The organism is Eubacterium callanderi (assembly GCF_900142645.1).
GTDB classification, from domain to species: Bacteria; Bacillota; Clostridia; order Eubacteriales; family Eubacteriaceae; genus Eubacterium; species Eubacterium callanderi.
In genome coordinates, this window is the sequence record NZ_FRBP01000002.1 from 283,919 (window position 1) to 331,581 (window position 47,663).

The following is a 47,663-nucleotide window of genomic DNA, read 5'->3' on the forward strand; positions in this document are numbered from 1 at the left end:
GCTTTGGCATAAAACGCTTGACGAAGGTCCCTTTTCCACGGCCCTTAATGTAAAACAAACCAAAAACCGAGAAGACCACTGCGCCGATAAAATTAACGAATAAATCGGACATTGTATCCACCAGTCCAATATCAATATAACCGCCATAGTTCCAGGTCTGCCCATTAACCACAATACTCTCGATTGGGATGGTTACCGCAACATTTTTGCCTTCAGGGTTAAATATAACCGAGCTGATACTGTGAATGATCGTATCTTTTTGCATATCGGTTTGGAAAAACCAATCGGCTCCAAACTCAAAAAACTCCCAAAGCACACCAATGGTCATTGAAAAACAAAATGCAAAAACAGCTACAAAAACCGGTGAAAGGCTCATGCTGAAATTTTCATTTTGATTTAAAATATCAATCAATGAAAAGCCAATGGCCGCCATTAAAAAACCGTTTATGGTGTGCAGCATCGCATCCCAATGGTCAAAAATCAGATAATATTCCTGAATCTCGCCTAAAATTTCTGCTGAAAAAATAAATAATATAATAATAATTTCAAGAGTTGTTGGCATTTCAATGTGAAGCTGCTTGTCCACAAAGCTTGGAATCATAAATAAAATCAATGTCAGCACACATAGAAAAACGTTGTTCCAATTTTGATTCCAGATCTGTGCGATCATAACTGCAACAACCAAGACACGAAGCAGTATATACAAAAAAACCTTGCCACTGCTTTTTCCTGCTGATTCACCTGTATTCTTTTCTCTCTTTTCCTTTTTCAAAAACTATCTCCCTTCTAAAAATTTTCACTGTTTTTCTGAACCATTATAACACACATGCAGAAAAATCGTTTTTTATTTAAGAATTTTGGGTAATTGTTATTATATCTTATGTAAAATGAAGGAGTAGCTAAAATGAAAAATAAATGTTTGAAAATAAGCTTTACTGTGATTCTCTCCATTCTGCTGTTGAGCAGCTTCAGCCCAATTTTGGCTGAAACACCAGCCGGAGACCCTGCTCTCAACGAGGGGGCGGTTGGCAGTCCTCTCACCTTAACCTCCAGCGTCCCACAGGACGGCGCCACAAATGTACAGCCCTTCACGGAAATTTCCGTATCCTTTAACCAGAATGTGGTCAACACAGCCGTAAGGGCGACAAACGAGAAGGCTGTAAGCCTTTGGAGTAAAGGCAAACAGGTGGATGCCGACATTGTCTTATCCGATGATCTGATTGATCCTGAAGACTGGGGGACCATCCGCATTAATCCAAAGAATAATTTGAAAAGCAATCAAGAATACATCATAAAAGTGGATAAAATTTTGACTTCAACAACAGGAGAACACTTGCAGGCCCCTGTGGAAATTCATTTTACCACTGTAAAATCCGCTTCTTCCATTACCGGAACTTCAATTGCAGTGGTTGCTGCCATTGTCATCATCGCCGCTATTATTATTGGTATTCTCTACAAAAGGCGCAAACGTTAATTTAAAAAGACGCATCCGATAATGGATGCGTCTTTTATTATGCCTTATTTTTCGCTGCCTCCACAAAGGCTTTAAATAAATCATATTCGTATGAACGCTTAGGCCACAGAAACTCAGGATGCCACTGGATTGCCAGACCATAAGTCATATCTGGTATCTCAACAGCTTCCACCAGTCCATCCTTTGCGCGCGCTGTCGCCTCCAGTTCTGGGGAAAGCTCCGCGATTCCCTGGTGGTGCATACTGTTGACACGAATTGTTTTTTCACCGATAATTTCAAACAGCTTACTGCCTTCTTTAATCTCAATATCGTGCACCGGAAAAACAAACTCTGTTTTCTGGGAATGCTGTACAGGATCTGGATCCTTTTTTTGTGCGATCAGATCCTGATAAAGCGTACCGCCCAGAGCCACATTAAAAAACTGAAGGCCGCGGCAGACACCAAAAAGGGCTTTGTCCTGTTTCCGGACTTCATCAAACAAAATCACTTCCATATAATCCCGTTCCGGCGAAACCTCATTGCAATATTCGGTCATTTCCTGATTGTAGAGCGCCGGGTCCACATCCTGTCCGCCAGTAAATAAAAAGCCGTCAAACTCATTTACCAACGCACGTATATCCGCTTCATTTTTTAAGAGCGGCAAAAGAAAAGGCATGCCGGAGACCTCCAGAATACCATTTAAATATCCCGGAAAAATCCAGATGCTGTTCCATTTACTTGCCTGTTTTGTATCATAAAGGGGCAGTACCCCTATTTTAGGTTTTCTTTCCATTCTGTTTTCCTCCAACAAAATATAAAAAAAGTATTTCCTCAAGCTTTTGCCATTGAAATACTTTAAAATAATATTACCCCAAATTCTTTGAAATAACAAGCCTTTTCTTTATCAGTCAATCCCAAAATCGGCCATGCGCTTGTCCAGTTCGGCCATGGCATCGTCATCCAGATCATAACGATCCAGCAGGTTCAAAAGATCCTCGCATTTTTCACGGATAGCTCCTGCGGTGGCTTCATCGCCCTCTTCCTTGAAAATCTTGCTGTCCTCTTTTAACAGGTCCACAAGTGTCAGCACCTTTTTAGGTTCGACCTCCCCAAAATTTACCAAAAGATCAAAGACAGTTTCTGATGGCAGGCTGAGAATCATATCAAGCGACATGCCCAGAAGGCTTTGATACTGATCATTGGCCAGTGAGTGACACTCTGCATATTCCTTTTTTGACCGCTTGAAAATTATTTCGCTGACTGCCCGGCACATTGCTCCGATCATTTCCATCAAATAGTCATTTTTCAGCATGGTTTTCTCCTGTCTGTTTATACCTGAAAAAATCCCGGCGAACCGGGACCTTTTTTATTCGGTTGTTGTATCCTCTACTACCTGGACCTCACCGTTTTCCATGTCAACGGTTATACTGACAAACTGCGTTTCATTCTTTTCGTCACCGGCTGTCAAAATCTCATCGGCGTTCACATCATCCATTTTCCAGGTAATTTTAAAAATATTTCCTATCGTTTCAGAGCTGGAAGTCATGTTCTTCGTGTTCTGACGAAGAAACTCCTGTCCTATATGCTCTATAAACTTTCTTGTCGCAATTTTCTCTGCTGCGTAAGCATCCATCCTTTTTCCACCTCATTCTATATCATTCAATACATTTATAGACTTATTTTACCACTTTAGCCGTTCTTTATCAATAAAAAGACTGGCATCTCTCCAAAAATATTTATCTACAAGCACCTCAAATACGTTTCAGATAAATAAAATTATTGATTTTTATCCTTTTTGCCTTTATTGGTTTTATAACAAATAAATTTTTGATTTATCCCTTGACTTGCCCGGTCCATTTCGCTATACTATGATTCGATTCTAGTTCAACGGATCTTGATGTTCAATAACGGAGAGGTCTGACCGACCTTCACTTGATATAGCTTTTGTTCAGGGCATAAAACTACATTCAAGTGAAGCGCCGTTTTCTTTCAGCCAGCTTCTGGATTTTTCTTTTTGCTCAAAACTGGCATCTCTTATCTGTAAAACAGCTTTATGAATGCTTTCTAAAAAAAGCGTCATCATTATCTGAAATAAACAACCCAAATTTTATACAATAAACCTTAATCTGGTTCATATCCAAAGACAGAAGCGCAGTGTTTCTTTCCTTTTCCGAGTGTTCAAGCAACTGTAAATAATTCATTTTTAAACTCCTTTTCCATTTTTTCACTTTATTTCTTAAGCATATACCCATGCATTACCGCCAAATTCACTTTTTTAAAAAGCATCGCAGAGATTAAAAATAAAGGATTGCCAAAACATCTTCATTGTGTTATTATATGAGAGCTGAAATCTTAAGCTGAAGTGGCACAGATGGTAGCGCAATTGATTCGTAATCAATAGGTCAGGGGTTCGATTCCCCTCTTCAGCTCCATTAAAAAACAGGGCGGGTTTACCAGACTGGTAGATCCGCTTTTTTTAGTGGTTGTGCTGTTTATTATCCCGACAGGTCTACAATCTTTTTACTGCCTGTCTGAAAGCCTTATAAACAGCCGTCTTCTCTCCATCGTAAATGTTTAAATAATACCCTTAAAAATCATTGCACAATATATAAACCTGTGCTATGATGGGGCTAATCAATACAAAGAGTAGACAAGGTGCGTAAAGTGTTAAAGGATGGGAAGTTGCCTTTAAACGAAAATAGGTCATTGCGGTACCTTGTCGCTTCCGCTTGTACAAATCAACAACCCTGTCCGCAGGGAGCCTGGCTGTCCTACAGATGCAGGCAAGTCTTATCCTCCGGGATACAATAGTTGTAGGCGTGCGGAAGCATTACTTTCAGAAATTGAAGGAGGTTCTCATGAAAAGTAATGCTTTATCCCGTGGCACCACCCGTACGAAACTGGTCGTCAATTGTGGTTTGCTCATTGCCATCAGTATTGTGCTGAAAATTTTATTCGAGATGTATATTCCGCTGGGTGGTTTTCCATCCCTCAGAATCAATCTGACATCTCTCCCAATTATGCTTTCTGGCATTTTATTGGGGCCACTCGCCGGTTTTATCGTTGGCTTTATTTCCGATTTGCTGTGCTTTTTCATTAAGCCCGGCGGTCCATTTTTTCTCGGTTTCACGGTTGCCAGCGGCCTGACAGGGCTGATTCCTGGTCTTTTGTGGATGCTGTTAAGAAAAAAGGAAATTAAGCATCTGGAATGGTTTAATCTTGGTTTTATCGTGTTGTCTGTTGGTGTTTTAGTATTAACCGGATTGTTCAGCTTTGAAAATGGCACAATCTACTATGCCGGTGAACCGCTAAATCCATTTGTTTTAGTGTTATTTATTGCTCTAATGGTCGGCTTTGTGATCTTCCCCATCATCACGGTCAGGCGTTCCGAGGTGCTCGGCGAATATCGAAGCGACTATATTCTGTTCATCGTCAGTGTGACCCAACTGATAACTTCCATTATTTTGAACACCTGGTTTTTAACCATTCTGTATGGTCAGGCAGTATCTGTGCTTTTACCCGCACGGATTATTACCAATATTTTCCTAATACCACTTTACACAATCGCTTTGGTGGGATTACTGAAGGTATTGCCAAAATTTGTAAAAAAATAGGTTTCAGGAGCTGTGTAAAAACAGCTCTTTTTATATTTCTAAATCTTATCATTGAAAACCTATTGCAATAGTGGTAAGATAGACACAATTAATGATAAACAGAGTAGATAAGACGCGTGAAGTGTTAAAGGATGGGAAGTTGCCTTTAAACGAAAATAGGTCATTGCGGTGTCTTATCGCTTCCGCTGTGCCCTACGATGGGGATTGTAGGTTGCGGAAGCACTGCTCTTTTTACCGGGCAGTGCTTTTTGTGTTTATTTTTAATAATCTTATAGCGTTCAATATTGGAGGAATACAAATGAACAAAGAAAAAATTATGGAAGCTGTTACCATGCTGATTGAAGCCATCGGCGAAGATCCCCAGCGTGAGGGCCTTGTAGACACACCCGACCGCATTGCGAGAATGTATGAAGAAATCTTTGCCGGTATCGGGCAGACGGCCGAAGAACACCTGTCAAAATCCTTTACCATTGAGTCCAATGATCTTGTCATTGAGCGGGACATCCCGTTTTATTCCATGTGTGAACATCATTTTCTGCCCTTCTACGGAAAAGCGCATATTGCCTATGTACCAAACGGAAAGGTTGCCGGCCTCTCTAAACTGGTAAGGACTGTGGATGTTTACGCAAGGAAACCCCAGCTTCAGGAAAAGCTGACCTCAGAAATCGGCAGCGCCATCATGGAATATCTGGACGCCCAGGGCGTAATGGTCATCATTGAGGCCGAGCACCTCTGCATGAACATGCGCGGTGTCAAGCGCCCTGGTACAAAAACCGTCACTGCTATGAGCGATGGTATCTTAAAGACAGACGCCAGCCTTAAAAATGATGTCTATAATCTTTTAGGAATAAGAGCATGATCTCAAAACTCAGCCAGACTAACAGACTGTTGAATCTTCCAGAATACCAGGATTATCTACACCGAATCGAGACCCATGAAAGAGATCGCCGTCTCTGCCGCCATAACCTGGCCCACTTTTTGGACGTTGCCAGAATCGCTGCCATCCTTGCAGATGAAGAAGGGCTGAGTCTGAACCGTGATCTCATTTATACTACCGCACTGCTACATGATATCGGACGTTTTATCCAATATGAAAACGGCACACCCCATGAGCAGGCTTCTCACGATCTGGCCACCGGACTTCTCAGACATCTGGATTTTTCACAAGAAGATCAGTCTGTTATTCTGGACGCGATCCTTTCCCACCGCACTGCCGGCAGCCGGGGCTTTAACGCTGTTTTTTATCAGGCTGATAAGAAATCACGGGCCTGTTATGGCTGTGCTGCCCAGGCAGAGTGTAACTGGAACGATGAAAAGAAAAATTCAGAAATCACTTATTAATTTCAAGGAGACAAAATGAAAATTGGCAATAAAGATTTTGATTTAAAGAACCAAGTATATATAATGGGGATTTTAAACGTTACGCCTGATTCTTTTTCAGACGGCGGACGTTTTGATTCTCAGGATGAGGCTCTGCGCCATGCCGAGGAAATGATTGAAGCCGGTGCCGATATAATCGACATTGGCGGTGAATCCACAAGACCTTCCCACACCCCCCTTGGCGAAGAAAATGAATTGAAACGCGTCATTCCTATGATCGAAGTCATCAGGAAACACTTTGACATTCCCATATCAATCGACACTTACAAAGCAAAAGTCGGTGAAGCCGCTATTGAAGCTGGCGCAGACCTCATCAATGACGTCTGGGGCTTTAAACGGGAACCACGTCTGGCTGAAGTAGCGGCAAAGCACCAGGTTCCCTGCTGTCTGATGCACAACCGTACAAATATGGACTACACAGATCTGATGGCTGATATACTCAGTGATCTTCAGGAATCCATCGCCATTGCCCTGGATGCCGGTGTCTCAAAAGATGCCATCATACTGGATCCCGGAATTGGTTTTGCCAAAACCAGCGACGACAATCTGACCGTCATGCACCATCTGGAAACGCTTCAAAAGCTGGGCTATCCTGTACTTCTCGGCACTTCACGAAAGAGCTTTATCGGCAATACCCTTGATCTTCCGGTGGATGAACGTCTGGAAGGAACCATGGCCACCACTGTTGTTGGAGTGATGAAGGGATGCTCCATTATTCGTGTGCACGACGTCCTTGAAAACAGACGCGCTGCTTTGATGACCGCAGCCATCATGAGAGGGTAATCATGGACAAGCTTTATATTAAAGACCTGGAGGTTTTTGCCAACCATGGTGTCTTTGAAGAAGAAAAAAGACTGGGGCAAAAATTCGTTATCTCTGTCACTCTGGATCTGGATATGCATGCCGCCGCAGTAACCGGCGATCTGTCCAAATCTGTAAACTATGGTGAGCTCTGCGCGGAAATCGAAACGGAATTTCAACGGGAAAGCTACGACCTCATCGAAACTGCTGGTGAAAAACTGACAGATTATATTTTAAGCCGCTATAATCAGATAAAGGGCGTAAGCGTTCTGGTAAAAAAGCCATGGGCGCCGATTCATAAACCCCTTGACTACGCTGCCATCGAAATCAACCGAAGCTGGCACCGTGCTTTCATTGCCTTTGGCTCAAACCTCGGTGACCGTGAAAAGAATATTCAAACCGCCATTGATTCGCTATCCGCCCGAAGCGATATCCGCCTGCTTAATCAATCCAGCATCATCGAAACTGAGCCATGGGGATATGCCGAACAGGACACCTTTTTAAATGGCGTGATGGAAATAGAAACCACCCTGTCCCCCGCTGATCTGATGACCCTGCTGCTGGACACTGAAAAACTTCTGAAACGCGAACGCGTGATTCATTGGGGACCGCGCACACTGGATCTCGACATCCTGTTTTATGACAGACTGGTATATGACCACCCGCACATTACCCTTCCACACCCCAGAGTGCAGGACCGGCTTTTTGTCCTGGAGCCCATGGTGGAAATCGCTCCCTGGTACATTCATCCTGTGCTTGGTAAAAGCATGACTGAGCTTGTGGAGCAATTAAAAAAGTCTGAAGTATAGGAATCTTATGCGCTCTTTCAATCCCGCTGCGGACAAAAATGTTCCCGGTAAAAACAGTCCTTTTTTCCTGTTTTTACCGGGATTTTTATTAAAATTTCATTAATTCAAAAGTTTTGTATTGTTAAAATGACCCAACAAGAGTATACTAGTAAGTGAAATAAATCAAACAAATTTAAACGAGCTACGACTCAGGAGGTTTGAAATGGGACTAGTAACTTCTACTGAAATGTTTAAGAAAGCATATGAAGGCAAGTACGCGATAGGCGCTTTTAATGTAAACGATATGGAGATCATCCAGGGGATCGTTGAAGCAGCGCAGGAAGAGCAGGCCCCTTTGATTTTACAGGTATCCGCCGGTGCCCGAAAATACGCCAATCCAGTTTATCTAAAAAAGCTGGTTGAAGCAGCGGTTGAAACCACAGATCTGGATATCTGCCTGCATCTGGACCACGGCGCAGATTTTGAAATCTGTAAATCCTGTGTTGATGGAGGCTTTACCTCTGTCATGATCGACGGCTCTAAATATCCCTTTGAAGAAAATATCGCATTGACTAAAAAAGTAGCCGCCTATGCCCATGATCACGGTGTAGTCGTGGAAGCCGAGCTTGGAAAACTGGCAGGCATTGAAGATGCCGTAAATGTAGGTGACCATGAAGCCTCCTTTACTGATCCGGATGAAGCTGTCGAGTTTGTCGAAAGAACAGGATGTGATTCCTTAGCCATTACCATTGGCACCAGCCACGGTGCTTTTAAATTCAAAGGCACTCCAAAGCTGGATTTTCCAAGACTGGAAAAAATCTCCGGCCTGCTGCCAGGCTACCCGTTGGTACTCCACGGATCTTCCAGTGTTCCCAAAGAATTTGTCGATTTGTGTAACCAGTACGGCGGCGCCATTCCAGGCGCACAGGGTGTCCCAGAAGATATGCTGCGTGAAGCTGCCAAATGGGGCGTCTGCAAGATCAATATCGACACAGATCTGAGACTGGCCATGACTGCCTCTATCCGTAAAGTCTTTGTAGAACAGCCGCAGGTCTTTGACCCAAGAGAGTACCTTGGACCAGGCCGCACCGCCATTAAAGCCATGGTTGCCCATAAGCTGAAGGATGTCCTGGGCTGCGCAGGCAAGCTTTAAACAAAACTAAATATCCATCCGGAATGCGCGGCATTCCGGATTTTTTTATGGTATAATCATTCTATAATCTATAAAAAATAAGGAAGTTTAATGAAACAATATACCATTGATGAAAACTCAGGAAACCAGCGTCTTGACCGATACCTGTCCAAGCTCATGCCCCTGGCGGACAGAAATTTTTTGCAAAAGATGCTGCGCAAAAAAAGAATCAAGCTTAACGGCGTCCGGGCCGAGCCCAAAGACATGATCCATAGCGGTGACACCGTCCAAGTCTATTTTTCCGAAGAAACCATCGCAGGCTTTCAGGAAAAAAAAGTACAGCGGCATTTTGACCTGAAACCGGAAATCAAAAAAATATTTGAACCTCCGGTCTATGAGGATGACCATCTGCTGGTCGTCAACAAGCCCGCCGGCCTTTTAAGCCAGGCAGATTCCTCCGGCAATATTTCATTGATCGACGCGGCGCGGACCTACCTGAAAAAAAATGCGACTGATACTAAAGCTTTTGAAGTCGTCATTTCCAACCGGCTGGACCGCAATACCAGCGGTATTATCCTCATGCCAAAGGACTACCCAACCCTACAGACCGTGAATGCTGCTATCCGGGAGCGTCAGGCTTTAAAAGAATATCATACTATTGTGTTGGGTGTACTAAAAAAGCCCGGTACTCTTACCGGCTTTTTAACCAAGGACACCATTGAAAACAAATCAGCAATCCAGAGTCAGTCTGAGAAAGGAGCCAAGGAGGTCCGTCTGGACTACTGTCCTCTCATGAATAACGGCAAGTTCACACTTCTGGAAATAACCCTTCACACCGGGCGTTCACACCAGATTCGCTCACAGCTTGCCGACTACGGCTTTCCCATCATCGGCGACTACAAGTATGGCGACGCTTCCATCAACCGGCATTTTAGCCAGAAATACGGCTTAAAGCACCATCTGCTGCACAGCCGCCACTATGCCATAAAAGACCTGGAATATGACTTCACAGCCCCTTATCCATTGCTCTTTAAGCAGCTTTTAAAGGAATTAAATCTGGATAGGGAGGCACTTTAATATGGGATACTGGCACAGCCGCGGCCTGCGCGGCAGTTATCTTGAGGAATGCATTAACCAGACTAACAAAATTTATCTTGAGCAGGGGCTGGCCGTTGTCCAAAAACTTCCAACCGCCATTAAGCCCATAGAGCTGGACCCGGGCAAAGGAACTATTAAGCTGGCTTATTTTGAAGAAAAGAGCACCGTCGACTATATGGGCAATGTCCAGGGTATTCCCATCTGTTTTGACGCCAAGGAAACCAACCAGAAACGGCTCCCTATCGCCAATATTCACGAGCATCAGATCGAGTTCATGGACGCCTTTAACCGACAGGAGGGCTTGTCTTTTCTCATCGTTTGGTTTAAACTATTTGATGAACACTACTTATTGCCCTATGAGACTTTAAAGGCTTACTGGGACGCAGCCAAAAAGGATGGCCGCAAGTCCATTCCCTACGCCGCCTTTGATAAAAAATATCAGATTCATTCCTGCGGCAATATTCTGGTACATTATCTTGAGACGCTTAACGTCTATTTAAATGATAAAGGAGAAACATCATGAAAAAAATCGCAAGCTTTACTGTTAACCATATTGATTTATTGCGTGGAATCTATGTTTCACGTAAGGATTACTGCGGAGATGACTGCATCACCACCTTTGATATCCGCATGAAGGAGCCAAACCGCGAGCCGGTTATCAATACCGCCGAGCTTCACACCATCGAACATCTCGGTGCTACTTATCTGCGCAATGACCTTGAACTCAGTGAAAAAATCGTCTATTTTGGGCCCATGGGCTGCCGCACCGGCTATTACCTGCTGATGAAAGGTGACCTGACCTCAAATGACGTGGTGCCTCTGGTAACAGACCTCTTTAAGTTTATGGCTGATTTTGAGGGGGATGTCCCCGGCGCTGCCCCGAGAGACTGCGGTAATTATCTTGATATGAATCTGGGTATGGCAAAGTATGAATCTAAAAAATTTCTTGATGAAGTTTTAATGAATCTGACTGACGACAATCTGATTTACCCCGAATAAACTTATGGTTCTGCGGGCTTCCGACTACATCGGCAGCCCGTTTTTTAGTTGTTCCTTGACAAAAAGAATCTTTGTATTAATTTACTTAGCAAGCTAAATATATTGTTTAAAGTTATATTTCGGGATGGATTAGGCAAATGCAGGAAGATAATTTTTATTATACAGTATTTTTTAATCCCCAACAGGCAAAAGGTTCTGCTGAACCTTGAAACCTCTGAATATTGTGTAACCTATACCCAGTCTATGGTAATTCTTTTTCTTTTTGAGACGCAAAAATTTTATGGTAACAACCAAGGTAACCCACAGAAAAATTCTTGTTCTGGCAATCGTCATCGCCGGCGCTTTTATTATGGGTACAGCTTGACTGGCGGCGCGCCAAACTTTGGAGCGTTGATCATCGGCCAGATTTTTCAGCTCATCGGTGAGGTGGCCAAGGTGCTCGCGAGCAAAAAAATCAAAAAAGTGCCGGTTGTCACCGCCAAAGGAGTATTGGCATGCGTCGTGTGGCGTTTCACTATTATGCATTATATCTTCAAACTGTTTTTCAGTGGCATAGATAAATGAAAATTTTCATTAAAGTGTGCCAAAAAAAGTAAAATTTTGTTCTTAAATTAAAAAATATTGCGACCAACTAAAAACTGTGCTATAGTAAATTCATACTAGCAGATCGGCTGTCCGAGAGGCTTCGTGCCAATCCTAAGCAAGGCTGCCAGTTTTACAAAAGTATCGTGCTGAAGGTAAGGGATTTCCCAAACCGCGAAGGCGGGCAAATAACCACGGGTTGCCAATGTGTTCATTTTTAATGAAATTGGGCAAGCCTTATTTTGTTATGATCGCTCCCTGAGCCTTTTTCGGCACAGGGAGCTTTTGCATTTTGATACTTTTACATTACTAAGAAAGGAAGATGCTATGGAAACACGAATCGCATTAATTGGAATTATTGTTGAAACCCCCGATTCGGTAGAAAGTCTCAACGCCATTTTACATGACTACTCCGAATTTATAATCGGCAGAATGGGCATTCCCTACAAACAACGTAATGTGTCCGTCATCAGTGTCATTGTCGATGCCCCCACGGATGTGATCAGCGCATTATCCGGGAAGCTGGGCATGCTGCCAAATGTTAATGCCAAAACCGTTTATTCAAAATTGCCATCACAGTAAACAATGAAAGAACTAATCTGTAAGCTGGAACAAAATGAGTCGCTAGAAAAGGACGAATGGATTCAACTGATTACCGAACAGACACCGGAGCTCTCGGCCTTTCTCTTTGAGAAGGCCCGTAGCCAGGCTCAAAAATATTATGGCAACCGGATTTACACCCGAGGACTCATTGAATTCTCTAACTACTGTAAAAACGACTGTTACTACTGCGGTATCCGCAGAGGTAATGGCTGTGTAAAACGCTACCGGCTTTCCGAGGATAACATCATGGACTGCTGTGCCACTGGCTACAAACTGGGTTTCAGAACTTTCGTTCTCCAGGGCGGTGAGGACCCCTGGTTTAACGATGATCGGATGTGCCGCATCGTCGGACGTATCCGCCACACCTATCCTGACTGCGCCATTACCCTGTCATTGGGCGAACGCAGCGCCGAATCCTATAAACGTCTTTACGCTGCCGGTGCGAACCGTTATCTTTTAAGGCATGAAACAGCAAATTTTTCACATTATCATACTCTGCATCCCAAAGCGCTTTCTCCCGAAAGACGCCAGAGATGTCTGTATAATCTTAAATCCATCGGCTATCAGGTAGGCACAGGCATGATGGTCGGTTCACCCGGACAGACGGCTGAGCATCTGGCCGAGGATCTTTTATTCATGAAAGCACTGGAACCATCCATGGTGGGCATAGGGCCTTTTATTCCCCAAAAGGATACCCCTTTTGGCAAAAAAAGGGCAGGTACTCTGGAGCAAACCCTTTTCTTAATTGGTCTGATCCGCCTCATGCTGCCAAATGCCCTGATACCGGCAACTACTGCCCTGGGAACCATTGACCCCAGCGGCCGTGAAAAAGGTGTGCTGGCAGGTGCCAATGTGGTCATGCCAAATCTGTCACCCCTTACAGTACGAAAAAAATATGCCTTGTATGACAACAAAATCTGTACCAGAGACGAGGCGGCCGAGTGCCGTTCCTGCCTTCAGAAGCGTATGCGCCGGATCGGCTATAATCTGGCTGTAGACCGCGGTGACGCGGTCAAAAAATAAGTTTAGCTAAGGAAGTATCAAAATGTACAATAAGGAATCATCAACCGCAACTGAATTCATCAACCACGAAGAAATTTTAGAAACTCTTGAATACGCAGAGGCCAACAAAAATAACAGAGAGCTCATCGACAGCCTCATTGAGCGCGCAAAAGACTGCAAAGGCCTGACCCATCGGGAAGCCGCTGTGCTGCTGGAATGTGAGCTTGAGGATGAAAATGAAAAAATGTATTCCCTCGCCAAGAAAATTAAACAGAAATTTTATGGCAACCGGATCGTCATGTTTGCCCCGCTCTACCTGTCAAACTACTGTATCAATGGCTGTGTCTATTGCCCTTATCACCGTCAGAACAAGCATATCCGGCGAAAAAAACTGACCCAGGAAGAAATACGCGATGAGGTAATTGCCCTCCAGGATATGGGACATAAGCGTCTGGCTCTGGAAACCGGCGAAGATCCAGCCAACAATCCCATTGAGTACGTGCTGGAGAGCATCAAGACTATTTACGGCATCAAACATAAAAACGGCGCCATCCGCCGTGTCAATGTCAACATTGCTGCCACCACAGTAGAAAACTATAAAAAGCTTAAAGATGCCGGTATTGGCACTTATATTTTATTCCAGGAAACCTACCATAAAGAAAACTATGAAAAACTGCACCCTACAGGGCCAAAGCATGACTACGCTTACCATACTGAAGCCATGGACCGCGCCATGGATGGCGGTATTGATGATGTGGGCATCGGCGTTCTATTCGGGCTCAATATGTACCGTTACGACTTCATAGGGCTTTTAATGCACGCCGAACACCTGGAAACCGCAAAGGGCGTCGGGCCGCACACCATCTCTGTACCGCGTATCCGCTCTGCGGACGATATTAACCCCGATTCCTTCTCCGATGCCATCTCTGATGAAATCTTCCAGAAAATCGTCGCGGTTCTCCGCATTGCTGTGCCTTACACAGGGATGATCATCTCAACCCGGGAATCCCAGAAAACCCGTGAAAAGGTTCTGGATCTGGGTATTTCCCAAATCAGCGGAGGCTCCAGCACCTCTGTCGGCGGCTATGTCGAGCCCGAAAAGAAAGAGGATAACTCTGCCCAGTTTGATGTCAGTGATACTCGTACCCTTGATGAAGTAGTCAACTGGCTGTTACAACTTGGCTATATTCCAAGCTTCTGCACGGCCTGTTACCGCGAGGGACGTACTGGCGACCGGTTTATGAGTCTGGTAAAGGCTGGACAGATTGCCAACTGCTGTCAGCCCAACGCACTGATCACACTGAAAGAATACCTTGAGGACTACGCCAGCCCCGATACCAAAGCCAAAGGGGACTTTGTCATTAACGAGGAATTAAAGGACATTCCAAAGGATAAAGTGCGAAATATCGCCATTGAAAACCTCAAGGCTATCTCCCAGGGCCAGCGGGATTTCCGCTTCTGATTGTTTGGCAGACATTAAAAAGGAGTATTTATGAGTTTAACATCTACCCCTCGTTCGAACCGGCTCCATATTGGGATTTACGGAAAACGCAACAGCGGCAAATCCTCATTGATCAATGCTTTGACCGGTCAGAAAATCGCACTGGTATCAGACGTGGCCGGCACCACCGCCGACCCTGTTTACAAATATATGGAAATCCATGGCATCGGGCCCTGTATGTTTATCGACACTGCCGGATTTGATGACATCGGTGAGCTTGGCGAAATGCGTGTTGGACAGACCCGCAAGGCCATGGATAAAACCGATATTGCCCTTATAGTCTGGGGCGATACCCATACTGAAGAAGAATACAACTGGATTGATGCCTTTAAAAAACGAAATACACCCGTTATCCCCATCATCAATAAATCCGATATTCTGACAGATATTGAGCTGTTGGCCTCTGAAATCAAAGCCCGGCTTGGAGTGCCTCCTTTGATTGTCAGCGCAAAAACAAAAGAGGGCATGGACCGTATACGAGAAGCATTAATCCGATCCCTACCCAAAGACCACGAGGCTGAGAGTATTACCGGTAACCTTTGCGCAGACGGCGATCTGGTCATGCTGGTCATGCCACAGGATACTCAGGCGCCTAAGGGACGGCTTATCCTGCCGCAGGTACAGACTATCCGCGAACTTTTGGATAAAAAGTGTATTGTCCACAGCGCTACTGCTGATCGTTTTGACGAAGCCCTTGCTTGCCTGGCTTCCCCACCAAGGCTCATCATCACCGATTCCCAGGTCTTTAAAACCATCTATGATAAAAAACCTCCTGAAAGCAAGCTCACTTCCTTTTCGGTATTGTTTGCTGCCTATAAGGGAGACCTGGATTACTTTGTTGCAGGTGCCAGAGCTCTTGACTGTTTGACAGAAAGCTCCCGGATTCTCATTGCAGAGGCCTGTACCCATGCGCCTCTTGAGGAGGACATCGGCCGCGAAAAAATCCCGAGTATGCTCAGAAAGCGTGTCGGAAAGGGGCTGGGCGTAGACATCGTAGCCGGTAATGATTTTCCTCAGGACCTGACGCCTTATAACCTGGTGATTCACTGCGGCGGTTGCATGTTTAACCGCAAGCATGTGCTCTCCAGAGTCGAACAAGCCCGGAGCCAGGGCGTGCCAATGTGTAACTACGGCGTTACCATTGCGCATCTGTCCGGCATTCTGGATAAAATCGATTTAGCATAAAATAAAGGAGGCACCGCGAAATGCGATGCCCCCTTTATTTTTGCTTAGCTTTTCTTTTTAACCAGTTCCCAAAAATCATTTTCTTCAAGAGGCTTGGAATAGTAATATCCCTGTACATAATCTGCCCCACAGCGAATCATCCAGTTCAGGTCTTCTTTTGTTTCAACCCTCTCTGCGACGACCTTTACCTCTTTAATCTTGATCATCTCGACCATTTTTTGAACAAACTCAAACTGTTCCTGATTCTGCTGTACCTGCTGCACTAGACGATGGTCCAGCTTAACAAAAGCAAAAGGAACCTGAGAAAAATATGAAATACTGACTTCACCTGATCCAAAATTGTCCAAAACAATGCGAATTCCGGCTGCGTGCATCTGGTTCAGGACATCAATGGCCGCCGGGAAAGACTGCAAGAGCAGGGCTTCTGTGATTTCCACACAAATCCGGTCTGGCGTAATACCAGATTCACGGATAATATTCAACGTTTTCTTCCCATAATTCTGATCTACCAGCTGCTGCACCGACAGATTCACCGTAATATTTTCAATACTCGTTTTCTGGTCAGACAAAAACTTCATGGTTTGGCAGGCTTTTGTCAATACCAGTTCTCCGACCTCTGTTACAAGATTATTCTTTTCGGCCACCCGTATAGCCTCATAAGGTGGAATGTACTGTCCATTTTCATCCTGAAGCCGCATCAGGGCTTCAGCCGTTGTATAGCATTTCTTCTTGTAGTCATAAACCGGCTGATACCAGACATCAAAATCCTGAAGCTCGATTTGTCTGTTTAACAGTTCAAGAATTTTACTTTCACGTTCCACATCGTTAAGCACTGTCTGATTATAAATGACGACCCCTTCCTCGCTGTATTTTTTGCAAATCTCAGTGTCTGCCAGAGCTTCCTCACCAATTCACTGGCATTGTCACCATGTTCAGGATAACGGCAGACACCAACCTTATATTTAAGCTGAAAGCTTGCCGCACCAACGGTTATCTCTGAGTCCATCAACTTTTGCAGTTCCAGCTGAATTCCATCATCGCAATCCTGCATAGCATTTATTCCCATAAACCGGTCACCGTAGACGTGATATATCTGCTCACCAAAAATCTTTTGAAGTCCACTGCTGATGCTTAAAAGAATCTTATTTCCAGTTTCAATTGAGAAAATACGGTTGTACTTTCCAAAATTTGCCACATCGAGCATATAGACTGTAAAAGGTTCGCCTTTTCGAATAAAACGAAGAATATCCTGGTAACCTTTTGAAAAATTTGCTAAGTTCAAATGAAAGTCTATGAAAGCAGACTTTTCAAGTTTTTTACAATAGCTTAACAGAGTATCGGACAAGGCATTTAAGTCATCATCGTTATAATGGCCAAAGTCAATCTCTTCCTCACCCTCAGACCTGCGCTGACATCGTTCCTTCATTTCAAGAACCGGGCGCTTCATCCGGCTGTAAAAATAATAAAGAACGAAACCAAAAATACTCATCAAGATAATGGTCAAAATAATTTGATAGGCCGAATATTTCAAAATCGTCTGAAAGATCACCCGACTGCTTACAGAGGTCATAAGTGCCATAGGGTACTGTGCGTCCCTGGCCACAAATCCCATCATCTTTTGCCCATCCGAATTAACATAGGTGAAAGATTCATACGTGTTTTCGGTTTCAATCATTCCTTCCAGAAGTCCAGAGCAATTGACCACCTCTTCATTAGCATCACTGAGACTGAGATCCCCTTTTGTTGCCACTGGCATCCAGCTGTTGCTGTCAAACAGGATCGTGCTCCGCCCATTTTCGTTATCGGGCAGACTGATAAAATCATTATCATAATACAAGCTAATACAGCCAAGATACTCGCTGCCTGCAGACCAGACCGGAGCGCATACCTCTACCACCGCTTCATCTTTATACGTGGTAAAGTCTACCCGATATGGAGTGTCTTTAAAATAATCCGGCGAATTATTCATTGCACTGTTATCCAGCTCATCAATGATCTGAAGCGCAGTATTTTTAAGATAAATCTGATTATCTTTTCCCAAAATACGCATACCAACATAATTCGGCATCAGCTTTACAGCCTCTTCGACCACATAGATTGCTTCTTTTTCGTTACCATCACCATCAGCGATACCATCCCCACCTTCCAGCAGTGTAATAATACTGGTGCTGGTGCTGAGATAAAGGGTTTCATCACCCAGATGATCAATAGTGTCTGCAAGCATCGCTTCTGCGGTTTCTGTTTGGTGCCTGAGGTTATTTTGATAGGTATCCAAGTTGAAAAAATACGTTAAAATCATGGATCCAACCAGCATCGCTGCAAACACCAAAATTAAGATTCGCAGAAGTGTATAATAAAAAAGGTTGTTTTTCTCCTCTTTTGGGGAGCTTTTCTGTAAAATTTGACGCTTCATTTTATATCCTTAAAACCTTCTACTTTGGGGGTATGGTTTATTATACCATACGGATATATCTCTGTCTACCATAGAGAACGGTATAAAATATTTTCATTCAACAAAATTTGCATATTAAAGGCTTTTCAAACACAAAAAAACATTCCGGAAAAATTACCGGAATGTTTAAGATTTTTTGTCAGATGTCTTTTTTCTTGCTTTTTTTATCATCCTTGGCGCCATCAGAACGGCCAAGCATTTTATCAAAAAGACGTTCCAGGATATCTTTCTTTTTGCCTTTACCTTCAAACTCCTTGGTACGTCGATTTATTTTATTGGCCATCCCCTTGGCAATCTGAATTGTTTCAGAATTTTCATTGGGCATCAAAGCGTTCCATTCTCTAAAAAGTTTACCATTGACCGTCATGGCTTCATAGTTGATGGCCAGCACTCGGTAAACATGTTGTCCATTGTCATGCTCCTTTACCTTCGCTCTGGCACGGTTCCAGGAATGGTAACGGCCCATCATGTAGGCCTGATCCACACCGATAATGGAACAATAGGGTTTATTGGTCGCTCTCAAGCGGAAAGAGTTTGGCGCAATTAGCACAAATACTATCGCTGTGACCGCAAAGAACATTCCGAAGGCTACAGCCAGCATTTTACTTTCTTCACCCAACATAAAAAACAGGATAACAGATAAAACAACAATAATCGCCAGCAGAATAAAAAATTTCTTTTTACTGGCCTTTTTCTGGATTGCATTGAGCTCGCCAATAAAGCTTTCATATAAAGCATCATCATATTCCCAACAGATTTTTTCTTCGTCGCTTTTCATAAAGCTTTCAAACGCTTTGTAGCGCTTGAAATAAAACAGAGCGAAGAGAATACCGCCGGCGATCAGGATAATTCCAAAATAATTGCAATAGAACTGGTATGGACCGATATCCGCCACCATGCCAGGTACAAAGACCACCAGGATGCCCAAAATAGATGCGACCAGTGATAAAATAATGTTCAGCTTTAATGGATTTTGAATGTCATTCATACTTTTTCCAACCTTTTTTAATTTTTATGCACACCTGTCCTTATAAAGCTTTAAAGGTTTCTCGAACTTCATTGATCTTGCCACAGCTCATTACGCCTTCAGGACAAGGGCCTTCCACACAGCGTGGACCGGCATTTTTAAATAAGATCGGTGCAACCTTGCGGCATTCTACCAGCATGGCAATGGCACATGCGCGGATTTCCCACTGGGCGCGCATGCAGCAACGCTGATTAAAAAAATGCAGCAGCTCACGGACATTCATAGTGACCACAATTTTTGTTTCACAGGCATTTGGCAGTACAAAACGGGCATCCTCGATCCCCTGCTTTTCTGCCATATTTGCAGCCTGCTTTTCAGATTTTCCTTCTGCCATTAATTCGTGCTTATGCTTTTCGATGAGCTTTTCAGCAATCACGTCATAGGAATGCTGGGCGTTTTCCATGGCGCGGATATACTCCTCCTTCGCCTCTGGAATATTGGCGATTTCATAAGGTACAATGTAATTAAACTGACCCTCCGTAACATAACGCTGAGATTTCTGGCTAAAGCTCGCCATCCGGTGTCGTACCAGTTGGTGAGTCAGAGCACGGCTTACACCTTCAATCGCAAAAGTAAAACTGGCATGTTCAATAGGAGAAGCGTGCCCCATATCCATCAGGCGGTTTAAAAATTTATCTACATTTTCCGGGGTCAGATCCTCCATAATTTCCGCAGCACCAGCGTGGGAATAACAGAGTTTAGCAGCAGCAGCCACAAGCTTTTCTGGTTCGGGGGTATGCTCGATTAACGTAACACTGAGTTTGGTTTCCATTGTTTTCTCTCCTTTGTTATGAGCGTAATGATTTTGTCCTAAACAGACAATGTTATTATTATACCATTTATAAGAGTTCCCGCAAATCGAAATATGAATATAAATTTCATAAGTTAAGATAAATTTTTATATCCACAAATTATTCCCTTTTCCCGCCAACTATTTATTAACCCCAGGCTGCTGAAAACGTGTATAATTAAAAAAGATTTGGAGGTAGCATCATGTTTAAAGGACAAAAAATTACGCCGGAACACAATAAAGTATACCGCTACGAAACCGGCGAACGACATAAATACCTGGGGCATTTCTATACCCTCTCTGTCATGCAGACAACTGCAGAACCCAGTGTACGTATACAGGGCGAAAATATGATCATGGAGGTCAACGATCCGGGTAACCGCAAGCAAAAAGAGCTGGCCTTGGATATGTGGTACCGTGAACAGGCCCGAGAGGTTTTTGTTCCCATTCTGGCCGAAGCCATCGTAAAGGCGGCAAAATACTGCCTCCAGATGCCGCAGCTCAGAATCTACCGTATGTTGGACCGCTGGGGTTCCTGTTCTCCTAAAAGCAAAATTTTGATCTTGAATCTGGAGCTCATCAAAGTTCCTGTTCCCTGTATTGAGTATATTGCACTGCATGAGATGATTCATTTTAAATATCCCAGCCATGACTTTGGTTTTAACTCTGCCCTCGGCAACCTGATGCCGGATTGGAAGCAGCGTGAAGATTTTTTGAATACCTATTATCCAATTTAAGAAGACCGCGAAGGCGGTCTTCTTTATTGCTTAAGATTTTTTTAAGATTTATTAAAACTCACTTCATTTTGACTGCTTTGGCACTTTATCGTATCATTTCAAATTATTCCAATAAATGCAATTTTTGGCATTCGTTTTGAAAGAATTATTTTTAAATTAAATTCCATTTTAAATGCTCAAAAGACTTCTAATAAAAGCATTTTTGCAAGTTTTTTATCTTTCGTTTCATTCACTTTATGTATACAGTATTTTTAAATCAAAGTGAATTTTAAGGTTTATTTTTGATTTGAAAAGTGCTACACTGTAGGCACAGGAAGCCGAAAGGAAGTATTATTATGAGTATCAAGGAAAAATCAGAAAAAAAATCTGTTATCAGTAGAGATGTTTTAGCGGCAATGTTTAACACCAGTGAGTTTAAACAATATTCCCATGACTGTCGTCAGGAAGTTGTGGAGTCCCTCGAAGGGCACGAATTTAAAACGTTGCTCGACCTTGACTGCGGAGGCGGAAAAATGCTTGAACAGCTTTTTGAAACATTTCCAGACATGGAAGCCTGCGGTTTTGACTATTCTCTGGATCGTCTGAATGGCGCTAAAGAACGCCTGGAAGGCAAAAACGTATCTTTCAAATTTGGGAACGCACAGTGTCTCCCTTATGAAGATAATCAGTTCGACGTTGTGGTCAGCACTTCAACCTTTCATCACTATCCCTACCCAGATAATGTTTTGAAGGAAGTACACCGCGTACTTAAGCCAAAGGGAATTCTGGTTATCTGCGACACCTATCTTGGCGCTACACTGCGCTATCTCAACAATTTCTGTAAGCCAATCAATGAGGTTACAGAAATCCGCATGTATTCTGAAAAAGAAATCTGGCAAATGCTTGGCGGAGCTGGATTTAATGGCATCACCTGGCGCCGTCTCAATAAACACGCTTACCTGGCTAAAGCTGTTGCTTCCGGAATTCCACTCATTGCTTAAACAGATTTTATTTAATCCTGAGTTAACATATCCCCCCTTCGGTTTTTCCGAAGGGGCTTTTTTATTCGATCATTCCCTTTATCCCACGTGAAATAAAACGGCTGATTATCCGAGCCGTCTCCTCGGCATTCAAAGGAATACCACGTATAATCTTTTCCATCCCCCCTTCCACGACCGCACCGACGATACAGGCATCCACAACGGATAAGGTGACATTGTTTGTAATTGAATGGGAACTTCTGAAAAGTCCTTCTTTCAAAATCACCTTGTATTTGGTAATGAACGCTCCATTCTGATTTCCCTGGGACAGACTCCGAATGGTTTCAGCATGTTCCACCAAAAACTGTATACATCTCAAAACCTGTGGATAAGGATCATCGATAATATTGTCAATGCTATTTTCTCCAATAACCTGTATGCAGTGGTCCATCAAGTCATTTTCAACCTGCTCCTGGACATCGTAAATATCCAGAAAGTGCGCATAAAAGGTTCCCCGACTCACATCTGCAAGTGTCAGAATATCCTTAACTGTTATTTTTCGAATATCCTGGTTGATAATGAGCTGAATAAAAGCATTCTTAATTGCCTCTTTAGATTTTCGCACATCTCGTCTTTCCCCGACCATACTTTTCCCTTTCTAAATAATGTAAATAATTCTGGGATAATTAATTCAAATTCATACATTTTTTTAAATTTTATTTAACTTCATACAAAGCATCCAAACTTTATACATTGTGTATAGATTCAAATAAAAGTATAATATTGTTGTCATAAAAATTCAAGAAAAACTGATCAAAATATTATGAAAGGCGGATAAAATAATGTCAAGTTTAAAAAAAGAAATTAAGAATATTATTCAATCTGGAAAAAACATCGGAAATGCCTATAAGGAAACCGGGATCGCTGTTGGTGAAAGTTATGCAAAGGCTGGAATAAAAGCAGCGGAAATTTTCAAAAATCTTTATGATTCTGAAAGCGAAGAAGCTGAAGTCAAACATCCCACAAAAAAATAGAACACTTTATTTCTTAGGACAGGAGGAAGATTCCTGTCCTTTTTATGTACTTTTTTCCATCCATTGACCCTATTAAGGTTTTCTGATATAATTCAAAAGTTGGACTTATTTAAAAAGAAAACTTTTGCAAAGGAGGTATGTAATATGCAAAAAAGAGAAACCTTCTCATCCCGCCTGGGCTTTCTGCTGATTTCGGCAGGTTGTGCCATCGGTTTGGGAAATGTCTGGCGCTTTCCATATATTGTTGGAAAATACGGCGGCGCTGCTTTTGTTTTACTGTATTTATTGTTTTTAATTATCATGGGCCTGCCGATCATGGTCATGGAGTTTTCTGTCGGTCGTGCCAGTCAGAAAAGTATTGCCCGTTCCTTTGACGAATTAGAACCTAAAGGGACAAAATGGCATCTATACAGCTTTTTCGGTATCGCAGGAAATTACCTGCTGATGATGTTTTATACCACCATCGCCGGCTGGCTGCTGCTTTACTTCTTTAAAATGGCCAAGGGGGATTTTGTCGGCTTAAATGCCGATGGTGTTTCCGCAGAATTCGGGAACCTGATGGGACAGCCTGTCCTGATGACTGTTTTTATGGTCATCGTAGTATTGATCTGTATGGGGGTTTGTTCCCGCGGGCTTCAAAACGGAGTCGAGAAGATCACAAAGGTTATGATGATTTGTCTGCTGGCAGTCATGATTATTCTGGTCGGACGCGCGATCACACTGGAAGGTGCTGCGGAAGGTCTGAAATTTTATTTAATGCCGGATTTCAATAACCTGATGTATGATTCTCAGGGAAACATGATTTTAGGCGAGGCGATCTTCGCGGCCATGGGCCAGGCGTTTTTTACCCTGTCGCTTGGAATCGGCGCACTGGCGATATTTGGAAGCTATATCGGAAAAGACCACACACTTGGCGGCGAAGCTCTTCGTGTCACACTGCTTGATACTGCTGTTGCTATTATGTCTGGGTTAATTATTTTTCCAGCCTGTTTTGCTTTCAACGTCGCGCCTAACGAAGGGCCTGCCCTTATTTTTGTGACACTTCCCAACATTTTTAACGAAATGCCCATGGGACAGGTCTGGGGCGCTCTTTTCTTTGTGTTCATGAGCTTTGCTGCGCTGTCAACGGTTATTGCTGTGTTTGAAAACATTATTTCATTTGCCATTGACCGCTGGGGCTTCAGCCGAAAAAAATCTGTCCTGATTAATCTGGCTGCCATAATTCTTTTATCCATGCCTTGTATTCTCGGTTTTAATGTGCTTTCAGACTTTCAGCCACTGGGCTCAGGCACTGGTATTCTCGACCTTGAAGATTTTATCGTCAGCAATAACCTGCTGCCGCTCGGCTCTCTTATTTATCTGCTGTTCTGTGTATCTAAAAAAGGCTGGGGCTGGGATGCTTTTATTAAAGAGGCCAATACTGGCAACGGCTTAAAATTTCCAAAAGGTATCCGTTTTTATGTAACCTGGATTTTACCTTTTGTGATTCTCTTTATCTTTATTATGGGCTACTTAAATAAATTTGGCATCGGGCTGTAAAAAAACAAGGCCACTCTTTATCACGAAAGAGTGGCCTTTTATTTACTTATTCAGATTTTTGATCCGTCCATCTTTCCAACACTTCTGGCAGAGTCATTGTTATTAACCACCGCTGACAATTCTGAGGACACGAATTATACTTTTATCCTGCACTTCTGTTTCAAAAGGCGGGAGGATAATCTTTTTCTGATCCATTAAGACAATATCCAGTCTGTTCAAAACCACCTGTGCTTTCTCTAACACCTGATTGATGGTCATGCCAGACTGAAAATCAATTTGAATCTGATTTCCAAAAGGATCAATAACGGTTACCATTAGAATTCAAAGATTGCGTCCAGCTCTTCATCAATTAAGTCAAACTGAGAACCGGTGGCTCTGGAGCGCTCTTCATAAAAAAATGAAGGCAGTCTGTCATCCGCAGTAGTCATTCCAGCCAGCATATTGAATTTCTTTTCTGTCATCAGGCATTTGATGCCCAGTCCCAGAAGATCTGCGGGCTTCCAGCTTCCTCCATAAAGCCCTTCCATCATTTCTGCAAGATGAGGCACCCCTGGAATACAATTGGAAAAAGCAAAGAGACACATCATACTGTCCGCAAAGCACAGTACAGACTGCAGCTTATTTGAGGCATAGGCCTGCCCTGCGCGTCCAGCGTCATCAAAGGCCCGGCCCATGGTCAGACCAGCAGTATGGTCGGCCCCCTGTGGGCTTGTGGAATAGGTAACGCCTGTTCCCTTTGTATTTCTCGGATCATATCCTGCCAATGCTTGATGTTTAACAACCGGTATGCGCTCACAGCCAAGGTGTTTTCCGGCACTTTCGCAACCGTTCCCCAGCACCCTACCGAATTCTGTGCCATCACGTACTTCCTCAAGCAGTGCATAGGCAGCTGCCGTATCGCCCCATTCCAGTTTATCCGCCTCCATACAAACCGCGATCCCTGTTCCCATTTCGATGGTGTCAATTCCCATATCATCACAAAGATGATCCATGCGGGCAATCACATCCAGGTCAGTAATCATGCAGTTTGGTCCAAAGAGGGCCACTGTCTCATACTCAAATCCAGAGGTCAGATAATCGCCTTTTTCATCATTATAAACATTGGAGCACTGTACCACACAGCCAGGCTGGCAGGGCTTTTTATTGCAGCCGCCCCGCTTTGCCAGATTCGTCAAAAAAGTCTGCGCGCTAACGCCGCTGCAGTCAGCCATCAGACGGCCTGAAAAATTTTGAACTGGCAATATTCCTGTTTTACTGGTTGCCTCAATGGTTGAGATGGTTCCAATATTATGAAAAGGATCCTTCGATGCGCCAGAAGCAATCATTTTATTAATTTTCCCACAGGCTTTTTTAAAAAGTGCTTCATCAGCGTATTCTGGTTTATAGGTCTCTGTGGCCTTTGCAATAACAATCCCCTTCAATCCTTTACTCCCCATAACTGCACCAACGCCTCCGCGCCCTGCAGCACGTGACGGGTAACCCTCGCCAAATTCAGTCACCTGAATAGATGCAGCCTTGTACTGGCGTTCTCCAGCCTGTCCGATAGACATGACCGCGGTTTTCTCACCATATTTTTGACGCATCGCTGCACTAAAAGCATAATTACCCATTAATTGATAATCGGAGGCATCCTCCAATGACACCTGCCCTTCGGGGTCAATATATAAATAATACAGACCATCAGACTGACCCAGAACCTCGATCAGCTTTATTCCCTGTCCTGCCATCAGCGTTGCTGCCCAGCCACCAACGCTGCTTTCTTTGATTCCTCCAGTCAACGGACTTTTTGTCCCTACCGAAAGCCGTCCGGCAGTCGTCATTGGTGTGCCGGCAAACAAGGTCGTACAAAAAATAATTCTGTTTTCCGGCCCTAGGGCATTGCAGGTTGGCTGAACATTTCGGATTAAATACTCTGCTACCAGCGACCGCGCTCCCAGCAGACGGTATTCTTCGTCCAAGGGCAGTTTGTTAACTGAAAGTGTATCCATTTCCAATGTTATTTTTTTCCACATTGCTTCATTCTCCTCTCTCTTATGCGTCATAAGCATGCAGAAGCAGCTCGTGTACTTTTGAAGCGCTGATACGATAAGGGATAATGGCATACCCAATATCCTGAGTCACTGCTTTTGCGATATCGCCCAGGGGTTCTTTGGGAATATCCAGCGCTTTCATATTCGGCATTCCAGCTTTTTTCAAAAATCCTCGAATCGCTTCGCGGGCTATTTCTCCCACAGCCATATTATCCGCGTCCGCGGACACTTCTACACCCATACAGTCGCAGATTTCACGGACCTTATGTGCCTCCGTTTTTGCTGTATAGCAAATAACCTCCGGCAGCGCCAGAGAACAGGCGATGCCATGCGGAAGGTGAAAAAGGGCGCCAAACGTATGCCCAATGGAATGCCCCATGTGTACCAGCGCATTGGTAAAGGCCATCCCGGCAAAGGTGGAAGCTAAAATCATATGCTCACGCGCCTCCAGGTTTTTTCCATCCTCAATGGCGATTGGGAGCCATTTAACGATCATCCGGATCGCTTCCCGCGCAAGCGCGTCTGCCATCGGGTTGGCCTGTCCGCCGGTCAGTGATTCCACCGCGTGAGCAAAGGCATCGACTCCTGTTGCGGCAGTCATCTTAGGGGGAAGCCCCAGCGTGAGGTCCGGGTCCACAATCGCTAAATCAGCCAGACATACTGGTGAAACGACACTGTCCTTTTTCTTCTGTGCCACAAGAGAGATGACACACATGTTTGTCACTTCGCTGCCGGTACCGCTGGTTGTTGGGATAAATACCATTTTCAGACCAGGCTTCAACCCATTCTGCACACCGCCGCAATAATTGCTGAGTGGAGGCGGATTATTGATAAGCACATTGACGCCTTTAGCCGTATCAATGGCACTTCCTCCGCCAACTGCCACAATACTGTCGACCCCGGCTTTCCTTGCTTCTTCCGCTGCCGCCTCCACCATTGTATCCGGTGGATCTGGCACCACGCCGTCAAAAATCACGGTTTCCAGCCCCGCTTCATGCAAGCTGTCAAGAATGCGGTCCGCGATGCCAGTATCCTTCATTCCTTTGTCATAAATGACCAAAGTTTTTAAACATCCCATTTCCCGCACCTTCATGCCAGTGCGCATTGATGAACCGCTTCCCATAATAACCGGTACAAAAATCTCATATGATGTAATCATTCTCTTCACTCCTTTTCCTGTTTTATCCGATTGTTTTTCTTATATATTTATGATATCATCATGACTGAATAATGTATATCGGTTACAAACCCGAAAAAACGTTGATAATTTATGCATAATGCACAAATCATTAAAACCCAGGTGTCAAATCTGTATTTTTCTATAAGGAGGATTTTTCTTGTTGGCAAATGAACTCTGTGCACCCGCGGCTCCTTTTATCCAGGAGGATTTACTTAAACTTATCGATTTGTCCAGTAACGCTTCGGATATGGAACGCATTCTAAACACGGCAGCGCGTTATATCGGAAACGCGCTCATTCTTATTGATATTTTTGGCGCTGTGCTGTGCCATTCCAGCAACTTTGAAATCATGGATCCCCTGTGGTCCGAAAATATCCGTCAAGGCTCGTACACCGGCGACTTTTCTCGAAAGGTCTGTGCCAATGACGCCATGCAGGACTGGAGCCGCGCTGGTCTGCCTGTGCAGGAGATTACCCTGGAGGGCGACATACAGCCCAAGCTCGTCGCGCGAATTGAAGAGGACCGGCATGTAATGGCTGCCCTGGTGATGGTTGCCCATCACACGCCTATCTGCGCCATGCATCAGCAGACGCTTCCCATACTGGCCAAGCTTATCTACACCGCCTACATTCGTAATCATCCACAGGCGCCGGTATCTCTACAGGATATGCCTTACGCCACCGCGCTTTTTTCCCTGCTTGACGGCGACGCAGACAACAGTCCTGCCAGCCTGAAGGGCCTTGTTTTTCCCTCAGAAATGCAGGCTGTAACCGCGCGCCTGGTTGACCGGTATGATAACCGGTATATTAAACGGGCCTTTTCACAGGAAATGCACAGCATTTTTCCAGAGGGTCATCTCGTGCAGAAAAAGGGCTATATCTGTACACTCACCTCAGGCGTTGATTCCCTCCAGCGTGAAGCCCTGGAAAGGCTGGCGCTGCAGGACAACGCCCGTGTTGGAATCAGCTGGCGTTTTTCAGACATTATGGATTTTCATCACTATTTTAACCAATCTGTCAGCGTAATTAAGCTTGCGGAAAAGCATAAGGATAAAAATCGAGTGGTGAATTTTACAAGCTATGCCTTTTATGCTCTTCTTGAAAACTATACGGGTAAATATCCACTGGACTGGTACTGCCATCCTGCCCTGAAACAGCTAAAGCTTCACGATCAAAATCATCATACCGAATATTATGAAACACTGCGTACCTTTATTGTCACAAGGTGTAATCAGAAGCAATCGGCTGAACAGCTCTTTATCCACCGCAACACGCTTCAATACCGACTGACCCGGATTACTGCGCTCACCGGTCTGGATTTATCCGAAAGCATGACCAATTGGGTTTTACTCATGTCTTTTGCCATTGAAAAATGTAAAGACTAAGGCTTTTTCTTTCTGAAAATAAAACTTCATTGGCAATAAACACAACACACAAAGAGCCGGAAGTTCAAACAGGAACTTCCGGCTCTCAAAGCTGCTTATTTTATCATTTTTCTATTTTTCTTTTTATCAGGTCATATCGTCCCGAAGGGCGTCGATGATATTTTCTTTTTTTATACTTCGTGTCGCATACAGCATTGTGATGAACACCAGAAAAAACACGCCGAGTGCACTGATAATGAGACTGGCCCATGGGAATATAAAGCCAATCTCTGCGCCGCCTGCGACCATGCCCTTATCGATCAGCCACGAGAACAGTACCGCTATCGGTACACCAAACAGCAGTGTCTTCATGCCGAAAAAGGCACACTCGAAATTCATCATTTTATTGAAATCGCGATCAGACATTCCCACAGAACGCAGCATGGCAAATTCCCGTCTGCGAAGCTTAATATTTGTAGAGATCGTGTTGAACACATTGGCTGTGGCGATCAGCGAAATCATAAAGACAAAAACATAGGTGAACACATCCACAACAAATACGATATTGCGGTTTTGCTCAAATATTTCGTTCGCATTGTAGAGGTTATAATTTGAGGTAATCCCCTCACTCTGGATCATTTTTTTCATCTCAGCCACCGACTGCGCGGAGTTTTCTGACCGGAAGGTCAGGCCTGTTACGGCATCACCCCCAGGCTCAAAACTACTTTTCAGCTGATAAGGCGCGACAATCATAAAGGTAGCATCCTTTACACTGGAGGATTGTCTTGGGAGTGTGTCAACCGGTATGGTATCGACAAAGGTCAGGCTCACAGCCTTGCCTGGCTCTTCCGCTGTTCCATTACCTGATCCGGGCATGACAGTGAAATTCATGGATGAGTGGTCAAATAGATTGTACAGCGAGCTCTTACCCGCTTGTTCGCTCTCACCCTTTGCCTTGGCAACAGCGGTCATTTTTGCGTTCTGTCCAGTATATTCCTCTGCAGGCAATCCCAGGTCTTTGATAAATTCCAGATAAACGCGATCCTCAACAAACTGGATATCCAGCGGCAAATCGACTGTTTCGTCTGGGGAAGTCAGACCAAGAGCTTCGCGGTAGCGTTCCGAAAAATCACTGGCTCTGGCGGCGCAGGAGTAGGTTGATACTGCCTGATATGAGCTTTCATATACCCCGTCCACCGCTTTCAATTTGTCATAGAGCCGGAACAGGTCGCTTTCATCCATATTCTGCGTGGTAAAACAGATGTCATAATCCGAATCGACAACAGACTGCCTGGCGGCCTGCTTGAGGGTTTCTCCAAAGGCATTTGCTGACACAAACAGCACCACACTCAGGGTAAGAGACAGCACAATACTGCGATAGCGCTTTTTATTTCTCTTGAAATTTTTCAGGGCAAGCATTCCCTCCAGACCGTAAGCACGCTGCGCAAAGCCGGAGGTTTTCACAGCCTTAGATTCAATTCTGACCTCGTTTGTTTGGCGTATGCTCTCCAGCACAGGTCTTCTTGCGGCCTTCCGCGCTGGAATATAAGCCGAAATTAAAATCGTGATCATGCTGATCACCGCTGAGGCGATAAGGGCCGGTACTGATATTGTCAGGAGTAGGGGCACATCGGTTGAGAGAATATTTTTGAAATTGCCGGCGATGAGGGAAATCACAAGGGTGATGCTTCCAATGCCGACAGCCAAGCCGATGGGTATTCCAACCGCACCGATACAGACCCCCTCAAACAGCACAGAATTCCGCAGCTGCTTTGATGTGGCTCCCACAGATGCGAGTATGCCAAACTGGCGTGTACGCTCATTCAGCGAGATGTTAAAGGCGTTGTAGATCAGAAAAACCGAGCCCAGCATAATCAGAACAACCAGAATACTGCCAACGGAATACAATAATGTGTTAAACAGCGTATCATCCGATAGCCCCATAAAACGCAGCACATAGTCGTTAAAAATGGTGCTGTAGCCGCCGGCTTTATCCTTTGCGTAGCGCTGAACCTCCCGCGGGTTATCAAGGGTGACAAAGACGTTAAAACTGTCCGCCTGATCGGCAGGGTCCGCCGCCGTGATCAAGGTATATCCTGGCGACGCGGCTTCCTCAAAGCTGGGCCTTTCACAGATTCCAACAACTGTGTAGGTTTTCTCTGCCTTTGGCACCAATGTTTCTTCGGCTTCTGCATTGTACGGAATGTGCTGCGTGAGCTTTCCGTTTCCGTCCACACGGTCTCCGATTGAAAGGGAAATCGTATCTCCCACAGCGTAGTTGATACCGCCATTGGCCGAGAGATGTGCTGGGATAAGAACCTCGCTGCTGTTTTGCGGCAGCCTGCCGGAAATCATGTTGATGGGCAGATCTTCAAAGGCTTTTTCATTAAAGCCTGTTACAAAGAGATAAGGCTTATCTGGATTTTCACCATCACTTAACACTGCGTAGCCAATGTTTTCAATGGCCGCGGTGTTTTTAACCCCCTTATCCTGGCTTCGCTCCTGAACAAATGCGGAGTCCACATCCAGAAACTCGACATGCCAGCTGCCGTATTTCACTGCTGAGCTGTTTACCAGATAATTTTGCAGAGAAACAGCAAAGGTCGCGACTGCCGTGATCATGGCAGCAGATAAAACCACTCCGATAATCGTTACAATTGTCCGCGTGCGGCTCTTTTTCAGGCTCTGCAGTGTGACTTTGTTAAAAATGTTCATGGCCGCACCCTTTCATCCCGCACAACCCTGCCATCAGATATGCCGATAATACGGTCTGCCTGAAGGGCGATATTTTCATCATGGGTGACGAGGATAAGGGTCTGCCCATATTTTTTATTGCTCAGCTTTAACAAATTGACAATTTCATGGCCATTCCGGCTGTCCAGACTGCCTGTAGGCTCATCGGCCAGCATGACCGCCGGGGCGTTCATCAGAGCACGGCCAATGGAAACACGCTGCTGCTGGCCGCCTGAAAGCTGATTGGGCAAATGTGTCTGGCGGTCTTTCAGGCCAAGCAGTGACAGCAGGTTGTTCAATCTTTTCTGGTTAACCTTCCGCTTGTCCATCAAAACCGGCAGGGTGATGTTTTCCACCACATTGAGTGTGGGAATAAGGTTGTGGAACTGATAGATGAGCCCGACCTGTCGTCTTCTAAAGATTGCCAGCTTATCATTGCTCTGGGCGTATACATCCTGCCCGTCCAGGAATACCTTTCCGCTGGTGGGCACGTCCACACCGCCAATCATATGAAGCAGGGTGGATTTACCTGAACCGGATGACCCGATAATTGCGGTAAAGTCTCCCTTTTCGATTGTAAGTGAAACATGGTCGAGGGCTGTAACCTGATTTTCTGCTGTACCGTAGACCTTGCATAGATTTTCAATTCTTAGTAGCTCCATTATGTGAGCCTCCTTTCTCTTGGTATACCCATATAATAAAGCCTCTCTCTGACATCCCCGTGACTTTCAGGTGAGAGATCTGTCACTTTGGAAAACGAAGGGTAAAGACCGCACCGCCTGCAGGGTGATTTCTGGCTGTGATGGACCCTCCCTGCCCTGTTATAATCATCTTACAGAGTGCCAGACCAATGCCATAGCCCGACGCTTTTGTGCTTTTTCCCCGGTAAAACCGATCAAACAGGCACGGTATATCCTCTTTTTTAAATCCTGGACCGCTGTCATGGACGGCGATCTCGGTAAACAGCGGATTATCGGTGCATACAATCTCAATACTCCCATTTTCACCCACGCTTTCCATACAGTTTTTGAGAATGTTTTGAATGGCCTCTGAAAGCCAGCCGGCATCGCCTCGAATCCTCACGCCCTTTGGCACATCAAGCTGTACTGCGACAGCGTGCAGTTCCATTGGAATTTGAAGTGGGCGCAGCGCAGTGTATACCAGACTTTCTGCGTCAATCGGCTCGCTCTGGAATACCACGACGCCCGCATCCAGACGGGATAATTTTAAAAGGGATGTGATCAGCCAGTCCATGCGCATGAGCAGTTCCTCAGCCTCCCGCACATAGACTTTCCGTTCATTTTCATCCGAAGTGTTTGAAAGCAGTGACAAAAGAAGGTTCACGGATGTGAGCGGCGTGCGGAGCTGATGGGCAATATCTGCCAGCGAGTCGGCCAAATGTGTTTTTTCCCTTTTCAGCGCATCGTTTTGCTCACGAATACGCAGTGTCATTTTTTTTACTTCACTGTACAGAATAGAGAGCTCACCCTCATCCAATTCGTCAATATCCAGACGATCATAATTGTGAAGCACAAGATCAATTTGATCGGAAATTTTCGCAATGCTTCTATATCGGGCTCTGGTGTGCGTGTAAAAGGCAGTGCCAAAAACGGCGGCAGACACAAATGCCAGTACTCCAGCCGCACGGTCGATGGCAAATCCCAGGACGGTAAAAACAGCGGCCATCAGCAAAAACAAAACCGCAAACTGCTTAAATTCTTTATTCCGGAGCATGGCCGTCCCCCAGACGATAGCCTGTCCCACGGACAGTCCGGATAATTTTCGGTTTCCCAGGATCATCCTCTATCTTTTCCCGCAGACGTTTGATATATACAGTTAAAGTATTGTCATTGACAAACTCACCCGCCGCATCCCACAGTTCATCCAGCAGCCGGTCTCTTGTAATAATGCTTTTAGGATTGTTCACAAACATCAACAGCAGCCGATACTCTAAAGCTGAAAGAAAAACTTCGCTGCCATCTTTCTTCACCACACCACTCGCTGTATCGACCTGGAGTCCACACACTTCAAAGGTCGCTGCAGAACGCCCGCTTTTTCGCAGAGCAGTCCCGATCCGCGCAATCAGCTCACGGGGGCGGAAGGGCTTTGTAATATAGTCGTCCGCACCCATATTCAGCCCGGTGACAACACTCGCCTCATCACCGGAGGCTGTCAGAAAAATCACAGGAATGTTCTGAACTTCTTTGACCTCTGTACAAACGGTAAAGCCGTTCCCATCCGGCAGGGATATGTCAATGAGCGCCAAATCAAATTTATTGTCGACGAGCGTATCGGTGGCTTCCTTCCGGGTGGCGGCATGAGTGACAATAAACCCCTCCGATTGGAGTAAAAGCATCAGATTTTTCGCGATGGCCTGATCGTCCTCAATCAAAAAAATTCGTTTCATCTGTTTTCATTCTCCTTTGCTGCTTCTTTTGTCATAAGATTATTTTATTGTACAACATCTGTCTGTAGCCCTATTGTATTTCTTTTGAATGAAACATGCAAGAGGGCTGTCTTTCGGATGTCATATTGAAGTCATTAACTGTCAGAAAGTTTGTGAACTTATCAAGATTTTATCAAACTTTTAATATTTCCTTGCCCATCAATAACTGATGATGATAAAATGTCTTTAAGAATATCTACATTTGAAACGGAGGCTTTATAATGACCATAACAACCACTGCAAAAGAAAACACCTTATACGTAGCCCTTGAAGGGAGAATTGACACCATCAGCGGCCCACAACTGGAACGGGAACTTTCAGGAGCTATTGACAATATAGATACTTTAATTTTAAATTTAGAAAAAATTGACTATGTTTCCAGTGCAGGTATCCGGGCTATGCTGAGCCTTCACAAAAAAATGGCTGCAAAAAAGGGAAGCATGAAACTTCAAAATTTAAACAATAGCGTCCTGTCTGTACTAAAAATGACAAAACTCGACAGCATTTTTTGTGTGGATTAAAACAATGGACCGCTGTAATGTCACTGCTACATCTTCGGGACTGCAAACGCTTTTATCTTTTACTGAAACTTGGCTTTCAAAGACCGACATCAGTCCAGAAAAACAATATGATATTTTGATTATTGTGGAGGAGCTTACGGTTAATATTGTCAATTACGCTTATGATGAGATACCGGGGAAGATTACTCTGTCCCTCGAATTACTTGATGACGGCGCTATTCTGAGGCTTAACCTTTCGGATACCGGCAGGCCATTTAACCCTCTTGACTGCGATGACCCTAAACTTTCGGAATCCATTGAAGAACGGCCTGTTGGCGGGCTTGGCATTTTTATAATCAAATCCCTGGCAGACAAATTGAAATATGAATATAACAATAAACAAAACCAGATTATCATAGAAAAGAGGCTAACATGACAAAACAATACACCATCACACACCCACAAAAACGTATTTTATATACCGAGCTAATCAATAATGTCCCAGGCTGCTACAACTTTGTAGGAACCATGCTCTTTCCAGAGGGGGATACAGAGCGCATTAAAGCTGCTGTACAATCTGCCATGGCTGAAACACCTAATTTTTTCCTCCGATTCCATATGGAGGATAACGGTGAACTGAGCTTTTACCGGGAGGTCACTGACGTTGAAATCGAAGACTGCGGAGACTGCGATATTTCTATTCATCATTTTAGCAGTCTGGAGAATACTGCGCTTTATCATTTTCTTATTGCACATACACAGGCAGGCATCTCTTTGCGTATGTCCTTTCATCACGCGTTATGCGACGGTACCGGTCTAGATCTGTTCGCTCAAAAGGTCTGGAGCCAGTATCACAGCGGCAGCAGTAAGGGACTAAATGACCGTCCTTATGAGGAATATGCGGTCTGCGAAGCGGATTACCTGAAATCCAAAGCCTTTGAAGCAGATAAAAGCTATTGGTTATCCATGCTCAAAAATACTGCTGATTTTGACTGTGAGCCACAAAGCAGCTCTGACTTTACGTTAGGTTACAAACGCTTCAATCTTCCCGAGATCCTTAAAAATAAAATACAGGCCTTTTCCTCGTCTCAAGACGAGCATATCTCACCATTTCTTTTTGCCCTGACCGCCGCAAGCCTTTTTCTCGCTAAGCGAAACCATAAGAACGGCATTCTGATAAACCTCGGCGAAAGCGGCCGCCGACATCTTGAAAGTTTCTCTGAAACCACGGGTATGTTTGTGAGCCTTGTCCCCTTGAAGCTAACCTTTGAAGCAGAGGATACCTTTACATCTTTGCTTAAAAAGACCAAAAATACCTTTAAAGAAGCGTTGTCCCACAGCAAATACCCATATGATCTTCTAGTACAGGATATGGCAGCTTCAGGTATTGATTTAGAAAGCGTTTCCTCTGTCTCGATTGTGGCAAACTCCAATAATCCAGACAGTCACCTCACAAAAACCATTGCCGCAGAATACTGTGACCGCGCCCTTACCATCCGTATCAACCCAGATGTCTTGGGACACGATACCTTTAAATGTTTTGCCTTAGAGTATCAAACCGCTTGCTATACTGAAGAAGACATCACAAAAATGGGCGAAGCCCTGACGTCTTTAATCGAAAACCTGGCAGATCATACCGACTGGCCATTTAAGGATATTGCCATCGACACCAACGCTCTTTTACCGATAGAAGATAGCTCCATTATTGCCGATGCCGATGAAATTGCCCGCCTCGACAGCTTTAACAACACTGAAGTCACATATGACATCACAAAAACCCTGGTAGATCTTTTTAGAGCGCAAGCTCAGAAGACTCCCGAATCCACGTGCGTCGTCTTTAAAGACCGATATTACACCTATGGCGAGGTCGACCGCCTTTCTGACAACCTTGCCCGTGTCATCGCGGCCAAAAACCTTGGTGCCGGAGACATAGTGTCCATCCTCATCCCCCGGTGTGAGTATATGTCCATCGCTTCATTGGGAGTATTAAAGGCTGGCTGTGCCTACCAGCCCCTTGATCCTGACTATCCTGAGGAAAGACTTTCATTTATGATGGCTGACGCCAGCGTAAAGCTTCTTATTGCAGATGTCAATCTTCTCAAAAAGGTACCGAATTACCAAGGAGATACGCTGTTTATCCAGGATATTCCTAAACTGTCCGCGGATTCCCCCCTGCCCAAAGGACCAACGCCTGAGGATCTGTTTATACTCCTATATACCTCTGGCTCCACCGGCACTCCCAAAGGGTGTATGCTCACCCAAAAAAACATTGTCAATTTCTGTCACTGGTACCACCGTTATTATAATCTCACAGAAAAGGATCGGGTAGCCGCCTATGCCAGCTTTGGCTTTGACGCATCTATGATGGACACCTGGCCAGCCCTTACACGTGGTGCCTCCATGTATATCATCCCTGAAGAAATTCGACTCGACTTGCTGGCCCTTAATGACTATTTTGTAGAGAATAGCATTACCAATGTGTTCATAACTACACAGGTCGGCCGCCAGTTTGTCACCTGTATTGAAGAAACCAGCCTGCGCAATCTAAGTGTTGGCGGTGAAGCTCTGGTTCCTTGTAAGCCACCAGAGGCCTATTCTCTCCACAATGTCTATGGTCCCACCGAGTGCACCATTCTGTCAACCGCAAGCCTTGTTGACCACCTTTATGAAAAGTCTGTTCCCATTGGTGGTCCTATAGACAACACCAAGCTTTATGTTGTGGACGCTGAACTCCGCAGGGTGCCCATTGGTGTGCCGGGTGAGCTATGCATCGCCGGAGCACCTGTCTCCAGAGGTTATCTGGGCCGCAAAGAACTGTCAGAGGAAAAGTTTATTCAAAATCCCTTTGATGATGACCCCGCTTACAGTCGTATGTATCGTACCGGAGATGTGGTCAAATGGCTCGAGGATGGCCGTATTCTCTTTGTTGGCCGGGAGGATGGTCAGGTTAAAATCCGTGGTTTTCGAATTGAGCTGACTGAAATCGAACAGAGAATAAGGGAATACCCGGGTATCAAAGATGCCACACTCACTACCTGTGACGAAGAAAATGGCGGAAAATATGTGGTTGCCTACATCGTCTCTGACGAATCCATCGACATTGAGGATCTCAACGCCTTTATCTCAGCTGAAAAGCCAGCCTATATGATCCCCGCAGTAACCATGCAGATTGACGCTATCCCTTTGAACCCGAATTTAAAGGTTGATAAAAAAGCCTTGCCCAAGCCAGTTCGTACCTTTGACGATATCGTCCAGCCTCAGACCCCCATGCAGGAAAAAATTCACTCCATTTTGGCAGAGGTCATCGGCGATTCTGGATTTGGGATTAACACAGATATTTACGATGCAGGCCTCACCTCCATCGGCGCAGTCAAGCTTGGCGTTTTGTTCTCCAATACCTTTGGTCTTAAAATGAACACCCAGGATTTTAAAAAATACAATACAGTCACAAAACTGGAAACCTATATTGACATCGCCAAAAACATACAGTCCAGTCAAAAGGCTCATAAAGAGCTTGAAGCCTATCCTCTCACCCAAACGCAGATGGGTATTTATCTGGAATGCTTGAAAAATCCAGATTCCTGTGTCTACAACATCCCGCTGTTCTGCACCTTCTCAAGGGCAATTGACGCAGATCGGTTAGGTGAGGCGCTAACCCATGCCATCAACGCGCATCCTTATCTTAAAACCCGTCTTCAGATTACGGGTGAAGATATTTTACTGAAGCGCCGGGACCGCGACCCTGCCTTGGTAAAACGTACTCGGATGAAGGCTTCAGAACTTGATGATTACAGCAGGCATCTGGTAAAACCCTTTAATTTTGAACGCGGTCTCTACCGTTCGGAGATTATCGAAACCGAAGAAAATATCAGCCTTTTCATTGATGTACACCATCTGATCTTTGACGGAACCTCCGCCATGGTGCTGCTTCAGGAAATCAATCGGGTTTACACTGGACAAAACCCAACTGGCGAATCGTACAGCTCCTTTGATTTAGCTCTGGATGAAAAACAGGAACGGGAAAGTTCTTCCTATACCGAGGCCCGGGACTTTTATCACAGCATTTTCGGCGCCATGGAAACAAACGCGCGCTTGGATTATGACAAACCGGAAAACAGTACACCGGAGACCGCTGCCTTCGATATTGATATGAGCACCCTTTTAAGGACAGAAGTTCAAGCTTACTGCGCTAAACATCAAATTACTCCAAATGTCTTTTTTACCGGTGCCTTTGGCTTCATCCTAGCTCAATTTAAAAACCAGACAGAGTCTGCCTTTTGCACCATCTACAATGGCCGCAGTGACTCCCGCACCACAGAACTAGTCGGTATGCTGGTCAAAACTATGCCGGTTTATTGTAATCTGGAAGCGTCCAATACTGTTGACGGTTACCTCAACACTGTTAAGAAACATCTGTTCGAACTCATGGAGCATGATATTTATTCCTTTGGAGAAATCAGTCGGGAGCTTGGTGTTTCAGCAGATATTCTTTTTGCCTATCAGGGTAGTGACTTCAACATCTTTACTCTGGATTCCGAAAGTGTTCCCATTGTTCCATTGGCTCTTTCTGAAACCAAAGCGCCTCTTTCAGTGGATATCTATGACACCGATACAGGATATACTGTAAAAGCAGAGTACCGCCATGATCTGTATGACGGTATAACAATATCCCGCTTTTTGAAGACCTATGAAGAAGTTTGTAAAAGCTTGCTGACTGCCGAAACCTTCAATGATATTTGTCTGATCAGCGATGAGGATAGAAAAAAAATCGCGGTGTTTAATGACACTAAAATACCCATCGATACCCCTCTTATTCCAGAACAGCTGCAAGCTGTGGCCGATGCCAATCCAGATAAAACAGCCCTCATCAGCTGTGGTGAACACTTAACTTTCAAAGAACTGAATGATGCCACCAACCGCATTGCCAACGCCCTTATTAAGCTAGGCATCCAGCCAGAAGACATTGTAGCTATTCTTCTCACCCGCACCAAATATGCTTACATGGCGCGACAGGGTATCTTAAAATCTGGCGGAGCTTTTCTGTGTACAGATCCTGAATATCCTGATGACCGTATCCGTTTTACCCTTGAGGACAGCCATGCTAAATTCCTCATTACCACAAAAGCTCTTGCCGAAAAACGACAGGCAGTCTGTGAAAATACCGCCTGTACCTTACTCTGTATTGAGGAATTGCTTGAGGAAGATGACACCCGTTTTCCACAGGTTGACATTAAGCCCTCAAATTTATGCTACTGCATTTATACCTCTGGTTCCACAGGCACGCCCAAAGGCGTCATGATTGAGCACCGCAATCTGCGCCACTACTGTCACGCTAATCCTAAAAATCCAGAGATTATGTCCTACATTAATCATAGCACAGTTTCTCTGTCTTTTGCTGCTCTGACTTTTGATGTATCAATTCTTGAGGAGTATGTTCCACTAACCCAGGGGATCACGGTGTGCATGGCCAATGAAAATGAAATTCATAATCCGCTGGCCATGCGTGATTTGCTTATTGAAAACAAAGTAGATACCTTCACAGCAACGCCATCCTACCTTAGCAACATTGTAGATATTCCAGCAATGGCGGAAGCGTTGTCCCAGATCCGTAGCTTTAACGTAGGTGCGGAAAACTTCCCATTGTCTCTTTACGACAAACTGAGGACTGCCAGTCCGGAAGCCCACATTTATAACGGTTACGGCCCGTCTGAAACCACAATCGGCTGTACTTTTATTGAAATGACTGGTGAAAATGTGACGATCGGCCGCCCTATGAGCAATATCAAATGCTATATTTATAATCGTTATGGTCAGGAAATGCCCATAGGTGTTCCCGGCGAACTGATTATTGCCGGTGATGGTGTTGGTCGCGGTTACGTAGGGCGCCCAGATCTCACAGAAAAAAGCTTTTTCCGCATTGACAGCCTGAAGGCCTATCACTCCGGCGATTTAGCCGCATGGGATACCGATGGCAAACTTCCCTTCTTTGGGCGTCTCGACAATCAAGTCAAACTGAGGGGGCTCCGGGTTGAACTGGATGAGGTTGAAGCTGCCATCAACAGCTACGAAGGGATTAAATCCAGTATTGTTCAGGTTCGCGGAAAGGATGACAGCCAATTTCTTTGCGGGTTTTTTACTGCAGATCACGCCGTTAACATTAATAATCTTACTACCCATTTAAAGAGTACCCTGACCCATTACATGGTGCCTGGCGTTCTTGTACAGCTGGATGAAATGCCTTTGACTTCTAACGGTAAAATCAACAAGAAGGCTTTGCCTGAGATTACTTATAGCGCCGCTGAGCATGAATACATTGCACCGAAAAATGAAACGGAGGCGACCATCTGCAGTATGATGGCCGAAATTCTTAAATGTGACAAGGTTGGCGCCACAGATGATTTTTTCGAAATTGGCGGCACCTCTCTCAGCGCCTCCCGGCTTGCCATGCTGGCCGCCAATCGCGGGATTAACTTTGTTTATCAGGATATATTTAAACATTCCACCCCTCGGGCTCTGGCTGCCTTCTCAGAAAACGGAAATAATGCAGCCACTGCCGTTGTCGAAACTGACCCTATTACTGATTATGACTACCACGCTATCGGCAATCTTTTAGAAAAGAATACCATTGCCAATCTTTCGTTGCTTAACAGAGAACCTTTAGGTGATATTCTCATTACTGGTGCAACAGGCTTTTTGGGCATCCATGTACTCCAAGCTTTTCTGACAGAATATACCGGCAAAGTATGGTGCCTCATTCGCAAGGGAGAAGCTGACAGTTTAGAAGAGCGCATGCGTACCATGCTTATGTACTACTTTGATGATACCTTTGATGAAGTATTCGGTACACGACTGTTCCTTATTGAAGGAGACATCACCGACGCTGACCAAGTTAATGCTCTTAGCAACGTTCCCTTTTCTGTCCTGATTAACTGCGCGGCCAGCGTTAAGCATTTCGCTGCAGACGACAGCTTAAAACGCATTAACACTGAAGGTGTCAAACACCTCATCAATCTCTGTGAAAAAACAAGGCGCAAGCTCATCCAAATTTCAACGGTCAGTATTGCCGGCGACAGCCTGAACAACAGTATTCCCAGTGATCGAAAAATCATGGAAAATGATCTTTATTTTGGTCAGACCATCACCAATCAATACATCGAAAGCAAGTTTTTAGCTGAACAGGCTGTTCTTGAGGCTTCAACGAAAGGTCTTCGAGCCAAAATAATGAGGGTAGGGAATCTCATGAGTCGCGCAGCTGATGGCGAGTTCCAGATAAATTTTATTACCAATGGTTTCATGCGCCAGCTTAAGGGCTACGCCACCCTGCACCAATACCCGGTTGAGAGCATGAATCTGCCGGTGGAATTTTCACCCATTGATATCACCGCCCAAACCATTTTGGCCCTTGCCGAAACCGGTGATGTTTTTACGGTTTTTCACCCTTACAACAACCACACAGTCTTTATGTCCGATGTGGTGGAGGTCATGAACCAGTGCGGCTTTGACATTAAAGTCACAGATGCCGCTACCTATGAAGCTGCTCTTCGCCAGGCCATGGCCGATCCTGATAAAGCCGATAAGGTGGCTGGTCTCATTGCCTATCTGAGCAGTGACACAGAAAATGTCCAGATTCCCATTGACTGTAACAATTGCTTTACCTCTGAGGTGCTGTGCCGTCTTTACCAAAAATGGCCTATCACCGATAATGATTATATCAAACGGGCGATTCAGGAGCTTGAAGCCCTAGGCTTCTTTGAAGTATGAAACTTTATACCATAAATACCGAACCTTTAAGGGATTTGGATATTTTTGAAACACGCATTAAGGAGCTGCCGGAGTCTCGGGCAAAAAAAGCGCGAAGCTACCGCCTCGCCAAAGACCGAGCTTTGAGTCTTGGAGCAGGACTTCTGCTCAATCAGGCGCTTCGGGAAAGTGGGATTAACCCTGTCACTGTGGAATTTGATACCTCTGAATGTAAGAAGCCCAGGCTCATAGAACATCCTGACTTTCATTTTAACATCGCCCACTCTGAGGCTTTCGCAATCCTGGGCGTGGGTGACACACCGCTTGGTGTAGACATTGAAAAAATCAGCCCCGTTCCGCTTGACATCGCCCGGCAATACTTTTTCAAGAGTGAATACGCCTACCTTATGGCTTTGCCCGAAGCCCAGCGTACACTGGGCTTTTACCGGCTCTGGACCTTAAAAGAAAGCTTTATGAAGGCTGTGGGGCTGGGATTTCAGCTTCCTCTTAATCATTTTGAAATAACGCTGACCGTACCCATTCAGATAAAACAGCAGGTTGATCGCCATGATTACACCTTTACCGAATACCAAGCCCTTCCAGATTACTGTATCAGCAGCTGCGAACAGCTTTAAAAATATCGAAAGGATCAAAATTTTGAAGAAAAATTTGGAAATGCGTATCCTCGCGATCATGCTGGCTTTATCTGCTCTCTTGTGTACCCTGATCGTATGGATTGCCTTTAGAACATATAAAAAACAAGTGGAATCGAATTACCTCACCATTGTCCAGAGCATTTCATTAAAAGCCCTGGACGATGTTGACGCTGCCTCACTGGCTCTGCCAGAAAGCAACCCCGATTACCAAAATGAAATTCAAAAGCTAACTAATCTAACTCATGTCATCGGTGTGCCTGACAGCGCTGTTTTTACTTTTGTCGAGGGACAGCTGCACTGGCTTCAGGACTCTGATTTCTCAGTCTCAAAAGAAGCTTTAGCTGACTACCTGACTGCCATACCCAAGGCCAATTTTGAAAGCGAGACTTATATCGCAGACGAAGCCGAATCACTATCTCTTGGACCAGAAGCCACCCTCGAATCTGGCGCAAAATACCCCAGCCTTTGCATTCCTCTTACCGACCACACAGGTAACGCTGTGGGCCTTGTAGGCTTGGTGATCCAAGGAAGCGGCTACCGCTACCAGCGGCTTGCTTTCGTGGGCTCTATCCTCATTGTTGCCTTGCCACTGATGCTTGTAACTACTTTGCTTTTCTTTTTCTATATGCGAAAAAGCGTTACTCGTCCCCTTTTAAAGATGACCAATGCTGCCGAACAGTTTAAAAAAACGGATTTATTTTCCGCCTCGCCCCAAAAACACGCGCTGTCTAATCTAAATATTCATACCGGTGATGAAATTGAAGGCTTGTCCAAACAGCTGGACAAAATGGGGAGCAGCTTGATCGCCACGATTCAACAACAAGTAGAGACCGAAAAACAAAAACAGTGGCTTTTAAGCGAAATGCAAACTGCAGAAAATGTCCAGCGTAGTATGCTGCCAACAGATTTTCCAAAAGATCTGGATCTTTTTGCCACCATGAATCCAGCCATTCAAATTGGTGGTGATTATTACGATTTTTACTACCTTGACGACCACCACCTGGCGATGACCATCGCCGATGTTTCTGGAAAAGGTATTCCCGCGGCGCTCTTTATGGCTTTATCTAAAACTGTGCTCAAGTTCATCATTACCAGCGGCGTTTCCCTCGCAAAGGCTTTGGAAATGTCTAATGACTACTTCTGTCAAAATGACTACGGCGGTATGTTCGTAACTGTTTTCACCGGTATTTTGGATCTGAACACCCATAAACTATGCTATGTAAACGCAGGCCATAACCCACCGCTTATACGCCCTGCCGCTGATTCTGATTACATCTGGCTCGACACACCTCCAGATTTAGTGCTAGCTGTTATGGGAAATCAAAGCTATAGCGAATATTCCTGCCAGTTAGCACCTGGAGCCAGTTTGTTTTTGTACACAGACGGTGTTACCGAAGCCCAAAATTCTGAAGGCAACTTTTACGGCGAGGCCCGCCTAACCCAAACGATCAATGCAGCCAAAAGCCTTACTTCAAAATCCCTGCTGGCTGCTATCAAGGCCGATATTGACGCCTTTGCCGCATCCGCTCCTCAGGCGGATGATATTACAATGTTAAGCATTAAACTTTAAGGAGAAACACATGAATTTTATATACCGCCCCGCACAAATGAAGGATCTGGAGGAACTGGGCCATCTGTTTATTGAGACCTTTATTCACCGCGATCCTATGACCGCTCATCTACAGTTAACGGAAAATGAAGCCATGGATTACTGCCGGGTTATTTTTCCTGAATCCATCAAGGACGCGCTTACCTGTCTGGCGGTTGATAAAAACACAAACAAAATTGCCGGTTTTGCCAGTTCTTTCCGGGAAGATATCACAAATGACCCATCGGTGGTGTCCAGGCTGAACCCACGTCTTCTCGACGCTATGGCCGATACCAGTCATGTATTTGATATTCTTTTAAAACCACTGGAAAACCTTGAAGGCTATAATCCTCAAAAATGTTTTACCGTCATGTACGCTGGTGTTCATTCTAATTATACAGGGCACAGTCTGTCCATCTCTTTGACCCAAAACCTTCTGAATCGTGCTGTTGCCATTGGTTTTGAAACTGCTATTTCCGAATGTACCAGCAGCCGCTCCCTCAAACAGATTTTGCGACTCGGTTTCAAGGAAATCAATGCGGTAGCTTACAAAGATTTTGGTATTGATACCTTTAAGGATGTTCCTGGCGCTCTGACCCTTTGTTTTAAAGTTCTTTGAACTTTAAAATCTGTTTTTACTACAATATGAGGAATACTCTCTATGTTTTGACCTTTTTATGATTTTTTATTACCATTAAATTACAAAGATAAAACACTGTCTGATCAGTGCCAGACTTAATGATAAAAGCCTTGGAACAAGATGTTTCAGGGCTTTTGTCATTATTTTCCAATTTCAAAACCATTTCATCATTTAAATAATACAAAGACGATGTATACTTCATTTCTTTGATTTTTGGCAAACATAATTGCGCCGCCGACAAAACGAATACTGTACAAGGTAGTCTTCATCTACTTTCTTCATATTTTTTATCAACCCAGCCAAACTACCAACTAATCCCAGTTCTTCTCTTAAAACACTCCCCATTACCAACAAATTGTTTGGCGACTGAAAAGTCCACTGCCGAACGCAAGTATAGCGAGATACATAACAATTATCACGATCGGTGTGGCGCCCCCAAGCATTGCCATACAAGTAAGTCCACCAGCAAAAGTCCAGCCATACCAGGGGTAAAGTCTCTCACATTCTGAAGATAGAAAGGCATAATAATACTACTGCCAACAATGGCAATAAAAGCTGTCAACATAGCAAAAAGATTTAACGTAAATAAGTGGTGAATAAACCTCTGCTGATTATCGCAAATTTTTGAACAAAGCAGAACTACTCGTAAAACTCGCAAAAATTATGTTATAAAAATGTTTTAGAGTTTATGTTTTCACTATACGCTCTTAACGCATCATTCCAACCGTGTTTATCAAGTATGTTTATAAAGGCCAATGGCAGTTCATTGGAATAACGAGGTAAATGGCAGTTTGCCACTATTCTAAATAAGATACAAACCAAGCATATAATCTATATCAAAGACAAAATTTTCACCGCCGCAATATTAAAAATGAACAGCCCATTGGAAGTCTCCAAGGGCTGTAAGATTTTCTCCTCTTGTTTTTAAGCTTACTTTGTTTTCGGTAAATGTTTTTCTCCTATCCACATAGTTTGCTTAAATAAGGATCCTGCTGTTAGTTTACAAATTATTGTTATTTTCTGACTTTGATAGCAAGAACCACCCCAGAAGCTATGATAACAAGAACAATAACCCACATAGAAGTTTCTGAAAAAATACCTGTAGCAGGAGAGCCGGTAAGCTTGTTCTCCATTTCCATCTTTTCATTTACATCTTCATTTGAATTATTCGTTGAATCAGCAATCCATTTTGCATATAGGGTCATATTTCTATTGACTCGGTCTGCATCAAAATTCCAGGCTACCAATGCTTCTGCCTCAAGAAACCATCCGCCAAATTTATACCCGGTTCGTACAGGTTCTGCCGGCATGTTAATTGTCGCACCAACTGGAATACCTTTAATTGTTTCGACATTCGATCCCCCCTGCGAATCGAAGATTACTGTATAAGTTTCTGGAATCGAAATCGCATACCATTTTGCATACAGAGTGGTGTTTTCATTTACGGTATGACTATCAAAATCCCAGGGATTTATGCATTCGGGCTCTTTGTGCCATCCATTAAACACGAATCCTTCCATCTTTGGCGCTTCAGGTTCAAGAATGGTCGATCCAGCATTAACATTTTGAATAGGGTCAACGGAGGACCCCCCCTGCGAATCAAAAGTTACTGTATATAGGTTTAGAACAACGGGCTGCCAATTTGCATATAGGGTGATATTATTATTGACTGTATCTTGGTTAAAATCCCACGGAGTCAAGCATTCCGCCTCCTTATACCAACCTTTAAATATAAAGTTTTCATAAATTGGATTTTCTGGCTCAGTAATAGCACTACCCGGCCCAATACCAGTAATTGGAGGCACTGGTGAACCTCCCTGGGAATCAAAGGTCACTGTATAACTCAAAATCTTTGACCATTTGGCGTACAGCGTCACATTCCCGGTCACCGTATCGGCCGCAAAATTCCACGGCGTTGTCGTTTCAGCCTCTTTATACCAGCCTTCAAAAAACCATCCCTCGTAATTCGGCTCTTCTGGTTCACTTATCCGCGTGCCGGAAGCGACATTGGTAAGCGGGGCCACTGCTGAGCCGCCCTGCGAGTCAAAGGTCACCGTGTAACGGGGTACCGGAGTCCATTTGGCGTACAGCGTCACATTCCCGGTCACCGT

Annotated in this window: 43 protein-coding genes, 1 tRNA gene and 2 riboswitches (1 of these 46 cut by a window edge); of the genes, 26 read left to right on the forward strand and 18 right to left on the reverse strand. The window is 44.5% G+C overall.

Going from position 1 to position 47,663, the window contains the following annotated elements; translation table 11 throughout:
* Nucleotides 1–772: the 5' portion of a DUF2238 domain-containing protein gene (locus tag BUC22_RS03615; protein ID WP_013381628.1), read on the reverse strand. It extends 83 nt beyond the left edge of the window; only the first 772 of its 855 coding nucleotides appear in the window; the start codon lies at nt 770–772; the stop codon falls past the left edge of the window.
* Between the two features lie 132 nt (nt 773–904).
* Between BUC22_RS03615 and BUC22_RS03620 the strand changes: the two genes are divergently transcribed.
* Nucleotides 905–1,474, forward strand: a complete 570-nt coding sequence (locus tag BUC22_RS03620; RefSeq protein ID WP_013381629.1) for an Ig-like domain-containing domain — start codon at nt 905–907, stop codon at nt 1,472–1,474.
* Between the two features lie 37 nt (nt 1,475–1,511).
* On the opposite strand, the gene BUC22_RS03625 is transcribed toward BUC22_RS03620, so the two are convergent.
* The 3 genes from BUC22_RS03625 to BUC22_RS03635 form a co-directional block, all read right to left on the reverse strand.
* Entirely contained in the window at nt 1,512–2,246 is a 735-nt protein-coding gene (locus tag BUC22_RS03625; RefSeq protein WP_041689910.1) for a gamma-glutamyl-gamma-aminobutyrate hydrolase family protein, read from the reverse strand.
* A 111-nt stretch (nt 2,247–2,357) separates the two neighbouring features.
* Nucleotides 2,358–2,765: a hypothetical protein gene (locus tag BUC22_RS03630; RefSeq protein WP_013381631.1), complete on the reverse strand. Its 408-nt coding sequence runs from the start codon at nt 2,763–2,765 to the stop codon at nt 2,358–2,360.
* Between the two features lie 54 nt (nt 2,766–2,819).
* The gene (locus BUC22_RS03635) at nt 2,820–3,086 is read right to left on the reverse strand and encodes a hypothetical protein (protein WP_013381632.1); all 267 of its coding nucleotides are present in this window, start codon (nt 3,084–3,086) and stop codon (nt 2,820–2,822) included.
* Nucleotides 3,087–3,809: 723 nt separating this feature from the next.
* On the opposite strand from BUC22_RS03635, the gene BUC22_RS03640 reads away from it, so the two are divergent.
* From BUC22_RS03640 to BUC22_RS03685, 10 genes are all read left to right on the forward strand, one after another.
* Nucleotides 3,810–3,885, forward strand: a tRNA-Thr gene (locus BUC22_RS03640).
* A 208-nt stretch (nt 3,886–4,093) separates the two neighbouring features.
* Nucleotides 4,094–4,185, forward strand: a riboswitch (THF riboswitch).
* Between the two features lie 126 nt (nt 4,186–4,311).
* The gene (locus BUC22_RS03645) at nt 4,312–5,067 is read left to right on the forward strand and encodes a folate family ECF transporter S component (RefSeq protein ID WP_013381635.1); all 756 of its coding nucleotides are present in this window, start codon (nt 4,312–4,314) and stop codon (nt 5,065–5,067) included.
* A 97-nt stretch (nt 5,068–5,164) separates the two neighbouring features.
* Nucleotides 5,165–5,257: riboswitch (THF riboswitch) on the forward strand.
* 108 nt (nt 5,258–5,365) lie between these two features.
* The gene (gene folE / locus BUC22_RS03650) at nt 5,366–5,926 is read left to right on the forward strand and encodes a GTP cyclohydrolase I FolE (protein ID WP_041689911.1); all 561 of its coding nucleotides are present in this window, start codon (nt 5,366–5,368) and stop codon (nt 5,924–5,926) included.
* The gene (locus BUC22_RS03655) at nt 5,923–6,408 is read left to right on the forward strand and encodes an HD domain-containing protein (protein WP_013381637.1); all 486 of its coding nucleotides are present in this window, start codon (nt 5,923–5,925) and stop codon (nt 6,406–6,408) included. The genes folE and BUC22_RS03655 overlap by 4 nt, the downstream gene beginning before the upstream one ends.
* A 15-nt stretch (nt 6,409–6,423) precedes the next feature.
* On the forward strand, nt 6,424–7,230 hold the full coding sequence (gene folP / locus BUC22_RS03660) for a dihydropteroate synthase (protein ID WP_013381638.1): 807 nt from the start codon (nt 6,424–6,426) through the stop codon (nt 7,228–7,230).
* Nucleotides 7,231–7,232: 2 nt separating this feature from the next.
* Nucleotides 7,233–8,057 carry a 2-amino-4-hydroxy-6-hydroxymethyldihydropteridine diphosphokinase gene (folK, locus tag BUC22_RS03665; protein WP_013381639.1) on the forward strand — a complete coding sequence of 275 codons (825 nt, stop codon included), beginning with the start codon at nt 7,233–7,235 and terminating at the stop codon, nt 8,055–8,057.
* A gap of 202 nt (nt 8,058–8,259) precedes the next feature.
* Nucleotides 8,260–9,189 carry a class II fructose-1,6-bisphosphate aldolase gene (gene fba, locus BUC22_RS03670; protein ID WP_013381640.1) on the forward strand — a complete coding sequence of 310 codons (930 nt, stop codon included), beginning with the start codon at nt 8,260–8,262 and terminating at the stop codon, nt 9,187–9,189.
* 90 nt (nt 9,190–9,279) lie between these two features.
* Nucleotides 9,280–10,245 carry an RluA family pseudouridine synthase gene (locus BUC22_RS03675; RefSeq protein WP_013381641.1) on the forward strand — a complete coding sequence of 322 codons (966 nt, stop codon included), beginning with the start codon at nt 9,280–9,282 and terminating at the stop codon, nt 10,243–10,245.
* 1 nt (nt 10,246) lies between these two features.
* Nucleotides 10,247–10,789, forward strand: a complete 543-nt coding sequence (locus tag BUC22_RS03680; protein WP_013381642.1) for a Holliday junction resolvase RecU — start codon at nt 10,247–10,249, stop codon at nt 10,787–10,789.
* Nucleotides 10,786–11,265 (forward strand): S-ribosylhomocysteine lyase, encoded by a 480-nt coding sequence (locus BUC22_RS03685; RefSeq protein ID WP_073382361.1) that lies wholly within the window; start codon nt 10,786–10,788, stop codon nt 11,263–11,265. Before BUC22_RS03680 ends, BUC22_RS03685 begins: the two co-directional genes overlap by 4 nt.
* Before the next feature lie 171 nt (nt 11,266–11,436).
* On the opposite strand, the gene BUC22_RS22195 is transcribed toward BUC22_RS03685, so the two are convergent.
* Nucleotides 11,437–11,790 (reverse strand): hypothetical protein, encoded by a 354-nt coding sequence (locus BUC22_RS22195; protein ID WP_123876083.1) that lies wholly within the window; start codon nt 11,788–11,790, stop codon nt 11,437–11,439.
* A 384-nt stretch (nt 11,791–12,174) separates the two neighbouring features.
* Between BUC22_RS22195 and BUC22_RS03695 the strand changes: the two genes are divergently transcribed.
* Genes BUC22_RS03695 through hydF form a run of 4 tightly spaced genes read left to right on the forward strand, consistent with a single transcriptional unit; the run spans nt 12,175 to nt 16,138 of the window.
* Nucleotides 12,175–12,429: a TM1266 family iron-only hydrogenase system putative regulator gene (locus BUC22_RS03695; protein WP_013381645.1), complete on the forward strand. Its 255-nt coding sequence runs from the start codon at nt 12,175–12,177 to the stop codon at nt 12,427–12,429.
* 3 nt (nt 12,430–12,432) lie between these two features.
* On the forward strand, nt 12,433–13,473 hold the full coding sequence (hydE, locus tag BUC22_RS03700; RefSeq protein WP_073382363.1) for a [FeFe] hydrogenase H-cluster radical SAM maturase HydE: 1,041 nt from the start codon (nt 12,433–12,435) through the stop codon (nt 13,471–13,473).
* 22 nt (nt 13,474–13,495) lie between these two features.
* On the forward strand, nt 13,496–14,914 hold the full coding sequence (gene hydG / locus BUC22_RS03705; RefSeq protein WP_013381647.1) for a [FeFe] hydrogenase H-cluster radical SAM maturase HydG: 1,419 nt from the start codon (nt 13,496–13,498) through the stop codon (nt 14,912–14,914).
* Nucleotides 14,915–14,944: 30 nt separating this feature from the next.
* Nucleotides 14,945–16,138, forward strand: a complete 1,194-nt coding sequence (gene hydF / locus BUC22_RS03710) for a [FeFe] hydrogenase H-cluster maturation GTPase HydF (protein WP_013381648.1) — start codon at nt 14,945–14,947, stop codon at nt 16,136–16,138.
* 44 nt (nt 16,139–16,182) lie between these two features.
* Here hydF and BUC22_RS03715 read toward each other — a convergent pair whose 3' ends face one another.
* The 4 genes from BUC22_RS03715 to thyX all read right to left on the reverse strand — a co-directional run bounded on the left by BUC22_RS03715 (nt 16,183) and on the right by thyX (nt 20,389).
* Nucleotides 16,183–16,959 (reverse strand): EAL domain-containing protein, encoded by a 777-nt coding sequence (locus BUC22_RS03715; protein WP_207663157.1) that lies wholly within the window; start codon nt 16,957–16,959, stop codon nt 16,183–16,185.
* A complete protein-coding gene (locus BUC22_RS03720) occupies nt 16,926–18,551 on the reverse strand; it encodes a GGDEF domain-containing protein (protein WP_073382367.1) in 1,626 nt (541 codons plus the stop codon). Before BUC22_RS03720 ends, BUC22_RS03715 begins: the two co-directional genes overlap by 34 nt.
* 178 nt (nt 18,552–18,729) lie before the next feature.
* On the reverse strand, nt 18,730–19,578 hold the full coding sequence (locus tag BUC22_RS03725) for a hypothetical protein (RefSeq protein WP_013381650.1): 849 nt from the start codon (nt 19,576–19,578) through the stop codon (nt 18,730–18,732).
* A gap of 40 nt (nt 19,579–19,618) precedes the next feature.
* Nucleotides 19,619–20,389 (reverse strand): FAD-dependent thymidylate synthase, encoded by a 771-nt coding sequence (gene thyX, locus BUC22_RS03730; RefSeq protein WP_013381651.1) that lies wholly within the window; start codon nt 20,387–20,389, stop codon nt 19,619–19,621.
* A gap of 221 nt (nt 20,390–20,610) precedes the next feature.
* On the opposite strand from thyX, the gene BUC22_RS03735 reads away from it, so the two are divergent.
* Nucleotides 20,611–21,144, forward strand: a complete 534-nt coding sequence (locus BUC22_RS03735) for a M48 family metallopeptidase (RefSeq protein WP_013381652.1) — start codon at nt 20,611–20,613, stop codon at nt 21,142–21,144.
* A gap of 335 nt (nt 21,145–21,479) precedes the next feature.
* Nucleotides 21,480–22,124 carry a class I SAM-dependent methyltransferase gene (locus BUC22_RS03740; protein WP_013381653.1) on the forward strand — a complete coding sequence of 215 codons (645 nt, stop codon included), beginning with the start codon at nt 21,480–21,482 and terminating at the stop codon, nt 22,122–22,124.
* 61 nt (nt 22,125–22,185) lie between these two features.
* On the opposite strand, the gene BUC22_RS03745 is transcribed toward BUC22_RS03740, so the two are convergent.
* A complete protein-coding gene (locus BUC22_RS03745; protein WP_143163927.1) occupies nt 22,186–22,728 on the reverse strand; it encodes a TetR/AcrR family transcriptional regulator in 543 nt (180 codons plus the stop codon).
* A 217-nt stretch (nt 22,729–22,945) separates the two neighbouring features.
* On the opposite strand from BUC22_RS03745, the gene BUC22_RS03750 reads away from it, so the two are divergent.
* Nucleotides 22,946–23,137 carry a hypothetical protein gene (locus BUC22_RS03750; protein WP_013381656.1) on the forward strand — a complete coding sequence of 64 codons (192 nt, stop codon included), beginning with the start codon at nt 22,946–22,948 and terminating at the stop codon, nt 23,135–23,137.
* Between the two features lie 144 nt (nt 23,138–23,281).
* Nucleotides 23,282–24,676: a sodium-dependent transporter gene (locus BUC22_RS03755; RefSeq protein WP_013381657.1), complete on the forward strand. Its 1,395-nt coding sequence runs from the start codon at nt 23,282–23,284 to the stop codon at nt 24,674–24,676.
* 102 nt (nt 24,677–24,778) lie between these two features.
* On the opposite strand, the gene BUC22_RS03760 is transcribed toward BUC22_RS03755, so the two are convergent.
* From BUC22_RS03760 to BUC22_RS03770, 3 genes are read right to left on the reverse strand one after another with little or no spacing between them, the layout of a single operon-like run.
* Nucleotides 24,779–24,991: a hypothetical protein gene (locus BUC22_RS03760; RefSeq protein WP_013381658.1), complete on the reverse strand. Its 213-nt coding sequence runs from the start codon at nt 24,989–24,991 to the stop codon at nt 24,779–24,781.
* Nucleotides 24,991–26,688: an aldehyde ferredoxin oxidoreductase C-terminal domain-containing protein gene (locus BUC22_RS03765; protein WP_013381659.1), complete on the reverse strand. Its 1,698-nt coding sequence runs from the start codon at nt 26,686–26,688 to the stop codon at nt 24,991–24,993. Before BUC22_RS03765 ends, BUC22_RS03760 begins: the two co-directional genes overlap by 1 nt.
* 19 nt (nt 26,689–26,707) lie before the next feature.
* A complete protein-coding gene (locus BUC22_RS03770) occupies nt 26,708–27,865 on the reverse strand; it encodes an iron-containing alcohol dehydrogenase (RefSeq protein ID WP_013381660.1) in 1,158 nt (385 codons plus the stop codon).
* Nucleotides 27,866–28,046: 181 nt separating this feature from the next.
* Between BUC22_RS03770 and BUC22_RS03775 the strand changes: the two genes are divergently transcribed.
* Nucleotides 28,047–29,270, forward strand: coding sequence for a helix-turn-helix domain-containing protein (locus BUC22_RS03775; RefSeq protein WP_123876084.1), 1,224 nt, complete (start codon nt 28,047–28,049; stop codon nt 29,268–29,270).
* Between the two features lie 126 nt (nt 29,271–29,396).
* Here the strand turns inward: BUC22_RS03775 and BUC22_RS03780 are convergent, their stop codons facing one another.
* The 4 genes from BUC22_RS03780 to BUC22_RS03795 all read right to left on the reverse strand — a co-directional run bounded on the left by BUC22_RS03780 (nt 29,397) and on the right by BUC22_RS03795 (nt 34,389).
* Nucleotides 29,397–31,964, reverse strand: a complete 2,568-nt coding sequence (locus BUC22_RS03780) for an ABC transporter permease (protein WP_013381662.1) — start codon at nt 31,962–31,964, stop codon at nt 29,397–29,399.
* Nucleotides 31,961–32,644 (reverse strand): ABC transporter ATP-binding protein, encoded by a 684-nt coding sequence (locus tag BUC22_RS03785; RefSeq protein WP_013381663.1) that lies wholly within the window; start codon nt 32,642–32,644, stop codon nt 31,961–31,963. Before BUC22_RS03785 ends, BUC22_RS03780 begins: the two co-directional genes overlap by 4 nt.
* 82 nt (nt 32,645–32,726) lie before the next feature.
* Nucleotides 32,727–33,716: a sensor histidine kinase gene (locus tag BUC22_RS03790; protein ID WP_041689912.1), complete on the reverse strand. Its 990-nt coding sequence runs from the start codon at nt 33,714–33,716 to the stop codon at nt 32,727–32,729.
* A complete protein-coding gene (locus BUC22_RS03795) occupies nt 33,703–34,389 on the reverse strand; it encodes a response regulator transcription factor (protein ID WP_013381665.1) in 687 nt (228 codons plus the stop codon). Before BUC22_RS03795 ends, BUC22_RS03790 begins: the two co-directional genes overlap by 14 nt.
* A 260-nt stretch (nt 34,390–34,649) precedes the next feature.
* Between BUC22_RS03795 and BUC22_RS03800 the strand changes: the two genes are divergently transcribed.
* From BUC22_RS03800 to BUC22_RS03825, 6 genes are read left to right on the forward strand one after another with little or no spacing between them, the layout of a single operon-like run.
* Nucleotides 34,650–34,949: an STAS domain-containing protein gene (locus tag BUC22_RS03800; protein WP_013381666.1), complete on the forward strand. Its 300-nt coding sequence runs from the start codon at nt 34,650–34,652 to the stop codon at nt 34,947–34,949.
* A 4-nt stretch (nt 34,950–34,953) separates the two neighbouring features.
* On the forward strand, nt 34,954–35,364 hold the full coding sequence (locus tag BUC22_RS03805; RefSeq protein ID WP_013381667.1) for an ATP-binding protein: 411 nt from the start codon (nt 34,954–34,956) through the stop codon (nt 35,362–35,364).
* A complete protein-coding gene (locus BUC22_RS03810; protein WP_013381668.1) occupies nt 35,361–42,689 on the forward strand; it encodes a non-ribosomal peptide synthetase in 7,329 nt (2,442 codons plus the stop codon). The genes BUC22_RS03805 and BUC22_RS03810 overlap by 4 nt, the downstream gene beginning before the upstream one ends.
* Nucleotides 42,686–43,303, forward strand: coding sequence for a 4'-phosphopantetheinyl transferase family protein (locus BUC22_RS03815; protein ID WP_013381669.1), 618 nt, complete (start codon nt 42,686–42,688; stop codon nt 43,301–43,303). The genes BUC22_RS03810 and BUC22_RS03815 overlap by 4 nt, the downstream gene beginning before the upstream one ends.
* Complete coding sequence (locus BUC22_RS03820; protein ID WP_013381670.1) at nt 43,236–44,894, forward strand: SpoIIE family protein phosphatase; 1,659 nt, start codon at nt 43,236–43,238, stop codon at nt 44,892–44,894. Before BUC22_RS03815 ends, BUC22_RS03820 begins: the two co-directional genes overlap by 68 nt.
* Before the next feature lie 10 nt (nt 44,895–44,904).
* Nucleotides 44,905–45,531 (forward strand): hypothetical protein, encoded by a 627-nt coding sequence (locus BUC22_RS03825; RefSeq protein ID WP_013381671.1) that lies wholly within the window; start codon nt 44,905–44,907, stop codon nt 45,529–45,531.
* 1,034 nt (nt 45,532–46,565) lie between these two features.
* Here BUC22_RS03825 and BUC22_RS21680 read toward each other — a convergent pair.
* Nucleotides 46,566–47,663, reverse strand: a 1,098-nt coding sequence (locus BUC22_RS21680; RefSeq protein WP_200805528.1) for an InlB B-repeat-containing protein, incomplete at its 5' end; no start/stop codon positions are given.

Bases quoted from the DNA above. Each gene is read 5' to 3' on its own strand.
- BUC22_RS03675 (WP_013381641.1), top strand. From the start codon at position 9,280: ATGAAACAATATACCATTGATGAAAACTCAGGAAACCAGCGTCTTGAC.
- thyX (WP_013381651.1), bottom strand. From the start codon at position 20,389: ATGGAAACCAAACTCAGTGTTACGTTAATCGAGCATACCCCCGAACCA.
- BUC22_RS03695 (WP_013381645.1), top strand. From the start codon at position 12,175: ATGGAAACACGAATCGCATTAATTGGAATTATTGTTGAAACCCCCGAT.
- BUC22_RS03680 (WP_013381642.1), top strand. From the start codon at position 10,247: ATGGGATACTGGCACAGCCGCGGCCTGCGCGGCAGTTATCTTGAGGAA.
- BUC22_RS03815 (WP_013381669.1), top strand. From the start codon at position 42,686: ATGAAACTTTATACCATAAATACCGAACCTTTAAGGGATTTGGATATT.
- folK (WP_013381639.1), top strand. From the start codon at position 7,233: ATGGACAAGCTTTATATTAAAGACCTGGAGGTTTTTGCCAACCATGGT.
- BUC22_RS03655 (WP_013381637.1), top strand. From the start codon at position 5,923: ATGATCTCAAAACTCAGCCAGACTAACAGACTGTTGAATCTTCCAGAA.
- BUC22_RS03785 (WP_013381663.1), bottom strand. From the start codon at position 32,644: ATGGAGCTACTAAGAATTGAAAATCTATGCAAGGTCTACGGTACAGCA.
- BUC22_RS03720 (WP_073382367.1), bottom strand. From the start codon at position 18,551: ATGAAGCGTCAAATTTTACAGAAAAGCTCCCCAAAAGAGGAGAAAAAC.
- BUC22_RS03765 (WP_013381659.1), bottom strand. From the start codon at position 26,688: ATGTGGAAAAAAATAACATTGGAAATGGATACACTTTCAGTTAACAAA.
- BUC22_RS03825 (WP_013381671.1), top strand. From the start codon at position 44,905: ATGAATTTTATATACCGCCCCGCACAAATGAAGGATCTGGAGGAACTG.
- BUC22_RS03645 (WP_013381635.1), top strand. From the start codon at position 4,312: ATGAAAAGTAATGCTTTATCCCGTGGCACCACCCGTACGAAACTGGTC.
- BUC22_RS03805 (WP_013381667.1), top strand. From the start codon at position 34,954: ATGGACCGCTGTAATGTCACTGCTACATCTTCGGGACTGCAAACGCTT.
- folP (WP_013381638.1), top strand. From the start codon at position 6,424: ATGAAAATTGGCAATAAAGATTTTGATTTAAAGAACCAAGTATATATA.
- BUC22_RS03770 (WP_013381660.1), bottom strand. From the start codon at position 27,865: ATGATTACATCATATGAGATTTTTGTACCGGTTATTATGGGAAGCGGT.
- BUC22_RS03820 (WP_013381670.1), top strand. From the start codon at position 43,236: ATGATTACACCTTTACCGAATACCAAGCCCTTCCAGATTACTGTATCA.
- hydE (WP_073382363.1), top strand. From the start codon at position 12,433: ATGAAAGAACTAATCTGTAAGCTGGAACAAAATGAGTCGCTAGAAAAG.
- folE (WP_041689911.1), top strand. From the start codon at position 5,366: ATGAACAAAGAAAAAATTATGGAAGCTGTTACCATGCTGATTGAAGCC.
- BUC22_RS03635 (WP_013381632.1), bottom strand. From the start codon at position 3,086: ATGGATGCTTACGCAGCAGAGAAAATTGCGACAAGAAAGTTTATAGAG.
- BUC22_RS03630 (WP_013381631.1), bottom strand. From the start codon at position 2,765: ATGCTGAAAAATGACTATTTGATGGAAATGATCGGAGCAATGTGCCGG.
- BUC22_RS03625 (WP_041689910.1), bottom strand. From the start codon at position 2,246: ATGGAAAGAAAACCTAAAATAGGGGTACTGCCCCTTTATGATACAAAA.
- BUC22_RS03620 (WP_013381629.1), top strand. From the start codon at position 905: ATGAAAAATAAATGTTTGAAAATAAGCTTTACTGTGATTCTCTCCATT.
- BUC22_RS03795 (WP_013381665.1), bottom strand. From the start codon at position 34,389: ATGAAACGAATTTTTTTGATTGAGGACGATCAGGCCATCGCGAAAAAT.
- BUC22_RS03810 (WP_013381668.1), top strand. From the start codon at position 35,361: ATGACAAAACAATACACCATCACACACCCACAAAAACGTATTTTATAT.
- BUC22_RS03750 (WP_013381656.1), top strand. From the start codon at position 22,946: ATGTCAAGTTTAAAAAAAGAAATTAAGAATATTATTCAATCTGGAAAA.
- BUC22_RS03685 (WP_073382361.1), top strand. From the start codon at position 10,786: ATGAAAAAAATCGCAAGCTTTACTGTTAACCATATTGATTTATTGCGT.
- BUC22_RS03800 (WP_013381666.1), top strand. From the start codon at position 34,650: ATGACCATAACAACCACTGCAAAAGAAAACACCTTATACGTAGCCCTT.
- BUC22_RS03755 (WP_013381657.1), top strand. From the start codon at position 23,282: ATGCAAAAAAGAGAAACCTTCTCATCCCGCCTGGGCTTTCTGCTGATT.
- hydG (WP_013381647.1), top strand. From the start codon at position 13,496: ATGTACAATAAGGAATCATCAACCGCAACTGAATTCATCAACCACGAA.
- hydF (WP_013381648.1), top strand. From the start codon at position 14,945: ATGAGTTTAACATCTACCCCTCGTTCGAACCGGCTCCATATTGGGATT.
- BUC22_RS22195 (WP_123876083.1), bottom strand. From the start codon at position 11,790: ATGCATAATAGTGAAACGCCACACGACGCATGCCAATACTCCTTTGGC.
- BUC22_RS03790 (WP_041689912.1), bottom strand. From the start codon at position 33,716: ATGCTCCGGAATAAAGAATTTAAGCAGTTTGCGGTTTTGTTTTTGCTG.
- BUC22_RS03735 (WP_013381652.1), top strand. From the start codon at position 20,611: ATGTTTAAAGGACAAAAAATTACGCCGGAACACAATAAAGTATACCGC.
- BUC22_RS03740 (WP_013381653.1), top strand. From the start codon at position 21,480: ATGAGTATCAAGGAAAAATCAGAAAAAAAATCTGTTATCAGTAGAGAT.
- fba (WP_013381640.1), top strand. From the start codon at position 8,260: ATGGGACTAGTAACTTCTACTGAAATGTTTAAGAAAGCATATGAAGGC.
- BUC22_RS03725 (WP_013381650.1), bottom strand. From the start codon at position 19,578: ATGAATGACATTCAAAATCCATTAAAGCTGAACATTATTTTATCACTG.
- BUC22_RS03780 (WP_013381662.1), bottom strand. From the start codon at position 31,964: ATGAACATTTTTAACAAAGTCACACTGCAGAGCCTGAAAAAGAGCCGC.
- BUC22_RS03760 (WP_013381658.1), bottom strand. From the start codon at position 24,991: ATGGTAACCGTTATTGATCCTTTTGGAAATCAGATTCAAATTGATTTT.